This window comes from Sphingomonas sp. GW821-FHT04B01, from assembly GCF_059420425.1.
Genome location: NZ_JBWKTR010000013.1, coordinates 1 through 55,782 on the forward strand (window position 1 = coordinate 1; position 55,782 = coordinate 55,782).

Annotated in this window: 41 protein-coding genes and 2 pseudogenes; 16 read left to right on the forward strand and 27 right to left on the reverse strand. The window is 61.1% G+C overall.

Annotation, left to right across the window (positions count from 1 at the left end):
- The coding region (locus AC07UH_RS19855; RefSeq protein WP_495181909.1) for a hypothetical protein at positions 1 to 436 on the forward strand (436 nt) is incomplete at its 5' end.
- Between the two features lie 70 nt (positions 437 to 506).
- Here the strand turns inward: AC07UH_RS19855 and tcmP are convergent.
- From tcmP to AC07UH_RS19875, 4 genes and pseudogenes are all read right to left on the reverse strand, one after another.
- Complete coding sequence (gene tcmP / locus AC07UH_RS19860; protein ID WP_495181910.1) at positions 507 to 1,691, reverse strand: three-Cys-motif partner protein TcmP; 1,185 nt, start codon at positions 1,689 to 1,691, stop codon at positions 507 to 509.
- Positions 1,691 to 2,431, reverse strand: a complete 741-nt coding sequence (locus AC07UH_RS19865) for a DUF5131 family protein (RefSeq protein WP_495181911.1) — start codon at positions 2,429 to 2,431, stop codon at positions 1,691 to 1,693. The genes tcmP and AC07UH_RS19865 overlap by 1 nt, the downstream gene beginning before the upstream one ends.
- 1,363 nt (positions 2,432 to 3,794) lie before the next feature.
- Complete coding sequence (locus AC07UH_RS19870) at positions 3,795 to 4,058, reverse strand: response regulator transcription factor (protein ID WP_495181949.1); 264 nt, start codon at positions 4,056 to 4,058, stop codon at positions 3,795 to 3,797.
- 31 nt (positions 4,059 to 4,089) lie between these two features.
- A pseudogene (locus tag AC07UH_RS19875) lies at positions 4,090 to 5,048 on the reverse strand (IS481 family transposase).
- Between the two features lie 649 nt (positions 5,049 to 5,697).
- Here AC07UH_RS19875 and AC07UH_RS19880 point away from each other — a divergent pair.
- The 3 genes from AC07UH_RS19880 (at position 5,698) to AC07UH_RS19890 (ending at position 7,969) form a co-directional block, all read left to right on the forward strand.
- Entirely contained in the window at positions 5,698 to 5,856 is a 159-nt protein-coding gene (locus AC07UH_RS19880) for a hypothetical protein (RefSeq protein ID WP_495181912.1), read from the forward strand.
- 861 nt (positions 5,857 to 6,717) lie between these two features.
- Complete coding sequence (locus AC07UH_RS19885; RefSeq protein WP_495181913.1) at positions 6,718 to 7,092, forward strand: nucleotide disphospho-sugar-binding domain-containing protein; 375 nt, start codon at positions 6,718 to 6,720, stop codon at positions 7,090 to 7,092.
- Between the two features lie 4 nt (positions 7,093 to 7,096).
- Positions 7,097 to 7,969 carry a hypothetical protein gene (locus AC07UH_RS19890; RefSeq protein WP_495189964.1) on the forward strand — a complete coding sequence of 291 codons (873 nt, stop codon included), beginning with the start codon at positions 7,097 to 7,099 and terminating at the stop codon, positions 7,967 to 7,969.
- A gap of 92 nt (positions 7,970 to 8,061) precedes the next feature.
- On the opposite strand, the gene AC07UH_RS19895 is transcribed toward AC07UH_RS19890, so the two are convergent.
- The 3 genes from AC07UH_RS19895 to AC07UH_RS19905 all read right to left on the reverse strand — a co-directional run bounded on the left by AC07UH_RS19895 (position 8,062) and on the right by AC07UH_RS19905 (position 12,253).
- Positions 8,062 to 8,757: a prolyl hydroxylase family protein gene (locus tag AC07UH_RS19895; protein WP_495181915.1), complete on the reverse strand. Its 696-nt coding sequence runs from the start codon at positions 8,755 to 8,757 to the stop codon at positions 8,062 to 8,064.
- A 161-nt stretch (positions 8,758 to 8,918) separates the two neighbouring features.
- Positions 8,919 to 11,069 (reverse strand): peptidase domain-containing ABC transporter, encoded by a 2,151-nt coding sequence (locus AC07UH_RS19900; RefSeq protein ID WP_495189965.1) that lies wholly within the window; start codon positions 11,067 to 11,069, stop codon positions 8,919 to 8,921.
- Complete coding sequence (locus AC07UH_RS19905; RefSeq protein WP_495189966.1) at positions 11,066 to 12,253, reverse strand: HlyD family secretion protein; 1,188 nt, start codon at positions 12,251 to 12,253, stop codon at positions 11,066 to 11,068. The genes AC07UH_RS19900 and AC07UH_RS19905 overlap by 4 nt, the downstream gene beginning before the upstream one ends.
- Before the next feature lie 320 nt (positions 12,254 to 12,573).
- Here AC07UH_RS19905 and AC07UH_RS19910 point away from each other — a divergent pair.
- From AC07UH_RS19910 to AC07UH_RS19920, 3 genes and pseudogenes are all read left to right on the forward strand, one after another.
- Positions 12,574 to 12,774, forward strand: a pseudogene (locus AC07UH_RS19910) (LacI family DNA-binding transcriptional regulator); the annotation flags it as partial.
- Positions 12,775 to 12,786: 12 nt separating this feature from the next.
- A complete protein-coding gene (locus AC07UH_RS19915; RefSeq protein WP_495181950.1) occupies positions 12,787 to 13,575 on the forward strand; it encodes a type 1 periplasmic-binding domain-containing protein in 789 nt (262 codons plus the stop codon).
- A gap of 516 nt (positions 13,576 to 14,091) precedes the next feature.
- On the forward strand, positions 14,092 to 16,488 hold the full coding sequence (locus tag AC07UH_RS19920) for an alpha-amylase family glycosyl hydrolase (RefSeq protein WP_495181918.1): 2,397 nt from the start codon (positions 14,092 to 14,094) through the stop codon (positions 16,486 to 16,488).
- Positions 16,489 to 17,050: 562 nt separating this feature from the next.
- Here the strand turns inward: AC07UH_RS19920 and AC07UH_RS19925 are convergent.
- The 5 genes from AC07UH_RS19925 to AC07UH_RS19945 form a co-directional block, all read right to left on the reverse strand.
- Positions 17,051 to 18,871, reverse strand: coding sequence for an alpha-amylase family glycosyl hydrolase (locus AC07UH_RS19925; protein WP_495181920.1), 1,821 nt, complete (start codon positions 18,869 to 18,871; stop codon positions 17,051 to 17,053).
- Positions 18,868 to 20,367: a tryptophan halogenase family protein gene (locus tag AC07UH_RS19930; protein ID WP_495181921.1), complete on the reverse strand. Its 1,500-nt coding sequence runs from the start codon at positions 20,365 to 20,367 to the stop codon at positions 18,868 to 18,870. The genes AC07UH_RS19925 and AC07UH_RS19930 overlap by 4 nt, the downstream gene beginning before the upstream one ends.
- A 69-nt stretch (positions 20,368 to 20,436) precedes the next feature.
- Entirely contained in the window at positions 20,437 to 23,283 is a 2,847-nt protein-coding gene (locus tag AC07UH_RS19935) for a TonB-dependent receptor (RefSeq protein WP_495189967.1), read from the reverse strand.
- A 175-nt stretch (positions 23,284 to 23,458) separates the two neighbouring features.
- The gene (locus tag AC07UH_RS19940) at positions 23,459 to 25,957 is read right to left on the reverse strand and encodes a glycoside hydrolase family 31 protein (protein ID WP_495181923.1); all 2,499 of its coding nucleotides are present in this window, start codon (positions 25,955 to 25,957) and stop codon (positions 23,459 to 23,461) included.
- A 114-nt stretch (positions 25,958 to 26,071) separates the two neighbouring features.
- Positions 26,072 to 27,145 (reverse strand): LacI family DNA-binding transcriptional regulator, encoded by a 1,074-nt coding sequence (locus AC07UH_RS19945; protein WP_495181924.1) that lies wholly within the window; start codon positions 27,143 to 27,145, stop codon positions 26,072 to 26,074.
- Positions 27,146 to 27,360: 215 nt separating this feature from the next.
- Here AC07UH_RS19945 and AC07UH_RS19950 point away from each other — a divergent pair, with 215 nt between their 5' ends.
- Positions 27,361 to 28,077 carry an IS6 family transposase gene (locus AC07UH_RS19950; protein WP_495181925.1) on the forward strand — a complete coding sequence of 239 codons (717 nt, stop codon included), beginning with the start codon at positions 27,361 to 27,363 and terminating at the stop codon, positions 28,075 to 28,077.
- Here the strand turns inward: AC07UH_RS19950 and AC07UH_RS19955 are convergent.
- Entirely contained in the window at positions 28,070 to 29,455 is a 1,386-nt protein-coding gene (locus tag AC07UH_RS19955; protein WP_495181926.1) for an alpha-L-fucosidase, read from the reverse strand. The two genes, AC07UH_RS19950 and AC07UH_RS19955, sit on opposite strands and share 8 nt — an antisense overlap.
- Before the next feature lie 115 nt (positions 29,456 to 29,570).
- Positions 29,571 to 30,392 (reverse strand): GDSL-type esterase/lipase family protein, encoded by an 822-nt coding sequence (locus AC07UH_RS19960; RefSeq protein ID WP_495181928.1) that lies wholly within the window; start codon positions 30,390 to 30,392, stop codon positions 29,571 to 29,573.
- Positions 30,393 to 30,557: 165 nt separating this feature from the next.
- Between AC07UH_RS19960 and AC07UH_RS19965 the strand changes: the two genes are divergently transcribed.
- Together AC07UH_RS19965 and AC07UH_RS19970 are read left to right on the forward strand one after the other, a co-directional pair.
- Positions 30,558 to 33,470: a TonB-dependent receptor gene (locus AC07UH_RS19965; RefSeq protein ID WP_495181929.1), complete on the forward strand. Its 2,913-nt coding sequence runs from the start codon at positions 30,558 to 30,560 to the stop codon at positions 33,468 to 33,470.
- 191 nt (positions 33,471 to 33,661) lie between these two features.
- Positions 33,662 to 34,414 (forward strand): IclR family transcriptional regulator, encoded by a 753-nt coding sequence (locus AC07UH_RS19970; RefSeq protein ID WP_495181930.1) that lies wholly within the window; start codon positions 33,662 to 33,664, stop codon positions 34,412 to 34,414.
- Between the two features lie 131 nt (positions 34,415 to 34,545).
- On the opposite strand, the gene AC07UH_RS19975 is transcribed toward AC07UH_RS19970, so the two are convergent.
- From AC07UH_RS19975 to AC07UH_RS19990, 4 genes are all read right to left on the reverse strand, one after another.
- Positions 34,546 to 35,491, reverse strand: a protein-coding gene (locus AC07UH_RS19975) for an IS630 family transposase (protein ID WP_495181931.1) whose coding sequence is annotated in 2 segments (ribosomal slippage) — positions 34,546 to 35,155 and positions 35,154 to 35,491 — 948 coding nt in all. Because the reading frame shifts where the segments join, the coding sequence is not laid out codon by codon here.
- 583 nt (positions 35,492 to 36,074) lie between these two features.
- Positions 36,075 to 37,097, reverse strand: coding sequence for a hypothetical protein (locus AC07UH_RS19980; protein ID WP_495181932.1), 1,023 nt, complete (start codon positions 37,095 to 37,097; stop codon positions 36,075 to 36,077).
- Complete coding sequence (locus AC07UH_RS19985; RefSeq protein WP_495181933.1) at positions 37,033 to 38,889, reverse strand: ORC-CDC6 family AAA ATPase; 1,857 nt, start codon at positions 38,887 to 38,889, stop codon at positions 37,033 to 37,035. Before AC07UH_RS19985 ends, AC07UH_RS19980 begins: the two co-directional genes overlap by 65 nt.
- The gene (locus tag AC07UH_RS19990; protein WP_495181934.1) at positions 38,886 to 39,740 is read right to left on the reverse strand and encodes a phosphoribosyltransferase-like protein; all 855 of its coding nucleotides are present in this window, start codon (positions 39,738 to 39,740) and stop codon (positions 38,886 to 38,888) included. The genes AC07UH_RS19985 and AC07UH_RS19990 overlap by 4 nt, the downstream gene beginning before the upstream one ends.
- Positions 39,741 to 40,015: 275 nt before the next feature.
- Here AC07UH_RS19990 and AC07UH_RS19995 point away from each other — a divergent pair, with 275 nt between their 5' ends.
- The 3 genes from AC07UH_RS19995 to AC07UH_RS20005 all read left to right on the forward strand — a co-directional run bounded on the left by AC07UH_RS19995 (position 40,016) and on the right by AC07UH_RS20005 (position 42,335).
- Positions 40,016 to 41,230 carry a methyltransferase gene (locus AC07UH_RS19995; protein WP_495181935.1) on the forward strand — a complete coding sequence of 405 codons (1,215 nt, stop codon included), beginning with the start codon at positions 40,016 to 40,018 and terminating at the stop codon, positions 41,228 to 41,230.
- A 550-nt stretch (positions 41,231 to 41,780) separates the two neighbouring features.
- Positions 41,781 to 42,038 carry a DUF6894 family protein gene (locus AC07UH_RS20000; RefSeq protein WP_495181936.1) on the forward strand — a complete coding sequence of 86 codons (258 nt, stop codon included), beginning with the start codon at positions 41,781 to 41,783 and terminating at the stop codon, positions 42,036 to 42,038.
- 129 nt (positions 42,039 to 42,167) lie between these two features.
- A complete protein-coding gene (locus tag AC07UH_RS20005; protein ID WP_495181937.1) occupies positions 42,168 to 42,335 on the forward strand; it encodes a zinc-binding dehydrogenase in 168 nt (55 codons plus the stop codon).
- 253 nt (positions 42,336 to 42,588) lie between these two features.
- Here the strand turns inward: AC07UH_RS20005 and AC07UH_RS20010 are convergent, their stop codons facing one another.
- The 4 genes from AC07UH_RS20010 to AC07UH_RS20025 form a co-directional block, all read right to left on the reverse strand.
- Complete coding sequence (locus AC07UH_RS20010) at positions 42,589 to 43,107, reverse strand: response regulator (RefSeq protein WP_495181938.1); 519 nt, start codon at positions 43,105 to 43,107, stop codon at positions 42,589 to 42,591.
- Between the two features lie 10 nt (positions 43,108 to 43,117).
- Positions 43,118 to 45,424, reverse strand: a complete 2,307-nt coding sequence (locus tag AC07UH_RS20015) for a PAS domain S-box protein (RefSeq protein ID WP_495181939.1) — start codon at positions 45,422 to 45,424, stop codon at positions 43,118 to 43,120.
- A 48-nt stretch (positions 45,425 to 45,472) separates the two neighbouring features.
- On the reverse strand, positions 45,473 to 45,913 hold the full coding sequence (locus AC07UH_RS20020) for a hypothetical protein (RefSeq protein WP_495181940.1): 441 nt from the start codon (positions 45,911 to 45,913) through the stop codon (positions 45,473 to 45,475).
- Between the two features lie 168 nt (positions 45,914 to 46,081).
- Positions 46,082 to 47,266 carry an acyltransferase family protein gene (locus AC07UH_RS20025; RefSeq protein WP_495181941.1) on the reverse strand — a complete coding sequence of 395 codons (1,185 nt, stop codon included), beginning with the start codon at positions 47,264 to 47,266 and terminating at the stop codon, positions 46,082 to 46,084.
- A 163-nt stretch (positions 47,267 to 47,429) separates the two neighbouring features.
- Between AC07UH_RS20025 and AC07UH_RS20030 the strand changes: the two genes are divergently transcribed.
- A complete protein-coding gene (locus AC07UH_RS20030) occupies positions 47,430 to 48,236 on the forward strand; it encodes a LytTR family DNA-binding domain-containing protein (protein ID WP_495181942.1) in 807 nt (268 codons plus the stop codon).
- 166 nt (positions 48,237 to 48,402) lie between these two features.
- On the opposite strand, the gene AC07UH_RS20035 is transcribed toward AC07UH_RS20030, so the two are convergent.
- The 4 genes from AC07UH_RS20035 to AC07UH_RS20050 all read right to left on the reverse strand — a co-directional run bounded on the left by AC07UH_RS20035 (position 48,403) and on the right by AC07UH_RS20050 (position 53,880).
- Complete coding sequence (locus AC07UH_RS20035; RefSeq protein WP_495181943.1) at positions 48,403 to 49,896, reverse strand: PepSY-associated TM helix domain-containing protein; 1,494 nt, start codon at positions 49,894 to 49,896, stop codon at positions 48,403 to 48,405.
- On the reverse strand, positions 49,893 to 50,456 hold the full coding sequence (locus tag AC07UH_RS20040; protein WP_495181944.1) for a hypothetical protein: 564 nt from the start codon (positions 50,454 to 50,456) through the stop codon (positions 49,893 to 49,895). Before AC07UH_RS20040 ends, AC07UH_RS20035 begins: the two co-directional genes overlap by 4 nt.
- A complete protein-coding gene (locus AC07UH_RS20045) occupies positions 50,453 to 52,738 on the reverse strand; it encodes a TonB-dependent receptor (protein WP_495181945.1) in 2,286 nt (761 codons plus the stop codon). The genes AC07UH_RS20040 and AC07UH_RS20045 overlap by 4 nt, the downstream gene beginning before the upstream one ends.
- 248 nt (positions 52,739 to 52,986) lie before the next feature.
- Positions 52,987 to 53,880 (reverse strand): LysR family transcriptional regulator, encoded by an 894-nt coding sequence (locus tag AC07UH_RS20050; protein WP_495181946.1) that lies wholly within the window; start codon positions 53,878 to 53,880, stop codon positions 52,987 to 52,989.
- A gap of 94 nt (positions 53,881 to 53,974) precedes the next feature.
- Here AC07UH_RS20050 and AC07UH_RS20055 point away from each other — a divergent pair, with 94 nt between their 5' ends.
- Positions 53,975 to 55,051 (forward strand): aldo/keto reductase, encoded by a 1,077-nt coding sequence (locus AC07UH_RS20055; protein ID WP_495181947.1) that lies wholly within the window; start codon positions 53,975 to 53,977, stop codon positions 55,049 to 55,051.
- Between the two features lie 45 nt (positions 55,052 to 55,096).
- Complete coding sequence (locus AC07UH_RS20060; RefSeq protein WP_495193964.1) at positions 55,097 to 55,414, forward strand: aldo/keto reductase; 318 nt, start codon at positions 55,097 to 55,099, stop codon at positions 55,412 to 55,414.
- 43 nt (positions 55,415 to 55,457) lie between these two features.
- Here the strand turns inward: AC07UH_RS20060 and AC07UH_RS20065 are convergent, their stop codons facing one another.
- Positions 55,458 to 55,700 (reverse strand): helix-turn-helix domain-containing protein, encoded by a 243-nt coding sequence (locus AC07UH_RS20065; protein ID WP_495181951.1) that lies wholly within the window; start codon positions 55,698 to 55,700, stop codon positions 55,458 to 55,460.
- Positions 55,701 to 55,782: the final 82 nt, after the last annotated feature.

Genomic DNA, 55,782 nt, shown 5'->3' on the forward strand with positions numbered 1-55,782 from the left:
GCCCGCGCCCTCGTCAAAGGCGACAAGCATCCCGGCTACCGGCGCTACCGCAAGGCGGCCTGCTGAACACGCTTACCAAGGTTATGACCGCTACCGCGTTGAACATTCTACCAAGTTTTACGTGGTCCAGCTCATAGGGACTTGGGTCAACATTGTTGAGTCGGCAGAGCGCACCGTGAGATCGCGAAATAGTCTCCGATGGGTCACGTTCGAGACCGAGGAATATGAGCTGAGGAAAGCCGACACGTTCAAGCCCTTCCTTTGCAGATTCATTCAAGGCGGCTGCTACGCGTATGTAGGCGGCAAATATATCGAGCGCGAAAAGGAGATGCGGGGCATGGAATCGCATCCGTTCATTTACATTTCGTCCACGGCCGCATTGAAGACTTTCAACGACATGCGAGTGAAGCGAACCGCAGCACCAGGCCGGAGGTAGGCCTTCTTTGGGCCCCTCATTATGCCATCGCACCGCCCCCGATTGCGGGGAGCGCGAGATTTAAGCACGCTCAACTATGAAGCCGACTAACTGGTCGTGTCATCCGGTATGCGTCGTCGGGTACTTGCTTCCGCGCCGCCCAATCTAGAAATTCGATGCGACCATCATTCCTTAGTTCTGCCGCCATGCGCCCGAGCCTCGTCTTCCTGACACCGTGCTTGGCGAGAATGCCGGGCCAGAGATTGCCGTACGTAATCGAGCCAGGGCTGATCGGGACTGTGTCTACGATCGCCATCAGCGCGGCGGCTTCTTGTTCGGCCATCCATCGTCCAGCAAACTCGTTGCCGGTGATGGCGCCGCCGAACATGTCCGTAGTGTTGAAGAGGTCGTCCCTCTTAGCGAGCTGGAGATCAGCCCTGACCTGGTCCTGCGCCTTCAACGTTGCATGCTGGCAGTCACGAAAGACCTCGACGCCCTTCGGGCTGCGAGTGGCGTAAATGAGCGAATAGAAGGTCCGGTCTTTGGTCGGAAAGAGGACGGGCGTCTCCATTACGTACTCGTAGCCGCCGAGTCGGCCGATCGCTTCGCTGATCGCCTCAACCAGCACCGTTTTCCTTGCATCCGCCGTGGACCGGCCCTCTGCGGGCGCGATCGCGTCAAGGCGACGTCTCCAGTCGGTTTGGGGCATGAGCGCTTCAAGGCCGGCTTGGATCGCTGCGTTGGGTATGGATGCGGACCAGTTGATCATCGTGAACATGAAATTGAAGACGACTTCGCAGTTCGGACGTCGGAGCAGCGGCGCGACGGCCTGCATGTCGATCTTCCAGCCCTTGGGATCCATCAGCACGAAGGAGAAGGCGTCCGGTGGAGTGGCCCGCATGAGGTCGGGAATGAGTTTCACGAAGTCGTCATTGAACGTCCTAATGGTGATATCCGGGTAGCGGGGCACGATTTCTTGCAGCCTCGCATGCGCTTCCGGGTCTTTCTCGACAAGCAAGGCCGTCATGGTCCGCTCACCGCGGCCGAGGTCCTTCCAGGTCTGCTTCGCGCGGCGGAGGCTCTCCAGCGCGATGCCGAACGAAGTGTCTTCGAAATTCTCGCCTTGGTCTTTCCAAGGGCCAGAGAAGCCATCGATGTAGACGACATCACGCCTGCTTCCAACCTTGAACACAAGCTGTTCGACGTAGTCTGCGATGAGGTGGTGCTTGACGTAGGCCTGCTCACGACCGGCGTAATTGGCGATATCTGGGCGCATCAGGCGGCCCGCGATGCGACTGAAACCGGCAGCTCGTTCCACTCGCGGCCGTCGAGATCGCGGCCGCCCGTCTTTGGCCTGGCGCCGCCCCATTGCTTGAAGAAGAAGGCAACGTCCTGCTCGGCGCACTGATCGCGGATTTCCCGCGCCCATTCGATCGCCATCGGCCGCGCGCCGGGTCCGCTTTCGCCACCGGCGATCACCCAATGAATGCCGGTCAGGTCGATACGCCCGACGGAGCCGATTAACGGTTCGACGGAGAGGAATCGCACGGTAGCCGGCGCCTGACGCAAATGGGTGACTCGTGCGCCCGATTGGGCGTCCTCCACCGAGACGCCGAGCCAAATATGGGCGGGAGGCGCCACGTCCCGATATCGACGCGAAAGGTAGTCGCGCATCAGCGAACTGCGCTTGGTGAGGACCTGAAACACGTGCCAATCGGCTCGCTCCATCGTCTCGAAGACCTGATCGATGAACGGTCTCGGAACCTGCTTGTGGAACAGGTCGCTCATGGAGTTCACGAAAATCATCCGGGAACGCTTCCACGCAAGCGGCTGCGCAATGCGCTCAGGTCTGAGCGTTAAATCGAAGCCTTTCTGGAAAGGATGGTTCGGCACTCCGCGCCAACGCTCGGCGAAGCGCGCAGCGTAGCAGTTGTCGCAGCCGGCCGTGATCTTGGTGCAGCCTGTTACCGGGTTCCAGGTCGCATCCGTCCACTCGATTGCACTGCCGTCGGCCATAGTTCACGTCCTCGGAACGGAGCATAAACCTTACACATCGGCAACCGCTATACAATCTTGCTCGGCTTGGCAGGACAGAGCCGACTTCTGCGTCTTGGCCCCTGCGGCGGTTTAAGCTGTGACGGTATTTTCGCAGAAATCTGAACGAATGTCCGGTCCCGGGAAGCGCTCAGGTTGCGCTGAATGTCTGCAATTGGGTCAGCTTGCCGGAAGCTGTAGGGCAGGATGCGTTCGCCTAATGCCAGACATTTGATAACCGTAGCCGGTGTTTGGTGCCGCCATAGCTTGCGCCAGGTCCCGGGGCGTGTCAGCCTTCAATCTGAGATTGAGCCTTCCTCGCTTTTGCGAGTTGGGAAGCGAAGATCGGTAGGAGCGCAGACATGAACCTAAAGGCAATTGTTACCGTTCTGCTCACCGCCAGTGTAGGTTCAGCCGCCAGCGCCAAGACTACGTATCTCGATAATCCCCAGCAATATGATATGCGTCAGTACCTTGAAAGTGCGCAGTACCGAGTACGTCAGCCCCTCGCGACGAGGTGCCTTGCGGAGGAACGGAGCGGTCGTCTCACGACAACGTGCCAACAGTACAAGCGTGATCTGAACCGCCTTCTCCGTCGGCAAAGCTCCCCTTAATCGGTAGGCGATTTTTTGCCGCAGCTTAGCTTGGACGGTCCAGTGACTTTTACTATGCGCTAAAAGCAGACGTTCAATCTATCGGAGGCCAATCCAGTCAGCGGCTGTCGGGTCATAAAAGGACGACGGCGTAGAGGATCGAACAGAATAGGGCAGCTTTAACCACCCCGAAGATCATCATCTGGCGCGCAGCACGCTGTTAGTCATTACTGACGTGACATGAAGCGATACACGTGCCAAGCACGATCATGGCATCAGGAAGCGCGAAAACCATGATTTCGCCCCGCGACTCAAGCCTATCTATGAGTGGCATTATCAAGATTACCACGTTGACGGCAAGTTCAATCAATGGGCTCATCTTGGGTCGGCGATATGAGGGATAATCGCTCCGCAGTCTCCATATGAAACTAAGGTAAACTGCTGCGCACGCAACTCAGTAGAGTGTAGCAAACGGAACCTCAGAGGTATTTTCGAGCACCATCCCGCTGAATACAAATCCCATTAGACCGACAAGGGTCCATCCAAGCCGCCCAAAGTATTTTGCCATCCATCCGCCTCCCTATAGTCGCAGCCTTCCAAAACATTAGACCATGATCAATGGCGAAGGCTAGCTTTTTCCCATGCCAGACGCCAAGTCATCCGGTTTGGCTGTGAACGACACGATCATTGAAGCTGGACAAACGGCAGAAAGAGGGGGAGCGACGAGGCCGCGCTGAACGACCGCAAATGGGTCACAGCCATCCGTTCTGCCGCGCTGTGCGGCCCGCTTCGATGCGGTTTGACGCGCCCAGCTTCCCTACTGCATCGGATAGGTAATTGCGGACCGTGCCCGGCGACAAGCCGAGCCGATCGGCGATGGCCTTGTTCGACAGCCCCTCCTCTGTGAGGCGCAACGTATCGCGTTTGCGGTCGGTGAGCGGATCGCGACCGATCTCGCCGGCGGCTGCGGCGAGATCGGCGAATATTGCGCGGCCGCCGCCCCCAACGGTGCGGATCGCGGCCGCAAGGTCGTCAACCGCCGCGTCCTTAGGTGTTCAGTCCCGGCATCTGGTGGATCGGGGTCGACGATGAAACGGTCTGGCTCTGACGTACAGATCTTGGTGATTTATTCGTGGAGTGTGAGCCCGCTGAGTGTCCTAAGCCGGCGGGCAAACTTATAGGCGGCCATGAAGTTGGCGAGATGCGTCCGGAGCTGGTCGTGGCTGTCGTAGTGAAGAGTTTGACGGTCGCCTCCTTGATCGTCTGGTTCATGCGTTCGACCTGCCCGTTAGTCCACGGATGGTTCGGTTTGGTGAGCCAGTGCTCGATGTCGTTGGCCTCGCAGATCATGTCAAAGCGCATCTGGCGCGACTAGGCGGTGTTGCGGTTACGAGGCTGCTCGGCGAACTGAATGCCGTTGTCCGTCACAATGGTGTGGATGCGGTAAGGCACGGCTTTCAGCAAGTGCTCAAGGAACTCCCAGGCTGTGCGCCTGTCCGCCTTATCGACGAGTTGGGTGATCGCAAATTTGCTCGTGCGGTCGATGCCGACAAACAGGGAGAGCTGGCCTTCGGCAGCCTGCACCTCAGCGATATCGATGTGGAAGAAACCGATGGGATAACGCTTGATTCGCTGCCGCTTCGGCTTTTCGCCTTCGATGTCCGGCAGACGGGAAATGCCGTGTCGCTGGAGGCATCGGTGCAGAGCCGACCGCGTCAGATGCGGCATCGACGGCTGCAACGCGTAGAGGCAGTCGTCGAGCGGCAGCAGGGTGTGGCGTCGGAACGTTACAACTATTGCCTCCTCCGCCTCGGACAAGGTCGTTTAATGAGGGGCCTTCGGCCCGGTCTTCAGGTCCTCGACCGTCGCCCTTTTACGCCACTTCGCGACCGTCTTCGGGTTGATCCCGACTCACGGCTCAGCGTCGCGAGCGAAGCTTGCGATCGCTGTATTGCTGTTCGGACGGCGTGCGTGGTCGTGGCGCACGCGTGACGTACCTGTCCCATACGGCATCCTTCCATTCCAAAGAAAGGATCGCACCATCAAACCGTGGGTTCAAACACCTAGGCTGCGACCTTCAAAGACCGAAACGCATCGTTGAGAGAACGGTTCGCGTTAGACTGACAGCACCAGTGGATGGTGTGGACAACCTACTCGTCGACGTACCTTCCGACAGCCTACGGCGGACGTTTCCGGTGGCACAGATTTTCGAGATAGCCTCGGCTCACGTCAGCGCGCGGGAGATTAACATGCTGACCGGTTCGGCGGCAAGTCATGTCGTCTCGCGGAAAGCAGTTGGCCTTGGAGCGCCGTCGCCCGCTCGGCTTCCGACGAGGCAGCGTGGAGAAGGTGCCGGCAAACGGCTGGCCTTTCAGTTCGAGCGAGTGGAGGATTCGAGCCGATACGCGTGCTGGCCGTCGTAGCTAGGAAAGTTGCGAAGCCGATTAGCCCCTGACTCAAGGGAGGCTCGGAACCGGCGCGGATCAGCGTCGCCACCATGTCTGTGATGCCCCGCACGTCACCTGTTCGTAGGACGTCAGGCATCACGTGGCGGTTCTAGCAACAATTGTTGCTTTTCAGTCGCTGGTTCCTCTGTCATGAAGGTGCTGCGGCGCATACGCGTCCGCTTCAACCACGAAACTCGGAGGATTCAGAATGAATCGTGAAGAGATCGCATCGATGTTCGAGGAACTTGAATTCGTCGAAATCGAAACCGTCGTAGGCGGCGATGGCACCCCGAGCATGCCCCCGGGCTACGTCGCTTGGACGCCAGGCTCTGGCAATCCGCCGTACAACCCGAAGCCCTTCGGCTGAAGTAGCTCAAGAAGTGGCGCGAGTCGCCAGCCACCCGGAGGAGGGTCGCGGGCAATCGCCACGTACCTGATCGGCTGGGAAATGGGGGCAAACCAAGGGCATGTCAGCGCCCTTGTTCCCATCTCCCGCCGTCTTGCAGAGTTGGGCCATCACGTTTGGCTTGCGGTTTGCGACCTTAGCGCGGTGTCGCTAGATGTCGGTCCGAACGTACAAGTTATCCAGGCGCCTGTCTGGGCGGGCAGCACCCGGTTGGCCGTTGGCTCTTCCGCTCCACCGCGATCCACACAGGATCTCATGGTGCTCGCTGGCGCAGCAGATCACAGCATACTGCGGCACATGATCCGCGCGTGGGAGGCTCTTCTTCAGCTTACTGGTGCCGACGTCGTTATTGCAGAGTCAGCTCCAGCCCTCCTCATGGCTGCACGAACCCGCGTCCGCACCTTGGCAATTGGAACGGCCGCCTCGATTCCTTCACTGAAAACCGATCTGAACCAAGGACTGCATTCGGAGCATGGTTGGTCCGATGGGCGGAAGCTCCTCAGAACAATCTGCGCCGTACTTAGGGAGCGGGGCCTACCCTCCCTCGCGTCCACCGCTTCCATATTTGAGGCGGATAGGCGCCTCGTTGGCTCGTTTCCGATGCTAGACCCTTACCGAACCGCTCGGCACACGGACGTCTACGCCGCGCCTGCGATGAGCCACGATGCTCGGTGGCCGAACGTCAGGGGTTCCGGGGGAGAGGAGGTTTTCGTCTACTTTCACAATACCGTCTCACCACGAAATGGACTGTGGCAGGCACTCTCCGCGACGCGGCTTCCGATCAGGATCCATGTCCGCGCTCCAAGTTCCGCGCTTCTGCGCATGATCCAGGAACGGCAGTTTGCTTTCGAATCGATGCCGCTCACCATCGATCGTATTGCCTCTAGATCGCGGATCGTCATGTCACACGGCGGCCACGGCCTGGCATCAGCCGCTCTGGCTGCCGGCATTCCCCATTTCGTTTTGGGATACGACGGCGAGAAGATGTGGAACGGCTTAGTGATTCAATCATCGGGTCTCGGGGTCTGTCATGCGATGGGCAACGTCACCGCGGCCGCCGTGGCTCGCGATCTCTACGCGCTTTATCTAGATGAGATGGTCGCGTCGCAGGCCCTGCTGATGGCTGATCGATTGAGATCGGAGGCAAGACCGTCATATCTTGAGTTGATCGAAGGTGACGCTGATGTGCTCAGATAGAATCATGCGAGACCGATTCCTCGATACTAAGCTGGGGAGGCGATTCCTCGAGTTGGAAGCAGCGAGAAAGCGAGCATCGAGCGGGCAGGAGGAGCATGGGCTTCCTTCCAAACTCATCGTAAACGTGACCTCGCATCAACCTCGTTTTGCGACGCTGCACCTCACGCTGACCTCAATCATCAACCAGGACGTCAGGCCAGACCGTATCCTGTTATGGATAGCGCGGGATGATTTTGAATACATTCCCGCTAAGACGCTAAGTCTGCAGAAATGGATCGATATCCGGCCTTGCGATGATCTGCGCTCTTACAAGAAACTAGTGCCCGCACTGAAAGAGCATGCCGCCTGTTTCAACGTTACGGCTGACGACGACGTCTATTACAAATCGGACTGGCTTCGTCAGCTCGTCGAGCCCGCCGCGGCGGGGGCCAAAGCGATTGCCTACCATTTTGGCTTCGTTCCGACCTTCGAAGGCAACTTGATCGCGTCCTACGCATTCTGGCTGCCCGACATCGCCATTCCACTCGGGCATCCAGCCATCCACACGTCGCTTCCGGTCGGCGTTGGAGGGATCCTCTATCCACCAGGCAGCCTTCATCCCGATGTCACGGACCGGGGTCTCTTCGAGAGATTGGCCCCGGACAGCGACGACCTGTGGTTCTACGCGATGACGCGTCTGAACGGTTTCGCACGCCAGCGAGTCGGGACCGGCTTTGAGGAGATCCAGTGGCCCGGCACGCAGGTTGCCGCCCTTTGGACCCAATCCGCTCCAAGTCGAAACGATCTTTCAGCGCAGGCGATATCACATCACTACGGGATCGAGCTGTTCCCGGAAGCCGCTATGCACCCGATAAATCGTCACGTCAAAGCGGTGTGAGAGTGGCCAAACTCAAGATAAGAACGGCCGCCGGGCGCGACTTCGATTTGGTCAATGCAGCGGCCGTTGCGCAGCGTAGCAAGACATCGTGATCAATGGTCGAGACTTGAGGCGGGCAGCATATTATGTGAAGTATTCACGATCGAAAACGCGTCGACATCACTCAGCGTATCCTTAAACCACTTAGTCAATATGTATTTTGAGCCCTCCGTGACTTCGGCTCCGAAGTGCACCGACAAAGGGTTGACGCTACCATCGTCCAGTAGATTGAGCCATGCTAGGAGGTTGCCGCGACGAGGAGATGACTTGAAGCCTACGTTGGGGAACACGGTCTCTCCTCCAGAGCAAGACCCGTTTAGGTAGATCATGACGGTCCATGTTCGCTGGTAGTCCGACTTCGATCCTGCTCCATGCAGCTGGCGATCGTTGAAGGCATCGACGTGAGGCTTGAACTGCTGTCCCGCAACGTATCTCTGTCCCTGAATGCGCTCACTGGCCAGGCCCGGTATGCCAGTCAGGTCGCTCAGGCGCCGCTCTATCGACATCACCAAAGGTGGTCCATCTACGAAATAGCAGGTGCGGCTTGTGCGATAGGTCACATCGGGTGACGGTGGAAGGGTGACGGATGGAGCGTTCACCTCGTCGATGAGAGCGATGATCTCGCTGCACGCCTCGTCGTCTAGGAAGTCCTTCATGAAGAAAATCGGGAGGTCCTTGTACGGCAGCCTATGCATTCCACGCATGCCGCTCAACCGCTCGATCACTGCATCGTTGCTTTGTGCCAGCACCACCCGCTCCCTAGCTCCACGTCGATTGCAACAGGCTTGCCCGATTGCGCGGCGACGTCAATTGCCACCGCGTGCTCGGGATCGGCGAAGCGATCCGCAAAGACAGGCTGCTTGAACCATCATCCTGGCGGACAAAGCGCGGCGCAGAGCCGCGCTGACTTTCATCTCTGCACGCTTCCGGCATTCGACCGCAGGAACGATGGCTCGACTTCTCGAACGGATCCATGCTCCAAGACGAATATGAGATCCGCAGCCGCGATCGTCTCTTCGCGATGCGCGATGATGATGCGCGTTATGCCCATCGAAGAAATTGAGGCGTTTATCGCCGCCTCGGTCGACGGATCTAGATGTGCTGTTCCTTCGTCCATTAGCAGCAGCTTGGGGCGCCGAAAGAGCGCGCGCGCCAGCAGCACCCTTGCCTTCTGGCCGCCGGACAGCGTCGACCCCATATCTCCAACCAAGGTGCGGTATCCCATCGGAAGTGCCACCACCTCATCGTGGATCGCGGCAATCGTTGCGGCCTCCTCGACCAGCCTCATGTCGACCTCGTCTTCAAACAAGGCTATGTTGTCAGCTATCGAGCCGGCGAACAAGCTGTCCTCCTGCAGAACCGCCGCAACCTGCTCCCGATAGGGCCTCCGGCCGAACCGCTCCAACGGCTGCCCGTCGATGAGCACCTGTCCGGCGGTCGGAGCGACCAGCCCGAGCATGATCTTGGCCAACGTCGACTTTCCTCCGCCAGAAGGTCCCGTGATGGCCAGGTGCGCCCCGGCGGGTATATCAAGATCGACGCCATTGAGAACCAGAGCGTCGGTCGGGGAATAGCGGTATTCAATGCCCTGCAGAGTCAGCCCTCCCTCGAACGGCTTTACCCGATCGAAGGTTTCGCGGAAGTCTTCGTCCTCTGTTTCAAGAGCGATGTCGCCCAATCGGTCGAGATGAAGTCCAAGCATTCGGAATGCGATGGCCTGGTCGATCAGCGCGGTCGCACGGGCAAGAAACTGCTGCTTGTATGCCAGGTAACCGACGACCATGCCGATCGAGAAGCCGCCCGAGAGAACGAAGCGAAATGCAAGCCAGACCGTAAGAACGTTCTCGAGGCCGAACACTAGCGTGTTCGCGGTCACCTGCCATATCCCGACCTTCGCCGCCGCGAGCGCGGCATTCGTCTCAGCCGCTTGTCGATTTTGCCATAGGGCGTGACGCTCAGCCTCCCGCCCATAAAGCCGAAGCGGAACGATGCCCCTCATGGTCTCGATTAGGACCGACTGCTGACGACTGGACGCGATGATGACGTCCTCCCTTGCATCCCGCTCGAACGCGAAGGTGACCAGGCGAATCAGTCCGTAAAGACAGAATGCCGCTAGTGCCACGAAAGCAAGGATCACGCTGTACCACAGCATCACTATGAACACGACCAGGGCAAGGACACCGTCTACGAGTGCGGCTGCCAGCCCCTGCGTCAGTGCGTCCTGGATGGGGCGAACCGAAAGAAATCGCGAGAGAACGTCTCCGACGTGCCGTCTTTCGAACCAAGAAACGGGCAGCCTGAATAATCTTCGGGCGAGATTGCTGCTCATCGCAAATCCCATTGAACTGCCGGCGGACAGTAAAACGAAGCTGCGCAGCAGCTGGGCACCCGCGTTGAATACGACAATGAGCCCGAAGGCGGCAGCGAGCAGCGTCAAAAGGCTCCCGTCAAGTGCAGGAACTACGCTGTCTACGGCCAACTGCAGATAGTATGGCATCGCAAGTGCGAAAACCTGCAGCACGGCAGTGAGGAGCACGGTCTGCGCAACGGCTCGCTTCCACCCGCGCATCCGTCCCCAAAGCTGCCGCAAACGGAGTCTTTGGCGCTCATCGGCAGGTTTGAAGTCGACCGCCGGTCGAAGCTCTAGAGCCACGCCGGTGAAGTGCCGCGACAAATCGGCTGTGGTAAGCCGTCTCGCGCGGCCGACCGCCGGATCTAGAACAACCGCGCGGCCCCGCTCGAAACGATCTAGAACCACGTAGTGGTTCATGTCCCAATGCAGCAATGCAGGCAGCTCCAGACCCTCAAGTGCTTCCAGAGGGAGCTTGATGGGCCTGCTGGCAAGGCCCAGACGATCGGCGATCGCAATGAGGCTCTTGAGAGAGGCGCCGCGAGCCGAAGGCGAGAAGCGGCGGCGCAGCGAGTTCAGGTCCACGTCAAGGCCGTGATGGGCGGCGATCATGGCGATGCATGCCAAGCCGCATTCGGCGATCTCGGTCTGTCTGACGTGAGGCGTCTTTCGCCGCGGCCAGATACCGGTGTTGAGATAGAGTGGCCTCACCTTCTGCGGACAGCCAAAATAGGCTCGAATAGCCACTCCATCAGCGATCGCCGTTCGATGACAACCCGCGCCGTGAGGGTCATGTCGGGTTGGAGTGGCCTGTGTTCGCCGGACGCGCTGACATATGGTCGATCGATCTTTGCGGTGACGACGTATGTCGGGTCAGATGCTTTCGCGCCACCGATCACAGCCGATTGGGAAGCGACCAGGCTGATGCGATTTATACGAGCCTTGACGGTGCCGAAGCGCTCGTAGGAAAAAGCGTCGATTTGGAGGCGGACCTCTTGACCGATCTTCATGAAACCCACGCTCCTGGTCGGGACATCCAGTCTTGCCTCCATTTGGGCGCCCTTGGGTATGATCGTCATGATCGGTCGCGCTGGATCAACTGCCTGGCCTAAACGCCCTGAGATCGTGGTCACGGTGCCCGAGACCGGAGCCATCAGCGCGTAGCCGCGGGTTGCCCTGACAACAAGTCGACGCTGATCAAGCGAGGCTCGGCTGCCAGCCAAGCCTGCTGCATTCTGCGCGGCCGTCGTCCGGGCCTCATCAACGGAGTGAAGGGCCTCAGAAATTGCAGCCAGCTTCTCGGCGCGGGACTGTTCGAGGTTGGCAAGCTGCTGAGTGCGTCCGAGCAGCACCTCTTGACGGCCCTGCACGTCCCGCCTGCTCACGAAGCCTCGTCTGGCGACGACCTCCGCGCGGTCGAGGTCCGATCTCGCGACGTCGATGAGCTGGCGCTGGACGACCATCTCCTCGCTGAGCGATGCGACCTGCTGCTTCAGACCGGAGATGCGGGCGTTCAGGCGCGCCTCGACGGCTTCGACCCCTTCCACAATCTGGCGCCCCTGAGAAACAAGGCTTCTGTCTTCACGATCGAGTGCCTCGAGCGCTTGGCTCGTGCCCTCGACCCCCGAAACGTTCGCCTCCTCCGCTCTGATCCGCGCAAGCGGCTGTCCAGCAGTCACCATTTCACGATCGCGAACAAGCATGTCAGTGATCACGCCGGAGCGGGACGGCATGATCTGCGCGTAGCCAGCATCCGGCTCTATCTGCCCGCTGATGGTCTCCACTCTCGCATACGATCCAAGAAAGAGAAACGCGACCATGCAGGCGACGGCCGCAAAAAGCCCATACGCCAGCAGCTGCCACGAAAGGGGTGGCGCAAGCCAGACGTCCCCCATGATGCGATCCTGCTGAGCAACGCGTACTTCCTCCCTGAACATCGCCGAACGATGCCGGGCCGCGCCGCAGGTGGCAAGCGGAGCCTCTTTCGATGGGGCGGCGCCCTTCTCGACAAGCGCTTCAAACTCGCCGCCCCGCTTCTCGCAGGTGGGAACGTAGAAGCAGAAGCGCGGGCCCGGTGCAGGCGCGGGTGTGAGAGCCTAATTCCTTGAGGCGGGCGTCGATCATTCGAGACGTTCCCAAGGGCGCTAACATGGCGAACTTCGAAACCCGGTTTTCCTATTTCCGGGTTGCGCGTTGACACTGCAGACTGGTCGTGATGAACAGAAGGCCGCGCGCCCGAACGCGCGAATTGGAGCAAGGGCGGCAAGTGCGAGAGGTCCAAGACAGAGTGACGTCGAAGGACGTTGCCAGACTCGCCGGGGTGTCGCAGCCTACCGTCTCGAGGGCATTCATGGCCGGTTCCTCGGTCGCACACGAGACGCGCGAACGCGTGCGAGCCGCAGCCAAGATCCTAGGATACGTTCCGAACATGACGGCACGGCTGCTACAAGCGAACAGGTCGCGCGTCGTCGCAATGCTCGTCGACCTGGAAGAGGACGTCCGTGTTCTTTCGTTGACGGCCGAGGTGGCTTCGGTCCTCAGCCGGATCGATCGTCAGCTGCTGCTGTCGACCGTTCAACCGGGCGATAGCGGGATCTCGGCTCTCGCCAATCTACGCTCTCAAGGTGTGGACGCGGTGATTTCAGCCAGGCGTCTTCCAGATGCGCATCACGAATGCCGTTCCATGAAGGTCATCACGTTGAACTGCGACGAATGCGAGGGCTGCTCCAGCGTCTATCCGGATTGGCAGCAGGGAGGCCGGCGCGCAGCCGAGACGCTGCTGGCTCGAGGTGCTCGAAGTCTGCTCTATCTGGGACCTGAGAGAAGCGCTGCTGCCTGCTCCTTTCTCGACGAAGGGCGCCGAGCTGGAGCAGCGACGGCATTTGCCGAGTGTTCAGCCGACTACGTGAACGCATTCTCCTTGATGGAGAGTGGCGTTGAGCTGGCCGACGGAGTCCTCTGTGCGGACGACAGGATTGCGTGGGCGCTGCTCGACTTCACGGATCAGGGCGCGGGCACAAAGCCACCCCGCAATCCGTTGATCATCGGTGTCGGCGATGAACTAGGATCGGCCACGAGGCGCTACAACCTATCCACGTTCAGCGTGCCGTGCCGGGAAATAGCGCGCGGGATTGCAAGAGCCCTTACGAGCGTTCCCCCGCTCAAGATTCCAGTTTCGCCCATCTACATCGATCGCGGAAGCGCGCGGAAAGGATGAGCTAGGCAAAGGGTAGTCCACTGCCGATCGCGGGTGGCCCACGGAAGGGTACCTCGGTGGCCTACGTTTCAGGTCCCGATCATGTCACAATAGAGCTCATGCAGCCGTCAGCCCGTTGATGGCCGGCGGCTGCTTCCCTGCCCATCAGTCCAGCCGGACGTTTGCGCGGCATCCCCAGAAGGCGCGAACCCGAGATGAACAAGCGTCCAAAATTGGCGAGCGCAGGCGGCTCTAAGTGACCGGTATTGGGTCGTTTCGAAGGAGGGCAAGGTGGCTGCGTTCGCTCAATCGGCCCTGTAGGCTGCGGTCCGTCGGCACGCGAGGCGGACGTGACGATATGGACACTTACGCCGCAGGTTATGACGGCGACCTACCATCAAAGCTACAAAAGCTCAGGCACTACCTTTGTCCTGAGTATGGTCGCGTGCATCGATGCGGCTATTAGGGAAGGTATGCTGCCAGACTATTGGCTTGGGGCTCAAATCCTCTTATCGGAATCGATCTTGGAGAGTGGGCATGCAAAATCAGATCTGGGCCGGTTTGCTGATGGCGGCTGGAGCGGTCGGGAGCTCGCCGCAAAGCGATGCGACCTGTTCTGCGGCCCCGTTTGGGGATACGCGGCTGTATTTGCGCGGGAGCATGAGCGGCTGGGTTGCCGCGGGCGAGGACGCGTTCCGTTGGGATTGTAACGCCTACGTCATCACTACCGAACTCCAGGGCGTGCAAGACTTCAAGATTGCCGATGACCGTTGGTCGGACCGGACGACCTTCGCTTCCCCGCACGAAGATGAGGCGACTGGCGGAGCGATACCCATCGCCCGCGTCGGCGAAGGCGGCGGATCGAACCTGCGGTATCGATTTAATGGCTGGCACACACTCCGGCTGACCTTCGCAACCGGACAACCAAGCTTGACGGTCGTGCGCGCGGCCGCACCAGCCCTGACGCTCTTCAACCCTATAGCGCTTAGTCTCCATTACGATACCCGCGCATTGGCAGACAAAGCGCCGTTCGGCGCGGTGACGGCAGGCACCAACATTGCCTTCAATCTGGATGCGCTCGCCGGCGTCGACCGCGCTACCCTGGTGATCGAAGAGCGTCGTCTGGAGGGCAATCAAGAGATTATCGCTTACAGCGAGATCGATCGCGTGTCGTTGACACGGATGGGCATAGGAAAACGCAACCGCTGGGCCGGATCCTATCAATTCGTCAAACCCGGCATCTACGGCTATTGGTTCGAGGTCGTCATTGGCGACCGCACCTATGTGTACCAGAACAACTCTACGCCGATTTATTGGACACGCGAGCGCGGCGCGAACGGCTTGGGAATTAGCTCGCCTATGCCGAAAGACCGCGGCACCATCCGTCGCTTCCGGCAGACCATTTTTGCGCCCGGTTTTTCAGTGCCGAACTGGGCGCAGGAGGCGGTCTATTATTATATTTTCCCCGAGCGCTTCCGGAACGGCGACCTTTCCAACGATCGGCGCGCCGGTTTCGGCGCGCCAGCGGATGTGGAGCACCACGCGGCCTGGATGGAGAAGCCCTATCGCCCCGGTTCGGGCGATGGGTCCGATCGACGCTATTCCAACGACTTCTTTGGCGGTGATTTGAAGGGGATCACCGACAAGCTCGATTACATCGCGGGCCTTGGTGCGAATACGATCTACATGACACCGATCTTCGCGGCCGCAAGCAATCATAAATACGACACTGGGGATTACACCCGGATCGATCCGGCGTTCGGCTCCAACGCCGATTTCGAACGGCTGACCACGGAGGCTTCTCGGCGTGGCATCCGCGTGGTGATTGATGCGTCGTTCAATCACACCGGACGCGACAGCATCTACTTCGATCGCTACGCCCGGCATCCCGGCATCGGCGCGCTGGAAGGCGGCGCCGTGCGGCCCGATAGCCCCTATGCCGACTGGTATACGCTCAACGCGAGCAAGGCCGACCCCGATGACCGATATGCCGGCTGGACTGGCGCGAAGGACTTGCCGGAGTTGAATGAAATGGCGCCGTCGTTCCGCCGGTTCACCTTTAGCGCACCGGATTCGGTGACGCGGCAATGGCTGAAGCGCGGCGCCGGCGGGTGGCGCATGGATGTTGCGCCCTGGGTGCCCGACGCCTATTGGCGCGAATGGCGCAGCGCTGTGAAAGCCACCAAGCCCGATGCGGTAACTATTGCAGAAACCTGGTTCGACGCGTCGAAATACTTTTTAGGCGACATGTTCGACGGGACCATGAACTACATCTTCCGCAACACGGCGATCGACATCGTATCCGGCGGCAATGCAGCGGCAAACTACCGCAACATCGAATTGATCCGGGAGATGTATCCGGCGCAGGCGATGCGCGCGTCTATGAACCTGTTGTCCACCCACGATACCGCACGCACCTTGTGGCTGCTCGGCGATCGAGGCGATGATGCCGCACGCACTGCGGAGGCCAAGCGGCGCTATCGCCTGGCCTTGTTCATGCAGATGACTTGGCCCGGCGCGCCCACCATCTTCTATGGCGACGAGGTCGGGCTGACCGGCGGCGAAGACCCCGACAATCGTCGGACCTATCCCTGGGCCGACCGCGGCGGCCAGCCCGATCAAGTGATGCTGACTGAAGTCCGCCGACTGGTTGCATTGCGTAAGGCGAACCCGCTGCTTTCGCGGGGGGCGCTCGGTGCGCCCTTGTACGCCGATGGCAACGTCGTCGTCGTGCCTCGGCGATTGGGCGGAGCCTCTGCCATCGTTGCCGTAAACAATGCCGCCGAGGCGCGCACGATCGACCTTCAGCTTCCCAGCGACCTCGCTCGATCCCACTTTATCGACGCTGTCACCGGGGCGGCGGTTCCCAACGACAATGGCCGAATCCGGCTGACCATCGATGCTCTTTACGGTAAGGTTTTACTTGCGAGGTAAGCTATGCATTGGGCGCAATCCCATGCTGAGGAGCGGAGGATCGTTACCGGTAGGACCACCATCTTACTGGCGCGCTGGGTTCTGGCCGATCGCATCCGCTCGTCTGGTATGAGTGTCGGGCCGGCTCGGCGCGGTTTCGTTGCAGAGCAGGGATCGGAACGCGAAACCTAAAGTGACGGTCTCAATGCGCGTTCCGCGCAATGGGCCTCATAGGCTGTCAGCAGTTTCGCCGGCAGGATGATTCGTACTGGCTGCCTTCCGCAATAACTAATCGACAGCTCGACATGATCTTCCGCATGCTGCCACGGCGATAGACGTAGTTCGATGATTTCGAGGTCGTCGTATCCGAGTACGAGATCATTCATCCGCTACAATCCTTCGATGCCTCGTAAGGTGGCTTTATGCCGATCCGAACAAACAGCCGCAAGATCACTGATCTAAAGTAGGCGGAGGGGGCATGGAAAGTCGATACTTGAACGCTTGGAAGAAGGTCGGACATAGTCAATGACAGTGGCATCATGCAAAGACGCGCATGTTGATCATTTTATGAAGCGGATCGGACCTATTTTCGATTGGCTTCGCAAATCGCGTATTCCAAAGGCTTCAGCTCGACAAGGACAGATCCTGGCGCCGTCGCTTGACCGGGGCATCGACCAGCAAGAGCCTGGAACCGCGCCGAGCCAGTCTCAACCTGAACATTGCGGCGTACAGGGCTCGTCGACGTATTGAAGGCGAGCAGGATTTCCCGGCCGGTTTCGGGATCGAAGCGCGAAATGGCCAACAGCCCCGGTTTGTCGTCTCGCGCCCGGAGCGTCTGCCTGCCGTGGGTCAGCGCCGGGCTGGCGACACGGATGCGGGCGAGGGTGGCGATCTGTCGGAAGAGCGGGTTCGTGTTCCCGAAATGCGGCGTCGCTGTCGAGGTGTTGGTGCCGATGAGGACATTGTCGTTATAGGCGGCGACTTTGCTGCCGAACATGTCCTCACGCGAATCCTGATCACCGCCGTCTCCCGTAAAGCCTTGTTCGTCGCCCGAATAAATGGTCGGCACGCCGCGAAGGGTCAGCAGCAAGGCGTTTGAGAGTTCGACCCGTTTGAGAACTTCCTCGTCGGGAGCGTCGGGGAAGGCCTTGCGGACGAAATGCGAGATACGGCCGTCGTCGTGATTGCCGGTGAAGGTCGGCAGGGTGACCGCCGTGTCGAAGCCATTGGCGTAGAGCGCGTCGCCCTTGAGCCAAGTCTCCCATGCATTTGTGCCGCGGGTGCCTGCCACCGTGGCAAACACCGCTTCGCGAAAGGCGAAGTCGAGCACGGCCGGCAGCCGATCGACACGGGTGTGCTCGGCAAGAACGCCGGGATCTAGGCTGTGCTCGGCGACCTCGCCGAAGATGTGGAAGTGAGGAATCCCCTTGGCTGCCGCACGCGCCTGCATCGCCGGCACGAAGGCCTGCCAAAACTCGGGATTGACGTGGCGCGCCGTGTCGATGCGGAAGCCGTCGATGCCGAAACGGTCGATCCAGTCGCCAAAGATGTCGATCATCCCGGCGTGCACCCGCGGGTTCTCCGTCATGATGTCATCAAGCCCGGAGAAGTCTCCCTTGGTCGCGCTCTCCCCGACGAAGGTCGTGTTTCCACGATTGTGATAATAAATCGGGTCGTTGAGCCAGGCGGGAACCTTGGTCGTGCGCTCCGCCGAAGGCACATATGGAGTGTAGGCGTAGTCAGGGCGCGTTAGCTTGGCGAAGTTCTCCGCCGTAGCGATGTAGTCGCCCGCAAAGCCGGGATTGATTGCCTTGCCGTTGGTGCCGCCGCGACGCTGATAGGGGAAGTTTGCTTCGTTGCGATAAGGGCAGGGAGAGTTCGCGGCGCATTCCTGATACTGGATGACGTCGGCGGTGTGATTGACGACGATGTCCATGTAGACCTTGAGCCCGCGTGCGTGCGCCGCATCAACTAGCGACTTGAAGTCCGCATTGGTGCCAAGATGCGGGTCGACGCGCGTGAAGTCGGTGATCCAATATCCGTGATACCCGGCTGATTGATGACCCGGCGGTCCCTGCACGGCCTTGTTCTTGAAGATCGGACCGACCCACAGGGCGGTGGCGCCCAGTTCCTGGATGTAGTCGAGGTGCTTGATGATCCCCTTGAGATCGCCGCCATGGTAGAAGCCTTTCGCGGTGGGATCGAACCCGGTCCGGCTGCGATCACCTGACAATCCCCCACGATCGTTGCCGCTATCTCCATTCTCAAAGCGGTCGGGCAGCATGAAGTAGATCACTTCGTCTTGCGGAAGGCGGCTGCGAAAGTCGGGCTTGGGATCAGCCTGCACAGGGATCGATACTGTTGCCGCCACCGCGGCAGCGGCGAGTAACATCGTACGGATCATGATCTCTCCTGAGCTTGAGCCGCGCCGCGGCGAGCGGCGAGGAAGTCGTCGTGCGGGGGCATCCGCGATACTGTTGCGGCGACGTGCTGACGCACGGCAGCAAGAAAACTTGCGAGGTCTTCGGCGGATGGCGTATCGGCCAGCGGATGGTAGCCGGCTGGTTCGATTCCCTGGCCGAGCATCACCTGGAGCCAGCCGACTTCGGTGAATAGCTCGTCGCCCTTGCGGACGATGCGACCGTTGGCCCGGAACAGCGCCAGTCTGTCCGCGAGGCTGTCGGGAAGCGACGCCGCCCGACAGGCCTGCCAAAACGGTTCGGCGCGGCCGTTGGCATGATAGTGGAGGATCAGGAAGTCGCGCACGGCCCGCCACTCGCAAGCCGACTGCCGATTGAATTCATCGCGGTCGGCCTTGGCGATGTCCATGCCGGGCCACAAAGCCAGCAGCCGGGCGATGGCGGACTGGATGAGATGGATGCTGGTTGATTCCAACGGTTCCAGAAAGCCTGCCGCCAGCCCAAGCGCGACGCAATTGCGTGACCAAGGCTCGGTACGCCGGCCGGTCGTGAACCGTAGCGATCTGGGTTCCGCCAGCACCGGACCGTCAAGGTTCGTGAGCAGAGAGTCGGCCGCGGCCTGATCGTCTTGGAAGCTGCTGCAATAGACCAAGCCGTTGCCGGTGCGATGCCGAAGCGGAATGCGCCATTGCCAGCCCGCGACGCGGGCGGTGGCGCGCGTGTAGGGCGTGATAGGGGCGACGCCGACGCATGGGACAGCCAGCGCGCGGTCGCAGGCCAGCCAGTGCGACCAATCCTCGAAGCCCACGTCGAGCGCCTTGCCGATCAGCAGCGAGCGAAAGCCTGAGCAATCGATGAAGAAGTCCCCCGTCACACGGCGCCCGTCGGCGAGCGCGAGCGCGATCACATCGCCGTTGCCCTCATCGAGTTTGACATCGACTGCTTCCCCTTCGATTCGAGCCACTCCACGCTGCTCCGCGAAGGTACGCAATTGCGCAGCGTAGCGCGTGGCGTCGAACTGAAAGGCCCAGGCTAACCCGGTCGGAAGCTCCGGTCTGCCTATATCGGGGGAGAAGCGATCGGCGGCGGCGGCAACCGCGCTTACCGCATAATCCCACAATGGGCCGTCGCCGCCTTCGGTACGGTGGCGCAGCCAATAGTGATGAAACGGCACCAGACCGAGGCTACGGCCGATCGATCCAAAGGCATGGATATAGCGGCTGCCCGGGCGCGACCAGTCGGCGAACTCGATGCCGAGCTTGATGGTGCCCTCGGTCGCGCGGAGGAAGGCCTCCTCGTCGATACCAAGGCTTTGATTGAACAGCCGGATGGACGGGATGGACGCTTCACCAACCCCGACGGTGCCGATCGCCTCGGATTCGACGACGGTGATGGCAGTGCCCGGTGGCAAAAATCGGGCGAACGACGCGGCGGCCATCCAGCCCGCCGACCCGCCGCCCACGATCACGACCTTGCGCATGGCGGGGCGTCCTATCGGGGAACAAGGAACTCTCCGCCAGCAAGGCTGGCGGAGAGCGAGAGGGGAGTGTCAGAACTTGTAGTTGAAGCCCGCAAGGAAGCGGCGGCCATACTTTTGATAATCGATGACCTGCGACCGCTGATCTCCGTTGATCGTCACGAACGGCGCGTTGGTGAGATTTTGACCCTGGATGTACAACGACAGCCCATTGAACATGCCGTTCTTGAAGTCGTAGCCGATCTGACCGTCCACGATCGTCTCGTCGATCGCACGGCGACGGGTGCGCGCCGCACCGAAGCCGGACAGCTCGCCGATGAACGTCGAGCGGTAGCGTACGCTGCCACGGACGTTGAGACCCCATTTCTCAAAGAACGCGGTGCCGTTGGCGACCCACTTGGAATAGCCTGGGATATCCTCCGAAGCGCCGCCCGGCGTCGGTACGATCTCGGTCTTGGTATAGGAACCGCCACCCGTCAGGCCGAAGCCGTCGAGTGCCGAGATGAGCTTGCCGAGCTGGAGCGTACCGGCCAGTTCGCCGCCATAGATGCTGCCGCCTGCGCCATTGATGGGGATCGTGTTACGACCAAGCGTCGGCACCACGACGCCCACCGGCGCATTGCTCAGCGGATAGCCCGTGAAGTCGTAATCCACTTCGAGATTGTACACGAAGCTCTTGAGATCCTTGTAGAACCCCTGAAGCGAAAGGTAGCCGGTGGTGCCGAAATACTTTTCGATGGTCAGATCGTACGAGTTCGAGCGGATCGGACGCAGGTATGGGTTGCCGCCACCGCCGACGATGATCTGCCGGGCAACGTCATAGCCATAACCATTCGCGACCCGCATGTCGTCCATGCGGGGACGCTGCATCTGGCGCGCTGCCGCCGCGCGGAACACCCAGTCGGTTGGCAGGCGCAACGACAGGTTGATGCTGGGCAGCACGTCCAGATAGTCGTCACCGCGCGTGATCGTGTTGAATGCGGTTCCGTCATACACCAGACCTGAGGACTTCTGCTCGGTGGACACGACCTGCAAACCAAAGTTGCCGGTCAGCTCGGCCGCGCCGATGCTCTGCTTGATGTTACCTTGGAGATAGCCTGTCATCACGTCTTCATCGACGCGAAAGCCCGACGAGACCACATCGTTGGTGTTGTTGGGCAACAAAGTGTAGACGCCGCCGGCAAGCAAATCGCTCGGATCATAGCTGAGGATCGGCCCGATGCCGAGATACGAGACGTCGGTGGACGACTTGAGGTATTGGCTGGGAATGACCTGCTGGAGAGCCCCGTTCGACAGCGTGAGGAAGTCCTGCGTCGGGATGAGCTTCTTGTAGCGGTTCGTGTAGTTCAGCCCGAAGCGGACGCTCGACACCGGACCTTCGGTGATCTCTTTCTCCACCTCGACGCGATACTGCTTGATGTCGTCGACGATGTTGCGATCGTTGTAGTATCCTGCCTGACGAGTCGTGCCGCCCCAGCCCAGCGGATCGGTAAGCTGGATCAGATTGGGATCCGAATAGTCGAGGCTCGGCGAGAAGGTGGTGCCGGTGTTGCCCGTGACGAAACCGATCGTATCGGTGGCGCCGACGCCCGCGCCGAAGCCGGTGCCGCTATAGCTCTCAAGAACGATCTCGCGACGATCGGTGCGTGACATGCTGACGTCGAGCATCGCATTCCAACCGTCGTCACCCTTGTACTTGGCGTTGTAGCCGAACGAATACAGCTTCGCCTTGCGCGTGAAGCTGTCATTGCGGACAACGCCCTCCACGCCGCCGAACGTGCCCGAGGTGACTAGGCCGTTGTTCACGGCGGCATTGGTCAGCAGGCTGGTGCCATTCGCGCCATAGCCGAGCGGAAGTTCCACGCCCCGCTTGATCTGTTCGTCGCTGAAATCGGAGTAAAAGCCGTCCAGCGTCACCGTAATTTGGGAGACCGGCTTCCACTCGACGGTGCCTTGTAGCCCAAGACGCTTTAGTGTCGTCGAGGTGACGTACGACTTGGACCCGCCGATGACCGAGTCACCCGCGGCCGTGGTGGCATAGCCCCAGGAGTTGAACTCCTGAATCTGATAGGGCTCGTTGAGATAAGCGGCCGACAACGCCACGCCGAGCGTGTTGTTCAGGAATTGATCGACATAGGTGCCGCTGACGCGATAGCCCGTGTCCTTCGAGCCATCGTTCAGCTTACCTGCATCCGCATAGGTACCGCGTGCGCCCACAGCGACGACCTGACGGCCGTATTCCAACGGCCTGATCGTGCGTAGATCCACGGTTCCGGAGAGGCCCTGGCCTACCAATGACGCGTCGGCGGTCTTGTAGACCAGCACCTGATTGACGACTTCGGAGGGATATTGATCGTATTCGACGGCACGGTTGTCGCCGGTCGAGGTCTGCTCGCGACCGTTAAGCAACGTGGTCGAGAAATCGGGCGAGAAACCACGGATCGAAATCTGGTTCGAGCGGCCGTTCACGCGCTGTGACGTGATGCCTGGCAGACGCGCGATTGACTCGGCGATCGAAGCATCAGGCAATTTACCGATGTCCTCTGCCGACACCGACTCGATCACCATGTCCTGGTTCTTCTTCTCGGCGACCGCGTTTTCCAACGCCGCGCGGAACCCGGTCACGACGATATCACCGCCCCCGGCGTCGGCCTGATCGGCTGCATCCGCGCCGACAGCGGCATTGGACGCCTTCTGCGCAGGCGCGCTGACCGCTTCATTCGGATTGCCGGCGCTGCTTGAGCTTGCTGCCGGATCCGGAACATTGCTGGATGCCTGGCCGGCATTCGAATCCTGTGCGGCGGCAGGCGTGAACGGAACCAAGGCAGCGAGTGCCACCGTTAGAGCGCCGACGCTGGCTGCCGCGCCAAAGCGGCTGGCGGGCATCAGAGATTTACGGTTCACGAAAGACTTTTTCACGCCATCCTCCAAGGTCGGCTCCTTCTGATCGGGAGCGGTTGATCTGTGTAACTGCCTACAGCGCAAGCGTTTCGAGCGTGCAAGCGGATTTGTTCAAACGATTGCACAACAGCCAATTTCTGTAGCAAAACTGCAACACCACCGGTCCGGCGGGACCGGTGGTGCCTTGTGTCGTCTAGCGAGCGATCGTGATGCGTGTAGCCTTCGGCTGGTCCGGCAGCACAAAGGCGAGGGTTTCGGTAGCCGCATCCGCCTGAGCAGCGACGTTCGTGCCGCCCCGCTTCACGGTCGCCACACCTTGCCAGCCGTGAACGGTTACCGCCAGCAGGCGCCACCAAGGAGCAAAGCGGCCCTGGCGTGCTGCAAAGCTGATCTCCAGGCCTTGCGGAGTCAGCGTGCAGCGGATTTCCTGGCGCAGGTAGGCGCCGTTGGCGAACGCCATGCTATGCCCGTCGTCGGCATAAAGGTCGCCGCGGCAATCATCACCGGGGTAGACGTCGAGCATCAGTGGGCCCTTGGGTGTCTCCGCCGTGGTCTGCACCACCGCCTGCCGCGGCAGGATGGTACCGGCCCGGACATAGACCGGCAGATGATCAAGACGCGGCGTCTCGCTTACAACATCAGCTTTGGTGAAGACCTGTCCGGTCGCCTGTGTCGCCGATTGCACCTGTCCGGCGGTCTCGGCTTGCGGCGTGCCGGCACGCTTCCCCGTCCAATAATCGAACCAGCCTCCCGCGGGCAGACAGACGTCGTAGACTTGAGGCGACTCGATCCGCGGTGGCGGCGCCACCAGCAGTGACTTGCCGAGCGTAAACGTGGACGATTGATCGCACGACGCACTGATTGCGGACGGGTAATCGTAGAACACCGGGCGCATGATCGGATCGCCAGTACGTGAATTCAGCTCTGCCAAGCCGTACAGATAGGGCATCAGCCGGTAGCGCTCCTCGATGAAGCGGCGGCGGATGGCGAGATGCTCCGGGCCGTCTACCCAGGGCTCGACGCGGGGGGTGCCTTTGGCGGAATGGTCGCGGAATACGGGATAAAAGGCGCCGATCTCGATCCAGCGGGTGAGGAGATCGGGGCTGGGGCCGCCGGCGAAACCGCTGACATCGGCGCCGCTGTACGAGAAGCCCGACAGGCCCAGGTTGATGATCTGCTGGATCGACAGCTTCAGGTGATCCCAAGTCGCGCTGTTGTCACCGGTCCATGTCGCCGAATAGCGCTGTCCACCGGCATAGCTGGCGCGGGTCATCACATAGGCGCGCTCGTTGGGGCGCAGCGCGCGCAGTCCGTCATAGGTCGCACGCGTGTTCTGCATGCCATAGACGTTGTGCATTTCGGCATGCGTCGCATCACGGGTCGCGAAATCATCGCCGGCGATGTGGTGGATATTGTCGAGCGGCATGGTCTTCGTCGGCGTTTCGAACACCGCGGGCTCGTTCATGTCGTTCCAGGCGCCGGCAACGCCGTTTGCGACATCAGCCTTGAACAATCCGCCCCACCAGTCACGAACCTTGGCATCGGTGAAATCGGGGAATACGGAGGGCCCAGGCCACACGGGCGCCACATAGGTCTGGCCGGCCGCGTCGTGCACAAAGCGGTTTCCAGCGATCCCTGTATCGTAGGGAGCATAGCCTTGATTAGGAAGCTGAGCGACGTGGAGATCGGTGATCGTGACCACCTTGAACCCGTTGCGCCCAACTTCGCTGATCAAGCCTTTCAGATCCGGGAAGGTCTGCTTGTTGACGGTGAACGGACGATTGTGATCCTGATAATCGATGTCCAACCACAGTACGTCGGTGGGAATCCGGTCCGTGCGTAACCGTGCAGCGATCTGACGAACCTCGTCGGCCGACATGTAGCTGTAGCGCGATTGCTGATAACCGAGCGCCCATTGCGGGGTCAGCGGTGCCTTGCCGGTGAGGTCGGTGTAACGGCGGACCACTTCCGCCGTGGTTGGGCCGTTGATTACGTAATAATCGATCGGGCCGTTCGGGCTACCAAACGACACCACGCCTTCCTCGCGATGTCCGAAATCGAACCAGCTGCGCCAAGTATTGTCGAGCAGAATACCATAGCTGCCGCCGGCACCGCCGACACCGATGAAGAAGGGGATCGACTTATAGATCGGATCATCGCTGGAAGCGAAGCCGAACGCATCCGTGTTCCAGTCGACGAAGCTCTTGCCGCGACGATCGATCCCGCCGGTCTTGTCGCCAAGCCCGAAATAATGTTCGGGCTGGGGCATCGCCTTGCGCAGCGAAAAGGCCTTGTCGTCGCGGGTCATCGGTTGCGTGTCGTCGGCAGAGATCACCTTGCCGTCGAGCGTCTCGATCACCATCCGCGATAATGTGCCCGTCAGGCGGACGCGCATGGTGGCGGTGGTGAAGCCATCCGCCGTTGCCGCCACCTTTACATGATCGTGACGGATGCGCGCCGGCACCGCCCAGCTCGCATCCTCCGGCAGCGTCCCGTCGGGTGCGATGCGCACGCGCAACACGTCGTTGGTGACCGCGGTGATGCGCATCAACATCGTTCCGCGGCGCACTTCGACGCCGTCTGGGCGCGCGACCATCGCAGTCCGCACTTCGGTATCAGCCTGAACGGCGGCTGCTCCGGCTGCGGTAGCCATGGTGGTTGGTGCCATCGTCAGCGTCGCCGCCGTGGCCAACCACGCGCCTATCTTTAACCGCCCCATCGTTCCATCTCCCAACCGGCCTTGCATGTCGGCGTAATCGTTTACACACAGCGAAAGAATCCAGCGTTGTCAATGAGTCACGCGGATTTAGCCCGATTGACGCTCGATCAGACTCAACGGAATCCTGACGGACGGCGCATCGTGACCCGCCATCCGCTTGAACAAAAGATCAAGTATGGTGTCCGCCGCAATCCGCAGATCCTGACGAATCGTCGTCAGTGCGGGCATGGTGTATGCGGCCAGGGTGACGTCATCATAACCGATAACCGGCACATCGTCAGGCACGCGTCTGCCCGTGTTGGACAGCGCGCGGATAGCGCCCATTGCGATCATGTCCGACGCCGCCACGATGGCGTCGATGTCCTGGGCATGCGCGAGCGCTTCGTGAAGCTCGGTCGAGGCGGGATTGAAGGCGAGCGGCACGGGAATATGCGGGCCGGGTTTTATCCGGGCAGCAGAGTGAGCGTCGATATAGCCTTGATATCGTGCCGCCAACTCGGGAATGTCGGTCATACCGGCAAAAGCGATCCTGCGACGGCCGGCTTCAAGCAAATGGCTGGTAGCCAGTCGGCCACCAAGCCGGTTGTCGGTACCGACGCAGCAATACGCCTGCTCGCCGTCGCTGCTTTCCCCCCAGACGACCAATGGCATGTAGCTGCGGCCCACGTGACGCAGCACGCTATCCTGATCGGACTGGCACAGCACGATGATCCCATCGACCCGGCCGCTCCGCGACAGGTTGGACAGCCATGCGCTGTCATGCGGCGTGACCGCCGACAGCAGCATGGCGTGGTCGCGTCGCGCCAGTCCGTCCATCAGATTGCCGATCAGCGCTGTGTAGAACGGGTCCGACACGCGCTGCGCGCTCTCGTGGCCGAGCGGGATTACCACACCGATAGACTGCGTGCGGCCGAGCCGAAGATTCCGCGCCGTCTGGTTCAGTTGGAAACCGTGGTCCTCGGCGATCGCCAATATCTTATGACGCGTTCCGGAACTGATGCGGGGGTGGCCCGATAGGGCGCGCGACACCGTGGCAGGCGTAACGCCTGCGATCGCCGCTATGTCGGCCAAAGTCTTGACCTGCGTCGTGTCTTGTCCCCTCGTTGGCCGCCCTACACCGTGCGGGCCAAACTTGTAGGAGAAATCGACAGATTTTCGCAATCATACCCGCCGACCGTTTTCTGTCCGCACCCTTGTCCCGCTAAGAACCCGCTGTCAGTGGCAACGGCTTTACGTCAATCGAATGGCTGGTGTTCGCCTGCTTATTTCGAGGTGAACGAATGGCAGAAGTTGGGATGCCGCGAGGGCAGGCTCAATGACGGGCTCCGTCAAACCAAATGCACCCGCTTTTGATCGAAAGCGGGTAGGGCGGGTATATGCCCCGCCCGCGCAAGCCCGCCAGCCCGTTTCGCTACTTCAACTCGTCACCTGAGGTGATCCGGTTGGTGGTGCTAATGTACGTGCGCTTCCCGTTGTCGCTGCGGAACGTAGAGGACCTGCTGTTCGAGCGGGGGATCGACATCTGCCACGAGACGGTACGCCTCTGGTGGAACAGATTCGGCCCACTCTTCGCCAGCGATATCCGCCAACAGCGGGTGAGCCGGATGCGCGGCTTTCGCCATTGGCGTTGGCACCTGGACGAGATGTACGTGAAGCTGAATGGCGAGATGGTCTACCTGTGGCGGGCGGTCGATCATGAAGGCGAGGTGCTAGAAAGCTACGTCACCAAGGCCCGTGACAAGGCGGCAGCGCTGACCTTCATGAGGAAAGCGCTCAAACGTAATGGATCGCCAGATAAGATCACCACCGACGGCCTGCGCAGCTACGGCGCTGCGATGAATGAGCTGGGCTGCCGCGATCGGCAGGAGGTGGGTCGCTGGGCCAACAACAGGGTCGAGAACAGCCACCTGGCGTTCCGACGACGAGAGCGAGCTATGTTGAGGTTCCGGCAGATGAAGACGCTGCAAAAGTTCGCCTCTGTGCATGCCAACGTCCACAACTATTTTAGCTTGGAACGACACCTCATCGACAGACAGACCTATCGAGAGCGACGCTCCGCCGCGCTGGCGGAGTGGCAGGCGCTTGTCAGCTGAACCTAGCTCTCAAAAGACCAGCTTCAACCTGCCGAGACGCGTCCGCATTAAACTGACAGCTCCCTCGAGACGTATAGCTGCTGTCCTGACCGCCTTCGGATAGAGCGCCGCCTCCGGACCCTGTCGGTCCCTCGGCGTGGATACGCCACGGCCGTGTGCCGTAGATGGCGTCACCATAGCGACGCATCCAGAGGCCGATCTCCTCGACGATCTCTCGCTCCTTCTCGTCGATCGTGCCGTCGCCGCGGATAGGTACGCTGAGCATCATGTTGCCGTTCTTTGACACGACATCACATAGCGTATGGAGCACCTTTGCCGGCGTCTTATAACGATTTTCGCGAAGGTATTGCTCACCGTAGAACCAGTTGCCCAAGCAAGTTTCCGTCTGCCAAGGATATGGATCGATGAAGCCTTTCTGGCCGCGTTCTACGACATCGACCACACCCATCCGCCGCTGGGGCGGTGTTTCCTTGGCGGTACAGACACCTTCCAATCGACCACCGTTGCTTCGCATGTTCTGATTGTAGAAGTAGGCTGCAATATCCAGCCCGGCTTGCCCAAGCGGCAGGTCGTGATTGTCGAAGTACAGCATGTCGGGTTGGTAGCGGTCGATCAGTTCGCGGCAGCGAAGCAGCCACCGGCTGACGAAAGCCGGATCACGTGAGGGCCCTTCGTCCCACAGGCCATCGGTGGCGGCATGCCACGCGTTCGCTTCGGGGAGGGAGCCGATGCTAATGGGCATCTGCATAGAGGCGCCACCGTAAAGATGTTGCGGATCGAGGCCATCCCACCATGTACCTGGACCATCTGCCGACGTGAGCCGCGCAGCATCGTAGCGTTGCCCGCGTCGCGGTCCTTCAGGGTCGAACTCGTAGGCAGGTTGGTTCCAGTGCCACGCGTGTCCGGAATGATTCGATACGGCAAAGCGTAGGCCACGTTCACGAGCTAATCTTGCCCAGATGCCAACGATGTCTTTCTTCGGACCGATGCGGGTGGAGTTCCACCCGTGGTGGGAGGAAGCAGAACAGTCAAGATTGTCGTGGTGGTTGGCCAGTGCCATGAAGTAGCGCGCGCCTGCGCGCTTGTAGAGATCTAGTAGTTCGGCAGGGTCCCAGCGTTCCGCCTTCCACGCATTCTGGATTTCTATGAAGCCACGGTCCGCCGGATGCCGGTAATGCTTCAGATGGTGTTCGTACGAGGGATGGCCCTGCAGGTACATGTCCCGCGCGTACCAATCGTCGCCGGCAGCTGGTACAGATGGCGCACACCAGTGTGCCCAGATCCCGAATTTGGCGTCTCGGAACCAGTCTGGTGCTGTGTAGCCGGATGTGAGGGATGACCAATCGCCGGTAAAGCTGCGCGGTGCAGGTACGCTCACCGGTCGCAATGCTGATTGCGGCGATAATGGTGCACGAGTTTAAGGAACCGCGCCTGCGGCATGGCCCATACACAGCGCAGCGCTTCCCGCGAGTAAGTGCGGCGATCGATAGACGTCATCGTGTCTTCCTTAGTGCCTTTGCAATGGCGGCAGCGGCAATCGGCGCCATGCGCGCATAGCCGTTGTCCAGCGGGTGGACGCCATCGTTCGTGTAGCGTGCATCCATCAGGCCGTGCCGATCCGCCAGCGCTTCATGATAGTCGGCAAAGGCATAGCCACGCCGCACGCAAAATGCCTTCAGCCATGCATTGAGTGCGCGCAGCTCGGCTGGCTTGCGCTCCTTGACCACGTCGCGCGCTGCCTCGGTGTAATTGTTAACTGGAAGCAGGGCGCCGAATACGGTTGCGATACGATGGCGATCGGCAAGATCTGCCATCGCTTCCCAGTTTGCCTCGATCTGATCCGGCCGTTCCTGTTGTAGGAAGCCTTGCACGTCGTTGATCCCAGCGAGGATGACCACCACGGTAGGTTGCAGCGCGATGACATCCTGATGGAAGCGTAACAGCATCTGCGACGTTACCTGGCTGCCAATACCGCGGTTGACGTAAGCCTTACCTGGAAAGCTTGCTGCCAGGTTCCACCGATCTGTGATCGAGTCACCGATAAACACGACACGCTGCTCGCTGGCATGCGGCGGTGGAAGAGCGGCGTTGGCATCACGGTAGATGTAGCGCTCGCCAAAGTCCTGCATCAGCACCGGCACCAACTTGGCGCGAAACGGACCAAGCCACGGTCCCCAATCCCGTTTCACCGTGGAACGCCGCTCTGGCGAGCTTTGATACGTTTTTTCTGCACCTGATGCGGGCAGCGCTGCAAACAGAAGCAGGCCAATCGAGGCGGCTGCAGCGTCCCTCATGCTCGTGACATTCATCGACATACCAGCATGCGCTCCCTCCTCATGTTCGCCGACTCTGCAGCCATTTCAGCCCGCCGCCGGCATATGCACCGGTAAAAGCATTTTTCATATTTCATATTGTCGTACATAAGTCTATGAGATCCCACAGCATCCCGTTCAGGGGTCGACGATCAGGAGAGGAATGTGATGAAGAAATTGGCCGCTGCACGCAGAGTGCGCACCCTTCAGCTAGCTACCGGAGTGTCAGCTGCTGCTGTGCTGATCGGCATGGCCACGCCAGTGTTTGCCCAGACCGCTCCTGCACCGCTCCCTACGCCCGCCACTCAACCGGCAGACGCCGCGAGCCAGAGTGCCACCGTTCCGCCCAGCGGTGATCAGGGCGTCGCTGACCAACAGGCTGGTAGCGGCGTGCCGGACGGCGACATTGTCGTGACCGGCGTCCGCGCAAGCCTGTCGAGTGCCCAGAGCATCAAGCGTAACGCCGACCAGATCGTTGACTCAATTGTCGCCGAAGACATCGGCAAGCTGCCTGACCGCAACGTGGCCGAAGCGTTGCAGCGCATCACGGGTGTGCAGATCCAGCGCAGCTACGGCGAGGGCAGCTCCGTGGCCATCCGCGGCCTCAGCCAAGTCCGCACTGAGATTAACGGCCGGGACATTTTCACCGCAAGCGGCGGCCGATCGCTCAGCCTTGAGGATGTTCCGTCCGAGCTTCTTGCAGGTGTCGACGTCTACAAGAATCCCTCGGCGGAATTGATTGAAGGTGGCATCGGCGGCCTCATCAACCTTCGCACCCGCAAGCCGTTCGATTTCGACGGCTTCAAGCTCTCCGCGTCGGGTGGCGTGAATTATTACGATCTGTACGGCGCGAGCAAACCGCAGGCCAACTTGCTGGTTTCTGATCGCTGGAACACCGGCATCGGCGAGATCGGCGTGCTGGTTGATGTTGCGTTTCAGCAGACGGCCTTCCGTCAGGATCAGATCTCCAGCCAGCCGTTCTACTTGCTAAATGAGGCACGGAACGCGGACGGTACCTTCGTGAACCCTGGCGATGCAGCGACAGCAGCGGGCCTGAGCCGAACGGGTAAGCCTACGTATCTGTCGCACGGCGTCGGTATCGGCGAATATCTTGGTGATCGGCGTCGCCTCGGTATCGACGTAGCGTTGCAGTGGAAGCCCACCGACACGCTGCAGTTCACGGGCGAATATATTCGTTCGGACTACAAGTTCCGCTATGCCGACTACAGCTATTTCGCTTATACCGGCGACAATCCGATCACTCCGGATTTCACCAAACCGTTCACCTATGACGAAGATGGTAACTTCCGGAGCGGAACCTTCGTCAACGTTCCGACAAACGCGAATACCAGTTTGGAAACCCGTCATTCCGTGACTAGCGACTATTCGCTGAACGCCAAGTGGACGCCATCTGATCGCCTCACGATCAACGGCGACTTCCAGTATATTCGCGGAACGACTGACGGACAGCGATCAATCGTCATCCTCGGCTCAACTGCGGAAAGCTTGTTCTTGGCGACCGGTAATGGAGTCCCGACAATGCTCATTTCACCCGACGCAAACGCTGCGAACGGCAACGGTTTGACCACCGACCCCGCCAATTACGCGTCGGGCGCGGGCTATCTGGACCATATCGAACACTCGGTGGGCACGGAGTACGCTGGACGGCTCGACGCGAAGTACACCTTCGACGGTTTCCTGAAGTCGATCGCAGTCGGCCTTCGCTATACCGATCGGTCGGCAGTGACCGATAGCAGCACCTATGCCTACTACGGTCTGACCCGACCGCTGGCGTCATCCTTGTATGAACTACGTCCCTTCCGCGGGGAAGTGTACCGCGGCTACCAGGGTGTGCCGGAAGGCGCGATTTTCTTCGATCGCAACATCGTCCTTGATTATGACGCCACGCGAGCTGCGTTGGCCCCCTATGTCGACCCGTCGCAAACTCAAGCCCTTCTCAACGGTGTTGGCTATCAGCCAAGCGACCGTAATACGCAGAGTGAAAAGACGTACACGGCTTATGGCGTGGCACGGTTTGGCACGAGCGACTTTGCCGTGCCGTTCGACGGCAACATCGGCTTGCGCGTCGTGAAGACGAAGGTCGGAACCTCGGGTTTCGAAAGCCGTGCACCACAGGTGCAGACCGGTGTGGACACGACGACCGGGCTGCCGATCTTCGGCAATGGTCCGGTGTCGTTCGTGCCGATCTCGGTCGACTCAGATTATACTAAATTTTTGCCAAGCGTTAACCTCACCTTCCACCTCACCGAAAAGCTACAACTTCGCCTCGCTGGGTCGAAAGCGCTCACCCGTCCTGATTTCACCCAGCTTAATCCAAACGTCTCCATCAACGAGTTTGTCGCAACCGGCGGTCAGCGCGTAGCGACGTCAGGCAATGCGAACTTGAAGCCTCTGACGGCAACCCAATTCGATGCCTCACTGGAGTACTACTTCTCGCGGACCGGCTCTCTTTACGCTGCTGGGTTCTACAAGAAGGTCGATGGTTTCATTGCCAACATAACGGGGCCGGAAAACTACAGTTTTGGTAATAACACGTATACATATCAGGTCACGCGGCCGGTCAACGGCGACAACGGTAAGATCAAGGGCTTCGAGGTTGGCGCCAACACCTTCTTTGACTTCTTGCCAGGGTGGCTCTCGGGTTTTGGAACGCAAGCTAATTTTACCTTCGTAGACAGCAAGGCGCCTAGCCCAGGCGCAACTGATACGTCTGGAAATCGCCTGCTGGTCCCACTCGAACAACTGTCAAAGTACAGCTATAATGTCATTGGCTTCTACGATCGCGGACCTTTGTCGGCACGCGCCGCTTACAACTGGCGTAGCAAGTACGTGGTGACGACGGCGGGGAACGGGAGCGGCAATCTGCCCATTTTCAACGCGGCGCGGGGACAACTCGATGCCTCGATAACCTACACCGTAGCGCCCCATTTCGCGCTGACGGTGGACGGCACGAACCTGACCAACACCGAAAACCGGACGTACTACGGCATTGCAAGCCGCCCTCAGTCTTACGTGCTAAACGATCGACGGATCAGCGTAATCGCACGCCTCACTTATTGACCGCACTGTATCCCCGGGTCGGGCTTTGAAGCCCGACCCGGCTTTTTTGGAGCCATTTCGTTGGTGTTCGCGATCGCAGCGTATAACGAAAATGCTGTGCTAATATCAACCGTGGTCCTAGGAGCAGCGTCGTGACCAATTTATCCACCGTCTACGCTTCAGCCGCATAGTTAAACTATGCGGGAAAATCTATGATCAAGCAATCTCGCTACAAAGCACCGGCACTGACCAAAGGTCTTGAGATCTTGGAATATCTCGCGCAAGCTGGTGAGGAGCTTAATGCTGGTGAGATCTCGACAGGTTTGGGGCGATCGGTTGGCGAGATCTACCGAGTGCTTCAGGTCCTCGGGGAGCTTGGTTACATATCGCGAAGCGAGAACGGCTTTAGCTTGACCAACCGTCTCCTCGCATTGAGCATGGGGCGACCTGCAATCCGCGACCTCGTAACAGCTGCCGTTCCAATAATGCACAATCTTGCGCGCAAGTCCGGGCAGAGCTGTCACTTGGTGGTCGACTCTAGCGCAGAGATGGTTGTGATTACCGGCGTGGAAGCGCCAGGGTTTATTGGCTATGCTGTGCGCGCGGGTTATCGACGGCCGCTTCATCGCTCCGCGTCAGGTCGGGTCTTACTTGCGTTTCAATCCGCGGAGGCGCGGCGGGCGATGATTGACGAGATCCGTGAAGCAGGGGAGCCTATCGATGACCATGCCCTGGCGATTGAGCTCGACACGATTGCTAGAGATGGCGGATGTGTGGCCCCTAGCCCAGTCATAACCGGCATCACCGATCTTTCTGCGCCGGTTCGTATAGCAGGGCAAGCGCGCGCGGCGCTTACAGTCCCCTTCGTCGACGGGCGTGGCGCGCACGTGGATTTGGCCTCTGCGCGGGCAGCAGTATGGTCCGCAGCGATGAGCATAGCCAATCAGCTTGTCCCGCCAGCCTAGATAGGGTCAGACCGCGGATCGTGGTTTCCCGTTGCGAATTATACGAGCGTACAAAGGTGAGTAGAAGCGAGTGCCGCTTCTCGTGGAAGAGCCGCCAACTTGCTTTTTGGTGCAGTTAGAGCGTTTTCCGATCAGTCTGCATCGTAGCCGGCGTTGGCGAAGTAGTTGGCGCACTCCTGTGGTGGGTAGAGGTCGAGGATGCGGCCGATGGCGTTCCAGAGGCCGTGGATGGTGCGCTCGGCAGCCTTGCGCAGGTGCGCTTTGAGCTTGGAGAACGCCTGCTCGATCGGGTTGAAGTCGGGGCTGTAGGGCGGGAGGAAGAGCAGCCTGGCGCCTGCCGCTTCGATGGCGTCGCGCACGGCGGGCGCCTTGTGGCTCGACAGGTTGTCCATGATGACGATGTCGCCGGGCGAGAGGTCGGGCACCAGCATCTGGCGGACATAGGCAACGAAGGCGTCGCGGTTGATCGGGCCGTCGAGCACCATCGGCGCCACCATGCCGGTGCGGCGCAGGCCGGCAACGAGGGTGGTGGTCTTCCAGTGTCCCTGGGGCACGCCCGAGCGCAGCCGCTCGCCGCGCCGGCAGCGACCGTGGCGACGCGCCATGTTGGTGGACGCCCAGGTCTCGTCGATGAAGACCAGGCGTTCGGGATCGAGGTCGAGCTGGCCGTCGAACCATTCCTCCCGGCGCTTCAGGACGTCGGGGCGATCCTGTTCGGTGGCGTGCGCTGTCTTTTTTGCGTGTGATCCGATGCCGGTCGAAGAACCGCCACAGCGTCCCTATCCCGACCGGCGTGCCGCGCTCGGCGAGCAGCACCTGCAACTCGACCAGCGTGATGTCATCCTTCACCCTGATCGCGTCCAGGATGAAGGTCGCGTGTGCGTCGATCCGGGCCGCACGGCGGTCGCCACCCTGCGGCTTGGCTGCCGGCGTGCCGTGCTGAACGACCAACTGCCGCCAGCGGATCGCGCTCGCGGCGCTTACCCCAAACCGCGCTGCGGCGGCCCGGCATGACATCCCGCCATCAATCGCGGCGACCACCCGCTCCCGGAGATCTTGTGACAGCACTCGCGGCATCCGTGCCAACCTCCTGATCCGGCTCAGAGCCTGAATCAGAAAACCGCGCCTGTGTGAATCCTCAACGATTCAGAAGGGCCGGAAACCGCTCTAGCGTTCGACGGCCGTTTGGGCAGATGATGAGACAGAACTTGGGCGGGCTGTTCTGGGTGGGTAGCGGCCCGTCCGCTTTCGGGCACCTATCGGAAAAAGCCGACGTTCGTTCAGTCGGCAGGACAGGGTCCTCAAACGTCCGTGGAATGGTGGATTTCGGGCCGGCAGCTTCCGGGCGCCAAGGGGGCGTAAAAGGCCGTTCGTTCAGGCTTTGCTGGCCGACAGTAGGCGCCTCATATCCGTTCGTTCACGAAGCCAACGACAAGCCCTAGAACCCGACATCCGCTGCGCTAACACCCTCCCGTGCAAATTTGTGCTCGGACGCGATAGCAATGCCGGCAAAACGCGTTAATTTCGCTGCAGCCCCGATGTGCACCGGCGAAAGCGCCTCCGCCTCTGCTCAGGTACTGCTGGTCACCGGTGCGACGAACATCTGATATTGTCGGGTACAACGGGCAGCATGGCGAGGCACTGCCCGCGGCGTTGTCCGCTATGTAATTGGCCGACGCGGGCTCCATCGGTCGGGCGGTAGGAAGTCAGATACCGCGTATACCAAGCACTTAGCTGTACCCGACGTGCGCCCGGCCTTGCGCCTGGCATTGTCATAGATGATCTCGGTACGGTCGTCGTTCGCGATCGCGAATAGTATTGCACCCAGGGCGTGGGGCTTTGTCCCGATCAGACCAAGCCGGATTTGATCGTTGGGCGCGCGATCAGCAATGTCCTGAACCTCATAGTAAAGACTAAACGGACAATTCGACCGCGCGAACCGTAAGTTCCGTACGGCCTTATCCTGCTCAAGTCCGACCGCATTGCCGATGAGCGCGTCCAGTGGATAGTGCGGACGGAAGCCAGGCACGCCGACGATGGGGAAAACCTTGCCCTTTGCCGGTTCGACCTCGTTTAGCATTTGCAAGAAGCGGGCGCCCTCGAAACCCAGCAATGGGACGAAGCACGATGTCTCCGGCCGCTCGTCCAACAGCGTGGCGAACAATGGCAGCGGACGTATGCCGTCAGTGCGTTCGCTTAGATCAAAAATCGTACCCAGCTCGGCATGCGCGGTGGAGCTGTAGGTTTCTGGTTCGAGGTATACCACGTTGAGCCGGATGCCGGTTTCTAGGCACACCCTGACCAAGGGCGCCCAGACCTGGTGCCCAAGCCCGGTGATGTCGAGATAGACATCGCCGGTCCCGAGATCGCCCAGGAACCGTTCGATCGTGGACCGCCTGCGCACCGGCAGCCGTTTGTGGCCAGGCAGGTCAGTCTCGAAGTGGGCCGCGGTGTCGTCCTGCGAGATGCGCACGAATCGGGCGGATGGCGTGTTTGCCTGCAGCTCGGCGGCGAAGCCACTGCGCGGTTCGCTCGTGACGGCGTAGATGTAGCTCGCGTTCTCCGGAATTTGCAAATCAGAGGCGCGGTCGTACTCCGTCGTGAAGAGCGGCAGGTCCCTAATCGCGGCCATAAAAGCCTTCGAAGAGGCGCAGTTGGTCCGGCAGTGGCTGATCAGGATCACGATCCCCGCGCCGCATCACCTTCCGAATCGCGCCCTTCGGATCGCTCATCAGCTGCAGAATGATGTCCGGGGCCAAGCTGATCTTACGCATGTCGCGGTGGCTGAAGCCAAAGAACGCTGCGAAGATTGGGTGCACCGCGTAATCGTAGGACTTCAGATCGAGGTTAGTCCGCTGACTGGAGACGGTGCGAACGAGTGCTAGGTGCATGACCGCCGCCTGGAGTAGACCCTCGACCTCGCCGAGCGGTTCGTCCTCGGGCAGCGTGAACCTCGTGATTTCGGGCCGCCGACCCTCGGGCTGCAGGGCGAGCATTTCGAACAGACGGCCCAACGACAGGACGAGCCGAGTAAGCTGAGCACCATGGACGCCGAGACCCTCCAGCTCTTTGACGTTCTTGGCGCCGACGTCGATCGCGGCCTGCGTTTGTAGGGCCGGCGAAATGGCTTCCCCGTCGGCGGGAAGGCCGGCCTGTCGCTGAAGCAGGAGCGCCTGCCCGACGAGCTGCAGCAGGTATCGGATATTGTTCCCGGCAAGGAGCGTGAAGGTGCGCCAGCCGGCGTAATACTTCCGGATCCCCGGCCTGCTGCCGCGCAGGGTGAACAAGAGCGGCACCCGATAGTTGTGAAGGCGGTCGTTCCAGGTCTGGCGCTTGCGCTCCCGCTCCATGACCACGTCGGCGAGGCTGACACGCTTGGTCCTCGCCCAATACTGAACCAGTGAGAGTTCGATGGCGGTAGCGTCATCGACCAACCTGGCGGCGTCCGGAGCCAAGCGCTCAAGTTCATCTCGAACTTCGCGCGCGCGGGCGTCGGCGCCCAGCAGCTTGGCCTCCTCATCAGCGGTTATAGAGGGCAGCATACTGTCCAGGTCGAAACCGTCCGGGAAGCGGCTGGACGCGCGCAGGCCGCAGACTTCCGTCGCGAATCGGACGAACTGCTCGCCCTCCAGCCGTTGCTCGATGTCGATCCGCTCGTAGTCGGCCGGGCTGACCAGCTGCTCATTATGGTGCAGTGTACTGCGGCGCCGCCATCCGAGCTCACGCACCCCAATTTTGAAGGTGTAATCGGGGCCGCAGTGCTTGACTAAGGTGTTCACGACCTCCTGCTGGTCGTCCAGCAGGTTCTCAAACTCGTCAATGATGAAGAACAGGCGCTTTCCGCGGAACTGGGGCAGCGCCAGGGCTGCTACGCACAGGTCGTCCAGCACGGTTCCTTGCATCGACAGGTTCGGCAGGTTGTCGGGGTCGATGTTGTTGATCCAAGCCTCGAACCGCCGCACGCCCTTCTGGATCGACGCGAGCAGCGCCTCCTGAGTCGAGGCCGGTTCGCAAAATAGTGCGACCGCGATTTCCTGGCAGATAGATTCGGGCAGCGGGACGTCACCAGTAACACGGACAGAATGCCAATTTAGGAACTCGACCAGCCTGCCGCAAAGTACCAAGTTCAGATAGTGCGCGAACATCTTCTGCCACTGCCGCGGCGTGAGCTCGTCGCCCTGGAAGGCGCGGACGCTGTTAGTGTTCACCTTGTAGTAGAAGCCGTAGTACGGCCAATCGGCGACGCGGCCGTCGTCCGCACCGTCCAGCGCGAACCGACCCTCGTAGGACAGACACCGCAGAACGGTCGTCTTGCCCGTGCCCCGGCCCCCGACCAGCACGCACGGACGCGCGGTTTCCAACTCCGGATAATAAGTCGGCTTAGTGAACAGCTTGAAGAGAGCGTCACTAAGCCATTCGGCTCGATAGATGCCGAAGAGTTCGACCAGGTCCTTTGTATTGGCGGAGGCGGTCATGACCTTCGCACCAGCGGGCGCCACCCGTTTGCCTCGCTGAAAAACAGCGGGAGGTTCGCATCAGGAACCGAATCCTCCAGCGCAACCCCAAGGCCAAGGCGGTGGAAGCCACGCCAGTCGCGCAGGCTGCCGTCAGACCTGTCGTATCCAAGGCGCGCACCGATCCGCTTTGCCAAAGTCGCCCCTCGCAGATTGAGGCCGGAGGGCCACATCGCGGAACCGAAACATGCGAAATTGTGGCTGCGCGGGATCAGGTTGCCGGTGACTAGTCGTACGGTCGAGGCCTCGCGGCGCAGTCGGTCGCGTCCATATTCGGTCATCATGACGTTACAATAGTGAATCGTCCCACGGTGACCAAGCGTCGCGATCGAGCGCGGGCCGAGCGACGTCAAATGCGTGCGCCGCCAAGTCCTCAGAAACTGAGCGCCGGACCCGACGAAGTCATCGACGAATACTACCGGCCGATCAGGTGCGGCTAGCATGGCCTCGATCGCCTGAGGCGGGTGCATCAGACGGCCTTCGGATATGCCCAGTAGCTGACGCGACTTGCGCGTGAAGCCCCAACCGCTGTCGGCCGGGCTCGGTGTCTCGCCCATGACCGGGATGGCGATAACGTCGTCGCAGTAGCGCTGCCAGGCGTCGAGCTTTGCCGAATGGTCGTCCCTCGGGCTTCCAAGCGCATTCGAAATGCTCTGAAAGGACGTGGTGAACAGTCGGTCAACGAACTGGTGCGAAAGGTACGTGAACCGGCTCAACATTATTGTCGCCAATGGGCGGTCAGCGCGGTCGAAATTGTCGAGCCATGCCCGGTACTCGACCTTCGCGCGAGGCCATGCCGCGAAGTCGACCAAGCGGTCACATGACTCGAGCACCTGGTGTTCATCCACATACTGGGGTGCCGATCTCATCAGTGGGAGATGACTTTACGGCTGCCAGGATGCAAGAAGAATGGTGGGTGAACCGGGGCCGTAAGTTCCTGGCGGCAGCCTACGCCTAGTCCGCGTCTCGAAGCACGTTTGGCGGGCGGTGGCCGCTTGGGGAAGCTGGCCATAAGACCGCGCCGGAGCGGTACCGCCCTGCGACGAAACGCTCTGGTACCGTGCCGGATCGCACGATACCATGCGCCATGATGATCGCGAGCCCACGGCAACATGCCAGGCGGACCTACAGCCGGTTCGACAGCCCCGACTGGCTGGGGCAAGTGCTTGTCGACGCGATCGGTGACGCTTCGCCGGGCCGCGTGCTCGACCTTGGATGCGGTGGCGGGGCGCTGTCGCTCGCGGCCCTATCCCGCTGGAGCGTCTCCGAGCTGGTGACCGTCGACATCGACGCAGCAGCTGGCGATGAGATCAGGAGCGCTCTGACGCCCGAGCAAGCGGCGGCGCATCGTCATCTCCGGGCCGATGTGATGGGCTGCCTGTCGGAAGGCGTGAACGGTCTGCGCTCTGGTTCGCTCGACATCGTGATATCGAACCCGCCTTATCGCACGGCCCGATGGACTCCAGCCCTAGCGCCGATCCTGGCGCGAGCGGGATTACCCGCCTGTACCACCGTCTACGGCGATGTCCCCGTCGACATGATTTTTGTTGCGCAGGCCATCCACCTGGTCCGTGCCGGGGGAAGCCTCGGCCTAATTCTGCCGGACTCCTTCGTGTCCGGGGCAGCCTTGGCGCCGTTCCGCCGCGCACTGCTTGAGCAGCACCGGGTCGCCCGAGTAATCCAGCTTCCCCGCGGGGCATTCAAGGGAACCGACGCGCAGGCCTATGTCGTGATTATACGGCGCGAGGGCCCCACGACGTCGGTCCAGCTCGATCGCATCTTGGCGGACGGCAGCAGGCTGGAGCCGATCCACGTCGGCGTGGAACAGGCGACGCGTCGAATGGATCACGGCTATCACCACGCAGCGCCGCCTGAAGCTGGACATGGGAAGCGTTCACTACGCGACATAGGCGCTGTCGCGACGCGCGGCACCCTCAGTTCCGTGCAGTTGAGTGAAAGTGAGTATCCGACCTTTCACACTACGAATTTCTCCATGGCCACCGGGGCGTTCGTTTTCCTGCCTCCAGCACCCGTTTGGCACGCCGCCGGCGTGTGGGCAGTTCCTGGCGATGTCCTGGTGGCGCGAGTGGATCGCAGGCTCGAGCGAAAGGTGGCGCTGGTGGCTGATGGCTCCGCCCGCTTGTCCGACTGCGTGATCCGGCTGAGATGCCCTCTTGGTGTAGGCGACCGCGTGGTTCGCGGCCTCGCGTCACCAGATGGTCAGGCGCAACTGCGATCGGCGGCAAGGGGAACGGGCGCGCGCCACATATCCATCAGTGCCCTGTTGGACATTGTCGTCTAGGCGCGAACCGCTCGTGGCCGCTTTCAAATCTGAAACAAAGCGCCTTCTTGGGCGCCATCTGAGCGAATGTCCGCTCTGTTGGTATTGCCACCCACGAGCCGCCAGTCTGGTAACGGCCCAATCCTGGTCGTAGCGTCGCGAGTGAACGAACGACTGCTCCCGGGGTGCGCTCAAGCCGCCGTGAACGTCAGCTTCTGGGTCTTCATGGGAGCCACGGATCCGGCCCGGGATGTAATACTTGAAAGCACGAACTCAGGCCAGCATGAAACCTATTCAAGCTATTAGCGGCCATCAAGCGGCGGGCTGCCTCCTGCCACGAGTGCGCGTTTCGTACGGGCTCGAATCGAGCCGTATCCGGGCGAGACGCGGTTAATATCCGCAGTCCGGCGTGGGAGGCTGAGTTATCGCGCCATCCGATCGGCTGCGATCCGGCGCCGGTCGTCTGCACACAGAGGCCGGCGCCGTGGCTGCTACGCGTCCAGAGCCGCAACAATCGGGTTCGAAACCGGTTGATACCGTTGGCGATGTTGCCCGACTTTCGGATTGTAGAATGAAGTTCTTTTTCCACACTGACACTGACAGCCGTTCGAACGACGTGGAAGGTATGGAGTTTGATGCACCAGACGAGGCGAAGGCTCAGGCAATTGCCATGTGCGGCCAGATGATGCGCGACGCGCCCCGCAGCTTATGGGGCTCGCGACCCTGGAGTGTCACCGTCACTGACGAAACTGGGCTCATCCTGTGGAACATCGATTTGGATGCTACGTCGTCGGCAGCGGGGAGCAGCTTGGAAGGTAACCGCCCATAGTTGGCGAACTTCGACGCACCATTCCCGCGAAGCAAACCAACCGTGGTGGCACCCTTATAACCGGCGAGCAGCTTGTCCGGCTCACGACCGGCGTGACCGCCGCATAGACGGGCATCGTCACAGGCGCTCTTGGTAGAGTCGGCCGGTCCGCGGTCAAAGCTCCGCGAGTTCGCCCGCGACGTACGCGACGGCCGCTTTGCTATACCGGTTAGCTCGCGACTGCCTCTCAGCGAGGTCAGGAGCGCACACGAGCGGCTAGAGAAGGGCGGGGGAGGCAAGATCGTTTTGACAAACTGACCGGACGCGCACCTGCGTGAGCCACGCTTTGCTGGCAATTGTAGGACAGCCGCGAGACGAGGCGACGATTCCCCAAGCCGCCATCGGGATCCACAAGGTAAACGAATGGCGGAATGCGGGAAGCGAAATTCACCCACGAATGGCTGGAACTGGGTCGAGGCGGCCGGCGCGCCCCCGGCATCGTTCGTGCCGTTTCATTGTTGATGGCTTTGGACTAGCCACCCGCAGCATCCGCTTCCTTGTGATGTACTAATTACAGCTCGGCTGCCACGTCAGCGGCTTCGCATAGTTTCGCTACAAGCAGTGTTTCACCATGCTTTTCGGCTAACTGGATCATATCGTTCAGGCATTCCCGTAAATTGGTCATGGCGGCGGAAGAGCTGATCTCAGTGACAGGAATCTTCATTGGATCACCATTCAGCAATGCTCTCACGAGGCACGAAGGATCTATCGGTTTCTCACAACGGCTCAGCGAAGCATAGGCGGCAGGAACATCCGCCAAGTCGTTGCCGGTGGCAAAGACGCATCGAGCGCCGCGGGCAACTAAGGCATCGACAACAGGATATACCGTTCTCTCTCCCAAATTTATGTCCAACACCGCGGCATTAACGTCATCATGCTCACCGAGTAAGGCCAAAGCCCCTTCCACGTCCGACACAGGCCCAATCACCGTTGCGCCGGCATTGCGCAGATTGCGGCTTACCGCCTCTGCAATCATGTATTCGTCCTCTACAACTAGAACACGACGATCGTGCAGCAAGGGTTCGCTCATCGTTTTTCCTCTAGCTCGTTTGATCTGCGATCACCGGTACGCTGATGGTGCAGCGTACACCGTCGTCAGTGAAGGTGTAGCTTGTCCTGGCCTTCAACTGGAACGGCAGTGCCCTCTCGATCAGCTCGCGTCCATAACCAATGGGCATGTCCTTCCCTCCGGCTCGTGGCGGCGCTAGTCCGCTCTCGATCCATTCGACGGTGAGGAAGCCGCGCTGATCGTCTTGCTGCGCCACCGACCAAGTGATGGCTAGCCTGCCCGATCCGACCGTAAGAGCGCCGTACTTTACGGCATTCGTGGCCAGTTCGTGAAGCGCCAACGCGAGCGTCTGCACCGCGCCTGACCGCAGCGGTATGCCGGATGGCCCACGCAGTGCGATGCGAACATCCAAACCCTCTCCATCATTAGCGCCAAGAGCTCGGAGTTCAGATTGCAGCAGGGCGTCGAAGGTGACCTTCCGACCGGCGCACGCATGTGACAGCAGCCCCTGAACACGTGCCAGGGACGAGAGGCGATCGTCGAAGCGCTCCTTGAAGTCGGCGAGCGACGATGCGCCATCAAGCGTCTTTTCAGACAAGGCCTGTACCACCGCAATGAGATTGCGAGTGCGGTGCTGAAGCTCCGCGACCATCACGCTTTGGCGTCCCTGCGCCTGGCGAAGATCGTCAATGTCGTTTGCTGTGCCGAGCCATTCAATAACATGTCCGTCTTCGTCGCAGATCGGCTTGGCGCGCATGACGAACCACCGATATGCTCCATCCTGCCTGCGAAGCCGATGTTCGCTCTCGAAGCCGCCATCCGCTTCTGCTCCAGTCCAGGCAGATAACGCCGTGGCCCTGTCTTCGGGATGCAAAATGCGCAGCCAACCAAAGCCTTGGCTGTCCTGCTCAGATTGACCGGTAAAGTTCGTCCACTGCGGGCTGGTCCATGTCCATTCTGTGGAGCAATCCGCCCTCCACAGCAGCTGTGGAATGCCTTCTAGCACGGCACGGGTGCGACGTTCACTACCCTCAAGTGCCTGCTCCAGTCGCTTACGCTCGTCGATATCGATATTCATACCAAGCCACTTGACGATGTGACCCGCATCGTCGCGCAGCGGAACTGCACGGACGTTCATCCAGCGATAGTTGCCGTTTGCGTCCCGCAGCCGGTATTCGGCATCGACGGCGCAGCGCTTCCGGACAGTCTCGCGCCATTTCTCGCCGATGGCGGCACGATCTTCCGGATGAATTGCGCTTAGCCATCCATAGCCTTTCCAATCGTCGACGCTCTGCCCGGTGTAAGCGCGCCAGCTTGGACTGTCCGCCTCCACCAGGCCGTCGCTTGCGGCTTCCCAAGTCGCGACGGCCACGCCATCGATCAGCAGCTGTGCGCGCGCCTCATTTTCTCGCAATGCCTCCGACGCGCGCTTCAACGCGTCGATGTCGCTGATGACGCTCGTCTGCCCGGTGACCCGTCCGTCTTCATCGAGGATGGGGACACTGGCGACCCTGGTCCATATTTGCCGATCCTGATCGACGTTGAAAAGCATTTCCTGGCCGGGCACGGTGCGCTCGCCACGCAACGCGCGCGCGCCTGGGTAATCGTGCAGGGAAAGAACCTCGCCTTCGACGTTCCACGCTTGCCACCGGCCGCGGCCACCCGGATCGCGCGATGGCATTACGCCTCCGGGCAAGAACTGGCGATACTCGGTGTTTGCCACTACGATGCAGCCCTCAGTGTCGAGCACGGCGATACCAACAGGCACGCTCTCAAATGCTGCGGCGAGCCTGGCCTCGCTGGTGCGCAAGGCCATTTTGACACGCGCAGCATCCATTGCCGCCCAAACCCGCTCCGACATTTCCCTCAGGAAGCCGACTTCGCCAGGGACAAAGATGTGAGGAAGGCGGTAATGCAGGAAAAAGAAGGCGCGCAGCTCGCCGGCCTCGAACAGCGGCACATTTACGGTGGCCCCTATCTGCATCGCGGCATAAGCTGTTTTTTCAGCAGAAGTCAGCGCGGGATCAGCAGCGACATCGCAATGAACATCGACTTCCTCGCATCGAAGGCGGTCACATAGCTGCGTCGCGAAGTCAGCCGTTTGGTATTCGCCCATCAACGACGGTACGTCAGTCGCGGCGTCCCTGAGGACCGTTATCGAACCAGTCAGCGCCGACAGTTCCACGTAACCGCTCCGATCAGCTCGCATTTCTTTCGAAAGCATGGCGCATGCCGTTGCTTGGATCTGGGCGGCGTCTTCGAGCGGTCGAATTGCCTTGTTAAGGTAATGCAAAAATCTTCGGCGGTGATCAAAGTCAAAGTTAGAGTCGATCATCATGCGACTATCATCGTCCAAGGAGGCCATTTCACGCTAGATTTCGCATGATCAGTCCAGCTCTCGCTGAGCGGCGTAGATCGACTCCATAGTTGAGATTACGAGCCTATGCCCCTTCTCGCTAAGCGCGAGAAACGCGTCCCGGCGGTCGATCAGGCCTTCCGCCTCTAGAGCTGCCACCCATCGGTCGATGACGCTGCGCGACGTCGCCCCGGGAACGTCGAGTTCACTTATCTCTAGGTAGCACGCTTCATCCTCAGCGACGTGGAGGATGAGGAGGGTGTCAAGCGGCGTCGGTGCGTAGAAGCCACGTGGAAGGGACTCAGCGATCTCGCGCGATGCACTCAGCATGCGCTGGGCGAGCTTTTTGGTGGTCGTGGGAGCGATAATGCGTCGCTCTCCTTCCGCCGTCTTCAAGATTTTAGACAGCTCGCTACCCCTCGCAACAACGCTGCACGCTACATCCGTCTCCTCACGCTGTCGACTGCGCATTCCGGCGTGGCCTTCTGCCTACGTTGCGGCGACGTTCGGGAGCAAAAGGCCGACAGCCCGAACCATTCAAAACGCAGAGATGAACGAGCGACAAAAATTGGGGCGCGGGGGAGGGCGCGCGAATGACTGATTGTCGGTCGTCACGTCGGACCCCCAGAAACCTTTTGATTACGAGCGGGCCGGTTTTGGGAGACTTTCCAATGTCCGGTTGACTTTGTCGCTGCCGCGGCGGCTCAGGCCGATCACCGGCCTTAGCCAATCGATCCGCCTGCCTACGAGGTAGAAGACCCAACAACCCATCATCGTGACCACAAGCAGGGTGGCAAAACGAGCGAGTGGGCCGGTGGCTGATGATAGCAGTGCATAGCCGGCCACGACAATGATCGTCTGATGGATGAGATAAAAGGGAAACACCGTCTCGGCCAGCATGGGGCGCCAGCGATGGTCGGTGTTCACGAAACGGTCGGCCATTCCTATCAGCGCGATGATCGCGCACCAGCTTTCGACTGCACGGGCAATCCGGAACGTCGTCCATGCCCAGTGCGGTGCGATTGTGTTGCCCGGCCAGGCCAACTCGGTGCTTGCAAGCACAAGCCAGCCATCGATGGCTGCCACGGACGCGGTAGGCCACCAGCGACCGATCGAAGGGAACAACCTGTTCGACCACCGCAGCCCCGCCCCAAACAGGAATGCAGGCAGGTAAGTTGCATGCGCGCTCCAGTCGGCGACCAGGGCGTGGCTTTCCTCCCAACCGGTGCCGATGCTACGCGCGGCATAAACCCAGAGGATACCCGCCGGGAGCAGCAGGGGACCGGCGAGCACATGCTCGGCCACATGGAGGCAGGCGCTGCGCCAGCGGGCGGGCAGGCTCAGCAAACCACCGAGCAGGACCGTGTAAACCAGCAGGTAGACGACGAACCAAAGGTGCATCCAGGTCGGCATCGCGACCCCGTCGATCTTCTGGAAGCGGTAGTAGTCGTGAACGACGAAGTAGCCGAAGCCATGGCCATAGTCGAAATGGGTGACCAGCCACACCCAAGGCTGTGGCACCACAATGACGGCCATGCCGAAAACCACCGGGGTGCCCAGCCGAGACAACCGCGACCGCAGGAACCCTGCCACGCTACCCTGCTTGGCAAACAAGGCTGCGCTGGCGTAGCCGGACACCACGAACAGCAGCGACAGCCGCCATGGATTCAAGAGGAACATCGGGATCGTTGCCCAGGGCATGCCGGGCGTGACCAGCTTCACCGGATAGTCCCACGGCACGAACGCCATGCCAACATGGTAGAGGATGAGGAGCTGGAACGCACCGATACGTAGCCAGTCCATGCCGTAATGCCGTCCTGTCATGCCCCTGCTGTCCTTCCACCCGTGCTATGGATTTGGCGGTGGCTAGCGACCGCAGGAATGCTTCGGTAAGTTCGCTGGGGTAGAGCGTGGGGCAGCAGGGACGGTGGTGACGGAGGCAGGGACGAACGGCGGGTGGGCGGGGATGAGTGGCGGGCGGCGACAAATGGCCGCGGCGCTGCTTACCGGCTTCCTGTTGATTCTGGTCGTGGTGACCATCGGTAACGCTGAGTCCACAATTAGCGATCTGGCCGCAGCGGGTGTGTGGGAAACGCGCGCGCACGTCTGGATCTGGGAGCTCAGCAGCGTGTTGGCTTGGCTAAGCGTCGCACCGTTGATCTGGTGGTGCGTCGCGAAGGTCCGCCCACCACAGGTAGGCTGGCCGGCGGTGGCGCTCATTGTCCTGTTGGGATTGCCGATCGCATCGGCATGGCACGTCGCCTCGATGGTCGCCCTGCGCCACCTGGCCTACGGTGCGATGGGGGAGGGGTATCATTTCGCGGGCAGCATCGCCCATCCATACCTCTACGAGTTCCGGAAGGATGCCGCGACGTACCTGCAGTTTACCGGACTGGCGGCATTGTCTCAGTGGCTACTCGCACGTGTCGATCCGCTGCCTCGGGCCGAACCGAACCCAGCTGCCCTTTCAACTGCGCAGCGGACCCTAGCTATCGTTGATGGCGCAACGCGGCACCTTCTGTCGGTAGATACCATCGACCACATCCGTGCTGCAGGCAATTATGTCGAGGTCTATGCAGCAGGCCGAGCATTGCTGCACCGTGCGACGCTGACCGGCGTCGAGATTGAAATAGGGGATGCCTTCGTGCGCATCCACCGTAGCCGGCTCGTCCGTCGTGACGCCATTCGTAGCGTTCACACCGATCGCAGCGGCGACTTCTCTGTGAGTTTGGTTGACGGAACGATACTGGCGGGAAGCCGCCGCTATCGCGATCAGCTAACCAGACGCGATTAGTCTTCGTTATACAGGTGGTCCACCGCCCACCAGATATATGAACAAGCGACCGAAATTGGGCTGGTCTCCATGATGCCTAAATGGCCGAATATGGGTCGTGTCAGAACCACTCCCGACGTCAAGGCATCGACGCGGATGCAGAGGCAAGGGGCATGGTAAGCCGCTGTCACCCAGCGGTTCGCCTTTCCTGCCGCGGTTTAGCCGGCTTCTGAAACATCAAACCAGCACCGACCAGCAGCGCAAGCTCCACCGCTATCCCCGACATGTGGATGTGCCGGGTGAGTAGGTAGACCAATGCAAGAGCAAGGGTGCTGACCGCGACCAGATGGCGAACTCGCACAACTCCGCTCGACGCATCAAACCCTTTGGCGGTGCCGACGATGATGAACGAGCCCGCCGTTGTCGCCATCCAGACCCAGATCAAAAGGCCGTCGTGCGCAGGAGCGATCAGCCCGATGATTCCCACCAGCGCCAAGGCCAGTGGTTGCCCCCATGCGATGCCAATCCAAAGACGCTCCCAAAGCGGTACAGCGCGGCCCCGATCGCGACGTCGCGCAAGCCAGATCGTCACGCCGCTCGATGTGACGATGCAAAGCGCCAACCCCAGCAAACCGTAGAGTAGCCGCACCGGCAGACCGCCGAACCAGCCTAAATGAAGCTGTCCGATGCCTCCTAGCATCTTGGCTCCGAGTACGAGGTCGGCCGGATGGCGGTCCTTCACGACGTTACCCCCCACGTCGAAGATCGTCGTGTCCTGCGGCACCAACAAGCGATCACGCTCGGAGGAGATGGTGACACGGACGTCCGCACGTCCTGCGCGCTCGATGATAAATTGGTGTGGCGTTGCGCCACCACTGCGACGCTGCGCCTCGGCCAGCATCGGATCCAGCGGCGGCAGGGGTGCTGCTTCAGCGTTGATGGCGGGCGGCGCTTCTGTGAACAGTCCGTAGACCTTGGCCGTGTCGCCCCTGTAGAGAAGCATCGCCAAGACGCCGACGATTAGCGTACTGAGGCCCAACAAAGCGCCGGTCAGCGCGATGGCGACATGAAACGGTAGCGCCCAAATGCCGAGGCGGTTGTGCATGTCCGCCTCTTGCAACCGTCGCGCGCCGCCCCGTCGCAGGTGGAAGGCATCCTTGAAGATGCGCGGATGCGCGAGGATGCCGGAGATTAGCGAGGAGAGCAGCGCCACCCCGGTCAAGCCGACGATGAAACCGCCCCAGGCGCGCGGCAGGTGCAGCGCGACATGCAGATCGACAAGGAAGTCAGCGATGGGAGTGCGCCGCTCGATCAGGTTGCCGTTCCGGTCTGCCGCCCATTCGCGGCGAACTGCCGGCGTATAGGCGATGATGCTGGCCTCTGCCTCCTCCATGGAGGGCGGCGAGACGTACAGCGTGGATTGCGCCGGCCCCTTGCCTTGCGCAGATCGGACGGCTCGGTCGAGCGCGCCAGGAGCAAAAGCCGTGATCGAGGGCGCATCAGGCTGTTCCCAGCGCGCTATGTCGTGGGCGAAGACAGCCAGCGTGCCCGTCAGGCAGACGAGATAGATAATCGCGGCGAAGGCGAGGCCGAGGATGCCGTGGCCGCTCAGCACCGCCCGCACGGTAGCCGGCGATAATGGCCAACCACGCGGCGCATCCTGTTTTCCGGTGACCTTCATACGAAACCCCGCATTGCAGCCAGAGTGAAGCCTCCAACGGTCGTCCCTGAGAGGACTGCAAGCGAGCGGAGGAGCCGCTGATCGGCGAGCGTCCAAGTCATGGCGAGTGCCCAGACGATCGGCATCAGAAGACCGCCGATAATGATCCGGGTCCGCGGATCGCCGGGTGCCCAGGTGGCGTAGCAGAAGGCGATCCCCATGGCCGCCGTCATGCCGAGCGGCCCTGCCAGCAGCGCCTTCAGCCAGCCGCGCCACGCTTTTGATGGTCCTTCAAGCGGCTCGGGCGCAAGGCTCGCGCTTCGCCCGGCACGCGCTGCCCGGATTGTTCGCCCCTGTATAACGACGATCAGCGCGGCCAGCCCGATTCCGGCCACGGCAAGCGCGCTTCCCTTGACCCAGCCGGCCCACACCGCATCGAGCAGGACGGTGCTGACGAGCACCGCCCATCCGCTCACGATCAGGCCGACACGTTCGCGTTGCCGATCTGCCCATGCGCGCCGCAATAGCGTCGCACCGGCCAATCCCCCAATGACGGCGACGAGCGCGGCCAGGGCTGTCACAGATGCAGTTCCAGACCGGCACCGAACGTCTGCGGATCGCCGACAATGCCGCGAAGGCCGTCAGGGGTGCGGTATTGGAGGTAGTCCTCGTCGAGCAGGTTCCGGGCGAAGGCGAACACCGTCCAGGGACCGGCATCATAGCCCAGCCGTGCGTTCACCACCGTGCGGCCGGACACGCGTGATTGGCTCTGGGTGGTGCCGACATCGGTGTAGACGGCGCTGCGATAGTTGGCGTTGACGTTGCCGACGATGGCACCGACGCGGCCGTTGATCCCGGCCGCCAGCGTCCAGCGGGGCGCATAGGGGAATTGCGATCCCGCCAGATCGACCGTGCTGGTCGAACCCGTGGGCAGATCGAAGCGATCGTACTTGGTCCGTACGTAGCCGGCCGAGGCATAGGCATCGAACACGCGATTGAGGCGGCCCTGTACCTCCAGCTCCCCTCCATAAAGGTGCGACTTGCCGGCGTTCACCGTATTGTAGTCGTAGGCGTTGAGACCGAAGAAGGCGGTCGTCTGCTGGTCCTTCCAATCGACGTAGAAAATGTTGGCATTGACCGTCAGCCTGCCGTCCAGCCAGCGCGAGCGCAGCGATCCCTCGTAGTTCCAGCTATATTCCGGATCATAGGCGACGAGCGTCGCGCGCGCCGGGTTCTGGCTCGACCCGCCCGAGCGATAGGCGCGCTGCACGGTGAAGGCAGTGGTCAGGTCAGGCGTCCATTCCATACTGACGCCGGTCTTCGGCAGGAAGGCGTCGAAGCTGCGGGCGTTGCTGGCCCGCGCCGATGCTGCCTGTGCGACCAGGCCGAGCACACCGCGGTTGATCGCGGTCACCGCCAGGTTGAGCGGCGTGCCAGCCGCGCCGAACGCGGCCGGGCTTGGGAGCGTACCGTTGAAGGTGGCGATCGTCTCCGCGCCGTAGCGGTTGTCTTCGTGATCGTAGCGGAAGCCGGCGAGCAGCGAGAGGCGATCGGTCACGCGCAGGCGACCGTCGCCGAACAGCGCGGCATTCTTCACGAGCAAGGGCTGATCGGCAATGTAGCGGACCGGTATCTGCGGCAGCGCGGTGGCATAGGCGGTCGCGATCTGCCTCGCAGCGGCGGCTGGGAAACCGCCACCCTGCAACAATCCCACGATCGTAGTAACGGGCGTCGCGATGTTCAGTCGGTTGTTGGCGTCAAGTCCGCCGGAACGCCGATAGGCCCAGGCACCCAGCACGCCGCTCAGTCGCTCGCCATCATAGTTGAGGCGGAGTTCCTGCGTCCACGTCCGGTAGCGGCTATCGTTGCTGATGAATTGCACGTCGGCGGCCGTGCCGTCCGCATCGGTCTGGGCCAGCGTCGCGGTGCGATTGAACGAGGTGACGCTCGACAATCGCAGACGGGGGGCGATCTCGTAGCCGACGTTCAGCACTGCGATGTCGGAGCGGATATAGCCGCGGTTGGGTTGGTCGCTGGTCGAGCGCCGGTGACTGTAGAAGTCCGGCGTGAAAATGTTGGTGTATTCGTAAAGGTAGCCGCCATCGCGTCGTACGCGATTGTAGCTCGCCTTCACGTCGACGCCGGGCAGCGCTTGCGGCCTCCAGTGGAGCTTGCCGCGAAGATTAAGCGTGCGCAGGCTGTCGTCGTAACCGCCTCGCGTGACGTTGCGGATGATGCCGCGATCGGCCCGCCTTTCCGCCGACAGGCGGATACCCAGCTCGTCCCGGATCAGCGGGCCGCCCGCCGCGGCCGAGAATTTGCGATCGTTCCGGTCGGTCCAGAGGACGCGCCCGTCCGCGCTATAATCGGTGACCGAAGCATCGCGGGTCGTCAGCACGACGGCGCCGGCCAGCGCGTTCAAGCCCTGAATGGTGGATTGCGGCCCGCGAAGGACTTCGACCTGATCGATGTCCCAGAGGTCGGTGGGACCGCCGAACAGCGCCTGGCGAGGGATGGGTGCACCATCCACGTACACGGTCGCCGTGTCCGCATTCCCGCCGGCACCTACACCTTGGTTGTTGATGCCGCGGATGGTGAAGCCGGCAGCGCCGTATGTCTCGGAGACGTTGGCGGTGCGATTGTAGACGTCCTGGATCGACAGGATGTTCTCCTGCCGAATGCGCTCGGGGGTCGTGACGGCGACGCTGGTCGTCGTCTCCTGAAGCGTTCGGTTCGACTTCTCGCCGGTTACGATGATGTCCTCGGGTTGAACTTCCTGCGTGGAGGCAGGCGCCCGTTGCGCAAGGCTGGGTGTCGCGGCGATCAACGTGCCGGTGCAGAGCAGGTAAGCGATCAGTCTCATTGTGGCCCCTTTTTGCGAGGCGCTACAAACCAACGTAATGCGAATCAATAGCAAATCTCGTCAGCTTATTCTTGTGGGGCTTCCTCAGTTGAGAAGCTGGTACGGCAGCCGACGGAACCGAGGCTCAGGACCTCCCGCCCTACCAACATGAACGGACGGCAGAAGGTGGGCAGCCGAAAAGAGGCCTCGGACGACCGGATGTGGGTCTTACCTCTGTCGGAGAATAGACAACGAATGGAAGCCAAGGTTCAGTCCGGTTGCCAACGAAGCGCATCGATTAGCGCCCGCATCGCCGGGCTGACACGACGATCGGGGTAGTAGAGCCTGCAACCGGGATAGGTCGGGCACCATGAGCCGAGTACCTGGACCAAACGCCCGTCCCGAACCTCGCCGGCCACGTCATCCTCCATCATGTAGCCCAACCCCGCTCCCGCCCGCACCGCCGCCGCGGCAAGCGCCTCGTCATTGACGATCAGCTGCCCGGTGACGCGAACCTTGATGTCGCGTCCGTCTTCCTCGAACTCCCACGGGAGAAGCCCGCCACCGCCGAGCTGGCGGTAGTTGACGCAGATGTGACGCTCTAGAGCGGCGGGGGTCGCTGGCGGATCATGCCTCGCGAAATAGCTTGGTGTGCCGACCACGACCGTGCGTAGGTCGGGGCCGACAGGCACGGCCACCATGTCGCCCTCTACTGCCTGCGCGAGGCGGATCCCGGCGTCGAAGCCGCTCGCTACGATATCGATCAGGCGATCCTCGACGATCACCTCGACCGAAATATCAGGATGGTCGATCAGGAAGGCGGGAAGGCGCGGCGCCAGGATTGTGCGCGCGGCCCACCCGAACGTCGCCAGCCGGACCGCGCCCGCCGGCGTGTCGCGCCAGTCGGCCAGCCGTGAAAGGCCGCGAGCGACTTCCGTCAGCGCAGGATCAAGCGATCGGAGCAATTGTTCGCCGGCTGATGTCGGCGCGACTGAGCGGGTCGTCCGGGCAAGCAGGCGCACGCCGAGCCGCAACTCTAGTGCCTTCATGGCGTGGCTCAGCGCTGACGGCGAAAGCCCGAGTTCGGCGCCTGCGCGCGTGAAGCTGCGCGTACGCGCGACGGTCGCGAACGCTGCCAGATCATCTAGGTCGCCGCGTCGCATTGCTGCATCATGCTCACAAACCCTTGCGGACGGCAACGCCTAATCCTGGCTGCATCGAGGTGCCATTTCTGCTACTCAAGCAAGGAGCATCATCATGAGCCTGACACGCTATCACACGCTTGGCCGATCAGGCCTCGTAGTCAGTCCGCTGGCACTCGGCACAATGACCTTCGGTCCTGGCGAGTGGAACGCCGACGACGCAACAGCGCGTGCCGTCTTCAACGCCTATCGCGACGCCGGCGGCAACTTCATCGACACCGCCGACATCTATTCGGGCGGGGGGAGCGAAGAGCTGGTTGGCCGCTTCATCAAGGAGACCAACGCGCGCGACGAACTGGTGCTGGCGACGAAGTTCGGCTTCAACGGCTCGGCCAGCCCTCTGACCGCGACGCAGGCTGGCGGCGGCAATCCCAACGCAGGCGGCGCGGGTGCCAAGAACATCCACCGCGCGCTCGACGCTTCGCTGCGGCGGCTCGGTACCGACTATGTCGATCTTTACTGGATGCATATTTGGGACGGCGTGACGCCGGCCGAGGAACTGGTTGAGACGCTCAGCGCGCTCGTGCGTGCCGGCAAGATCCGCTACTACGCCTTCTCGGACATGCCGGCTTGGCTGGCGATCAAGGCGGCGGCGATCGCGGCGGAGCGCGGCGTCCCTGGTCCGATCGCGATGCAGGTCGAGTACTCGCTGGTTGCGCGCGATGTCGAGGCCGAGCACGTCCCGGCAGCGCGCGATGCAGGGATGGGCGTGCAGCCGTGGAGTCCGCTCGCCGGCGGCTTCCTGTCAGGCAAGTACCGGCGCGGCGACACCGCCGACACGGGCAGGCTCAGCGGCGCCAACCCGTTCGGCGACAGCAAGTTCGCCGATCGCAACTGGGCCGTGCTTGACGTGGTGAAGACGATCGCGTCCGAGGTCGACGGCAACCCCGCGCAGGTGGCGCTCGCCTGGGCGATGGCGAAGCCGGGCATCACCTCGCCGCTGGTCGGTGCGCGGACCGTCGAGCAGCTGACCAGCAACTTGGCCGCTGCTTCGCTGACGCTCGACCGCGAACAGATGGCGCGGTTGGACGAGGTAAGCGCTCCTCCGTCCGGCTTCAGCGCCGGCCTAGTGTCGCCCGCCATCCGGCGCATGGTGTTCGGAGGCCGCGATGTTCGCGGTTGGGGCGAGTAGTGGCCACTACGCGATCAGCGTCAGCCCCATAGATCAGGCTACTGGATGCTTCTGAACCAACGTCCGCTTTCAGGATGTGCTCAAACCGCTATGAATGTCAGCTTCTGGGTCATCCTAGACATGCTCCAAGCCGTGGCAGCTGAGGTCGAGCGGCCGTTGGCGCAGGTTGCGTTGGCTTGGATCATGGCGCGCCCGGGCGGGGCGTCAACGCTGATCGGCGCGAGCAAGGTGTCGCAGCTGGAAGGGAATATATGCGCAACAGACATTCGCCTTTCACAGGACCAGATGCAGCGTCTGGAAGATGTCAGCCCTTCATCGCTCGGTTTAGTGCCGCACTCGCGCAGCCGTTCGTCCGACGGATGATCCATGGCGGTCACTCTGTGAATGGTTGGGGTTGATAAGTCGCCTAAGTTGGAGCGGCAAGGATTCGAAGCCGCGCTGGAGTTGTGCCCATCATTGCACGAATGTGATAACCGAGATGGCTCGCGCTGGAAAAACCGCACCCCTCGGCGACCTCATCGATAGACCGGTCCTTGCCCAATTCGTCGACCGCACGGGCAATCCTGCGTGCGATAACATATTGGTGGGGCGGAGTCCCAGTCGAGGCTGCGAACGCGCGCGCAAAGTGAAAGCTACTCATTCCGGCGATACTAGCTAGGGCTCAGACTCATTCACAGCCAGAACGCGAGAGCTGTTGCGAGCGCCACGCCTGAGAGGAAGTTGGCGGCAAG

Excerpts from the sequence above, each read along its gene's own strand:
- AC07UH_RS20035 (WP_495181943.1), bottom strand. The coding sequence starts at position 49,896 with ATGAAGGTCACCGGAAAACAGGATGCGCCGCGTGGTTGGCCATTATCG.
- AC07UH_RS19865 (WP_495181911.1), bottom strand. The coding sequence starts at position 2,431 with ATGGCCGACGGCAGTGCAATCGAGTGGACGGATGCGACCTGGAACCCG.
- AC07UH_RS19880 (WP_495181912.1), top strand. The coding sequence starts at position 5,698 with ATGAATCGTGAAGAGATCGCATCGATGTTCGAGGAACTTGAATTCGTC.
- AC07UH_RS20010 (WP_495181938.1), bottom strand. The coding sequence starts at position 43,107 with ATGAGCGAACCCTTGCTGCACGATCGTCGTGTTCTAGTTGTAGAGGAC.
- AC07UH_RS19915 (WP_495181950.1), top strand. The coding sequence starts at position 12,787 with ATGACGGCACGGCTGCTACAAGCGAACAGGTCGCGCGTCGTCGCAATG.
- tcmP (WP_495181910.1), bottom strand. The coding sequence starts at position 1,691 with ATGCGCCCAGATATCGCCAATTACGCCGGTCGTGAGCAGGCCTACGTC.
- AC07UH_RS19905 (WP_495189966.1), bottom strand. The coding sequence starts at position 12,253 with ATGGGGGACGTCTGGCTTGCGCCACCCCTTTCGTGGCAGCTGCTGGCG.
- AC07UH_RS20050 (WP_495181946.1), bottom strand. The coding sequence starts at position 53,880 with ATGCGACGCGGCGACCTAGATGATCTGGCAGCGTTCGCGACCGTCGCG.
- AC07UH_RS19885 (WP_495181913.1), top strand. The coding sequence starts at position 6,718 with ATGATCCAGGAACGGCAGTTTGCTTTCGAATCGATGCCGCTCACCATC.
- AC07UH_RS19970 (WP_495181930.1), top strand. The coding sequence starts at position 33,662 with ATGATCAAGCAATCTCGCTACAAAGCACCGGCACTGACCAAAGGTCTT.
- AC07UH_RS20030 (WP_495181942.1), top strand. The coding sequence starts at position 47,430 with ATGGCCGCGGCGCTGCTTACCGGCTTCCTGTTGATTCTGGTCGTGGTG.
- AC07UH_RS19920 (WP_495181918.1), top strand. The coding sequence starts at position 14,092 with ATGCAAAATCAGATCTGGGCCGGTTTGCTGATGGCGGCTGGAGCGGTC.
- AC07UH_RS20060 (WP_495193964.1), top strand. The coding sequence starts at position 55,097 with ATGCTTCTGAACCAACGTCCGCTTTCAGGATGTGCTCAAACCGCTATG.
- AC07UH_RS19985 (WP_495181933.1), bottom strand. The coding sequence starts at position 38,889 with ATGACCGCCTCCGCCAATACAAAGGACCTGGTCGAACTCTTCGGCATC.
- AC07UH_RS20000 (WP_495181936.1), top strand. The coding sequence starts at position 41,781 with ATGAAGTTCTTTTTCCACACTGACACTGACAGCCGTTCGAACGACGTG.
- AC07UH_RS19890 (WP_495189964.1), top strand. The coding sequence starts at position 7,097 with ATGCGAGACCGATTCCTCGATACTAAGCTGGGGAGGCGATTCCTCGAG.
- AC07UH_RS19995 (WP_495181935.1), top strand. The coding sequence starts at position 40,016 with ATGATGATCGCGAGCCCACGGCAACATGCCAGGCGGACCTACAGCCGG.
- AC07UH_RS19925 (WP_495181920.1), bottom strand. The coding sequence starts at position 18,871 with ATGATCCGTACGATGTTACTCGCCGCTGCCGCGGTGGCGGCAACAGTA.
- AC07UH_RS20015 (WP_495181939.1), bottom strand. The coding sequence starts at position 45,424 with ATGATGATCGACTCTAACTTTGACTTTGATCACCGCCGAAGATTTTTG.
- AC07UH_RS19965 (WP_495181929.1), top strand. The coding sequence starts at position 30,558 with ATGAAGAAATTGGCCGCTGCACGCAGAGTGCGCACCCTTCAGCTAGCT.
- AC07UH_RS19930 (WP_495181921.1), bottom strand. The coding sequence starts at position 20,367 with ATGCGCAAGGTCGTGATCGTGGGCGGCGGGTCGGCGGGCTGGATGGCC.
- AC07UH_RS20055 (WP_495181947.1), top strand. The coding sequence starts at position 53,975 with ATGAGCCTGACACGCTATCACACGCTTGGCCGATCAGGCCTCGTAGTC.
- AC07UH_RS20025 (WP_495181941.1), bottom strand. The coding sequence starts at position 47,266 with ATGACAGGACGGCATTACGGCATGGACTGGCTACGTATCGGTGCGTTC.
- AC07UH_RS19960 (WP_495181928.1), bottom strand. The coding sequence starts at position 30,392 with ATGTCGATGAATGTCACGAGCATGAGGGACGCTGCAGCCGCCTCGATT.
- AC07UH_RS19950 (WP_495181925.1), top strand. The coding sequence starts at position 27,361 with ATGCCCCGCCCGCGCAAGCCCGCCAGCCCGTTTCGCTACTTCAACTCG.
- AC07UH_RS20020 (WP_495181940.1), bottom strand. The coding sequence starts at position 45,913 with ATGCGCAGTCGACAGCGTGAGGAGACGGATGTAGCGTGCAGCGTTGTT.
- AC07UH_RS20045 (WP_495181945.1), bottom strand. The coding sequence starts at position 52,738 with ATGAGACTGATCGCTTACCTGCTCTGCACCGGCACGTTGATCGCCGCG.